This window comes from Phytohabitans maris (assembly GCF_031085175.1).
In the GTDB taxonomy this organism is placed as follows: domain Bacteria; phylum Actinomycetota; class Actinomycetes; order Mycobacteriales; family Micromonosporaceae; genus Phytohabitans; species Phytohabitans maris.
The window spans coordinates 283,761-341,431 of the sequence record NZ_JAVHUY010000002.1; the positions used below are offsets into that span (position 1 = coordinate 283,761).

General features: G+C 66.8%; 33 protein-coding genes and 2 pseudogenes (1 of these 35 only partly in view). 15 read left to right on the forward strand and 20 right to left on the reverse strand.

All coding sequences use genetic code 11. The annotated features are described in order from the left end of the window. A protein-coding gene (locus RB614_RS03110) for a hypothetical protein (RefSeq protein WP_308710768.1) crosses the window boundary here: on the forward strand, positions 1-1,002 show its 3' portion. 465 nt of this gene lie to the left of the window's left edge; 1,002 of the gene's 1,467 nt are visible here — the last part of the coding sequence; the start codon falls outside the window, past its left edge; it ends in the stop codon at positions 1,000-1,002. On the opposite strand, the gene gltX is transcribed toward RB614_RS03110, so the two are convergent. From gltX to RB614_RS03125, 3 genes are all read right to left on the reverse strand, one after another. Then, positions 899-2,305 carry a glutamate--tRNA ligase gene (gene gltX / locus RB614_RS03115; RefSeq protein WP_308710769.1) on the reverse strand — a complete coding sequence of 469 codons (1,407 nt, stop codon included), beginning with the start codon at positions 2,303-2,305 and terminating at the stop codon, positions 899-901. The genes RB614_RS03110 and gltX overlap by 104 nt on opposite strands. Positions 2,306-2,383: 78 nt before the next feature. Beyond that, positions 2,384-3,259 carry a DMT family transporter gene (locus RB614_RS03120; RefSeq protein ID WP_308710770.1) on the reverse strand — a complete coding sequence of 292 codons (876 nt, stop codon included), beginning with the start codon at positions 3,257-3,259 and terminating at the stop codon, positions 2,384-2,386. A 33-nt stretch (positions 3,260-3,292) separates the two neighbouring features. After that, entirely contained in the window at positions 3,293-4,630 is a 1,338-nt protein-coding gene (locus RB614_RS03125) for a helix-turn-helix domain-containing protein (protein WP_308710771.1), read from the reverse strand. Positions 4,631-4,991: 361 nt separating this feature from the next. Between RB614_RS03125 and RB614_RS03130 the strand changes: the two genes are divergently transcribed. The 5 genes from RB614_RS03130 to RB614_RS03150 all read left to right on the forward strand — a co-directional run bounded on the left by RB614_RS03130 (position 4,992) and on the right by RB614_RS03150 (position 8,705). Beyond that, the gene (locus RB614_RS03130) at positions 4,992-5,738 is read left to right on the forward strand and encodes a DUF5753 domain-containing protein (RefSeq protein WP_308710772.1); all 747 of its coding nucleotides are present in this window, start codon (positions 4,992-4,994) and stop codon (positions 5,736-5,738) included. A gap of 51 nt (positions 5,739-5,789) precedes the next feature. Next, positions 5,790-6,686: a helix-turn-helix domain-containing protein gene (locus tag RB614_RS03135; protein WP_308710773.1), complete on the forward strand. Its 897-nt coding sequence runs from the start codon at positions 5,790-5,792 to the stop codon at positions 6,684-6,686. 59 nt (positions 6,687-6,745) lie between these two features. Then, entirely contained in the window at positions 6,746-6,973 is a 228-nt protein-coding gene (locus tag RB614_RS03140; protein WP_308710774.1) for a hypothetical protein, read from the forward strand. 109 nt (positions 6,974-7,082) lie between these two features. Continuing rightward, positions 7,083-8,315 carry a methyltransferase, FxLD system gene (gene fxlM / locus RB614_RS03145; RefSeq protein WP_308710775.1) on the forward strand — a complete coding sequence of 411 codons (1,233 nt, stop codon included), beginning with the start codon at positions 7,083-7,085 and terminating at the stop codon, positions 8,313-8,315. A 102-nt stretch (positions 8,316-8,417) separates the two neighbouring features. Continuing rightward, the gene (locus RB614_RS03150) at positions 8,418-8,705 is read left to right on the forward strand and encodes a thymidylate synthase (protein ID WP_308710776.1); all 288 of its coding nucleotides are present in this window, start codon (positions 8,418-8,420) and stop codon (positions 8,703-8,705) included. Here the strand turns inward: RB614_RS03150 and RB614_RS03155 are convergent. Beyond that, positions 8,660-10,793: pseudogene (locus RB614_RS03155) on the reverse strand (FtsK/SpoIIIE domain-containing protein); the annotation flags it as partial. The gene RB614_RS03150 and the pseudogene RB614_RS03155 overlap by 46 nt on opposite strands. 968 nt (positions 10,794-11,761) lie before the next feature. Between RB614_RS03155 and RB614_RS03160 the strand changes: the two are divergent. Further along, a complete protein-coding gene (locus RB614_RS03160) occupies positions 11,762-12,166 on the forward strand; it encodes a very short patch repair endonuclease (protein ID WP_308710777.1) in 405 nt (134 codons plus the stop codon). Between the two features lie 38 nt (positions 12,167-12,204). Further along, positions 12,205-13,509, forward strand: a complete 1,305-nt coding sequence (locus tag RB614_RS03165) for an ATP-binding protein (RefSeq protein WP_308710778.1) — start codon at positions 12,205-12,207, stop codon at positions 13,507-13,509. A gap of 17 nt (positions 13,510-13,526) precedes the next feature. Here the strand turns inward: RB614_RS03165 and dcm are convergent, their stop codons facing one another. After that, positions 13,527-15,425, reverse strand: coding sequence for a DNA cytosine methyltransferase (gene dcm / locus RB614_RS03170; RefSeq protein WP_308710779.1), 1,899 nt, complete (start codon positions 15,423-15,425; stop codon positions 13,527-13,529). A 428-nt stretch (positions 15,426-15,853) separates the two neighbouring features. Between dcm and RB614_RS03175 the strand changes: the two genes are divergently transcribed. The 5 genes from RB614_RS03175 to RB614_RS03195 are packed head-to-tail and all read left to right on the forward strand — an operon-like array spanning position 15,854 to position 26,037. Beyond that, positions 15,854-17,326 (forward strand): ATP-binding protein, encoded by a 1,473-nt coding sequence (locus RB614_RS03175; RefSeq protein WP_308710780.1) that lies wholly within the window; start codon positions 15,854-15,856, stop codon positions 17,324-17,326. A 48-nt stretch (positions 17,327-17,374) separates the two neighbouring features. Further along, positions 17,375-20,158, forward strand: a complete 2,784-nt coding sequence (locus tag RB614_RS03180) for a Z1 domain-containing protein (protein WP_308710781.1) — start codon at positions 17,375-17,377, stop codon at positions 20,156-20,158. Continuing rightward, positions 20,155-21,159, forward strand: a complete 1,005-nt coding sequence (locus RB614_RS03185; RefSeq protein WP_308710782.1) for a PD-(D/E)XK motif protein — start codon at positions 20,155-20,157, stop codon at positions 21,157-21,159. Before RB614_RS03180 ends, RB614_RS03185 begins: the two co-directional genes overlap by 4 nt. Next, complete coding sequence (locus RB614_RS03190; protein WP_308710783.1) at positions 21,156-23,168, forward strand: AIPR family protein; 2,013 nt, start codon at positions 21,156-21,158, stop codon at positions 23,166-23,168. Before RB614_RS03185 ends, RB614_RS03190 begins: the two co-directional genes overlap by 4 nt. Before the next feature lie 52 nt (positions 23,169-23,220). Further along, positions 23,221-26,037, forward strand: coding sequence for a hypothetical protein (locus RB614_RS03195; protein WP_308710784.1), 2,817 nt, complete (start codon positions 23,221-23,223; stop codon positions 26,035-26,037). A gap of 141 nt (positions 26,038-26,178) precedes the next feature. Here RB614_RS03195 and RB614_RS03200 read toward each other — a convergent pair whose 3' ends face one another. From RB614_RS03200 to RB614_RS03220, 5 genes are all read right to left on the reverse strand, one after another. Beyond that, positions 26,179-29,286, reverse strand: a complete 3,108-nt coding sequence (locus RB614_RS03200) for a helicase HerA domain-containing protein (RefSeq protein ID WP_308710785.1) — start codon at positions 29,284-29,286, stop codon at positions 26,179-26,181. Beyond that, positions 29,283-29,879 (reverse strand): hypothetical protein, encoded by a 597-nt coding sequence (locus tag RB614_RS03205; RefSeq protein WP_308710786.1) that lies wholly within the window; start codon positions 29,877-29,879, stop codon positions 29,283-29,285. The genes RB614_RS03200 and RB614_RS03205 overlap by 4 nt, the downstream gene beginning before the upstream one ends. Positions 29,880-29,898: 19 nt before the next feature. Beyond that, entirely contained in the window at positions 29,899-30,978 is a 1,080-nt protein-coding gene (locus RB614_RS03210; protein WP_308710787.1) for a hypothetical protein, read from the reverse strand. A 5-nt stretch (positions 30,979-30,983) separates the two neighbouring features. After that, positions 30,984-31,487 (reverse strand): DUF4365 domain-containing protein, encoded by a 504-nt coding sequence (locus RB614_RS03215; protein ID WP_308710788.1) that lies wholly within the window; start codon positions 31,485-31,487, stop codon positions 30,984-30,986. Positions 31,488-32,109: 622 nt separating this feature from the next. Next, positions 32,110-33,045 (reverse strand): HNH endonuclease, encoded by a 936-nt coding sequence (locus RB614_RS03220; RefSeq protein WP_308710789.1) that lies wholly within the window; start codon positions 33,043-33,045, stop codon positions 32,110-32,112. Positions 33,046-33,142: 97 nt separating this feature from the next. Between RB614_RS03220 and RB614_RS44580 the strand changes: the two genes are divergently transcribed. After that, positions 33,143-33,391, forward strand: a complete 249-nt coding sequence (locus RB614_RS44580) for a hypothetical protein (RefSeq protein ID WP_487379821.1) — start codon at positions 33,143-33,145, stop codon at positions 33,389-33,391. Here the strand turns inward: RB614_RS44580 and RB614_RS03225 are convergent. The 8 genes from RB614_RS03225 to RB614_RS03260 form a co-directional block, all read right to left on the reverse strand. After that, positions 33,289-34,335 (reverse strand): phospholipase D-like domain-containing protein, encoded by a 1,047-nt coding sequence (locus tag RB614_RS03225; protein ID WP_308710790.1) that lies wholly within the window; start codon positions 34,333-34,335, stop codon positions 33,289-33,291. The genes RB614_RS44580 and RB614_RS03225 overlap by 103 nt on opposite strands. A 94-nt stretch (positions 34,336-34,429) precedes the next feature. Then, positions 34,430-35,041 carry a DUF6431 domain-containing protein gene (locus tag RB614_RS03230; RefSeq protein ID WP_308710791.1) on the reverse strand — a complete coding sequence of 204 codons (612 nt, stop codon included), beginning with the start codon at positions 35,039-35,041 and terminating at the stop codon, positions 34,430-34,432. Between the two features lie 88 nt (positions 35,042-35,129). Further along, the gene (locus tag RB614_RS03235; RefSeq protein ID WP_308710792.1) at positions 35,130-37,631 is read right to left on the reverse strand and encodes an AAA domain-containing protein; all 2,502 of its coding nucleotides are present in this window, start codon (positions 37,629-37,631) and stop codon (positions 35,130-35,132) included. A 71-nt stretch (positions 37,632-37,702) separates the two neighbouring features. Continuing rightward, positions 37,703-37,915, reverse strand: coding sequence for a hypothetical protein (locus tag RB614_RS03240; RefSeq protein ID WP_308710793.1), 213 nt, complete (start codon positions 37,913-37,915; stop codon positions 37,703-37,705). A gap of 464 nt (positions 37,916-38,379) precedes the next feature. Then, positions 38,380-39,366, reverse strand: a complete 987-nt coding sequence (locus RB614_RS03245) for a hypothetical protein (RefSeq protein WP_308710794.1) — start codon at positions 39,364-39,366, stop codon at positions 38,380-38,382. Positions 39,367-40,311: 945 nt separating this feature from the next. After that, positions 40,312-41,064 (reverse strand): pentapeptide repeat-containing protein, encoded by a 753-nt coding sequence (locus RB614_RS03250; RefSeq protein WP_308710795.1) that lies wholly within the window; start codon positions 41,062-41,064, stop codon positions 40,312-40,314. 20 nt (positions 41,065-41,084) lie between these two features. Next, complete coding sequence (locus RB614_RS03255; protein WP_308710796.1) at positions 41,085-46,796, reverse strand: RHS repeat domain-containing protein; 5,712 nt, start codon at positions 46,794-46,796, stop codon at positions 41,085-41,087. A gap of 567 nt (positions 46,797-47,363) precedes the next feature. Beyond that, on the reverse strand, positions 47,364-53,207 hold the full coding sequence (locus tag RB614_RS03260; RefSeq protein ID WP_308710797.1) for a carboxypeptidase regulatory-like domain-containing protein: 5,844 nt from the start codon (positions 53,205-53,207) through the stop codon (positions 47,364-47,366). Between the two features lie 1,468 nt (positions 53,208-54,675). Between RB614_RS03260 and RB614_RS44230 the strand changes: the two are divergent. Next, positions 54,676-54,798: pseudogene (locus RB614_RS44230) on the forward strand (IS110 family transposase); the annotation flags it as partial. A 1,050-nt stretch (positions 54,799-55,848) separates the two neighbouring features. On the opposite strand, the gene RB614_RS03265 reads toward RB614_RS44230, so the two are convergent. Beyond that, positions 55,849-56,724 (reverse strand): helix-turn-helix domain-containing protein, encoded by an 876-nt coding sequence (locus tag RB614_RS03265; protein WP_308710798.1) that lies wholly within the window; start codon positions 56,722-56,724, stop codon positions 55,849-55,851. 43 nt (positions 56,725-56,767) lie between these two features. Then, positions 56,768-57,121, reverse strand: coding sequence for a hypothetical protein (locus tag RB614_RS03270; protein WP_308710799.1), 354 nt, complete (start codon positions 57,119-57,121; stop codon positions 56,768-56,770). Positions 57,122-57,671 lie beyond the last annotated feature (550 nt).

Consider the following 57,671-nt stretch of genomic DNA (forward strand, 5'->3'; position numbering starts at 1 on the left):
CTTGTTGACCACGGCGCCGGGGTCGTGTGCGCCACCCAACCACCAGCCGATGTGTCCGCGGCGGGCGGCGACGGGCTCTGGTGGTGGCGCGCCGAGAGCCCTCGGCGCAAGCGGCTGGGCGGGCGGACGCGGCTGCGGCTCATGCCACTTCTGGAAGGACGACCGGTCCGGCTACACGGGCTGATCTTCCGCTCAAGCGTCCTCGCCTTCCCACCGATGGACATCGTGTCGCTGCCACGCTTGGACCACGGCACCTTCCTGCTCGCGGGCGCCGTCCCCGCCACGCACTCGTGCACTTCGGAACTTGCGGAGCTCACCGGTCGCATCGGCACTCAGCTCCGCGCCACGCTCAGCTACCGGGGCGCGTTCTCCGTGGACGGCATCCTCACCGTCGACGGTTTTCGCCCGACAGACTTCAACCCTCGGCTCACCTCCGCGATAGAGGCAGCGCCGTCCGCGCAGCGCGTGCGGCTGCACGCGGCGAACCTCCTCCTCCGCGAGGGGATCGACCTGGATGTCACCACCGTGGAGCCACTCGTCGGCCAGCTTTTCGGAACCCGACAGACATTCACGCTGTACGGGGCCGCAGCAACCGCCAAGGACAATGCGTCACGCCGGATCGGCCTGCGCTGGCAAGAGACGCGGCTGGTTGCCGCCGAGAGCGCCCCGGAGGAACACGGGCACATCAGTATCGCGACGTCGTTACGAGGGTGGCTGGTCACGGCCAACCTTGCGGCCCCTCACCTGCCCGCCGCCAGTCCGCTCGCAGTCCTGGCGCCGCAGGTGTTCCGGCTCTGCGACGAGCACCTCGGCACCGATTTCGGCCATCTCATTGCCCCGTTTGGCATCGAACGCGCCACACTCCTGCTGGCGAAGCGTGCGTCAGCGCCCCTGAGTCTCAGCCGAGCCGATCCAGCGCAGCACGCAGTCGCGCCAGCGTCCGGTCGCGTCCCAAGACGTCCAGCGACTCGAACAGCGGCAGACCCACGCTGCGACCGGTGACGGCCACCCGTACCGGCGCCTGCGCCTTGCCCAGCTTCAAACCCTGCTCGACGCCGATCGCCTCGAGCGTGGCCTTCAAGGCGTCGGCACGCCACTCGGCCGTCTCGTACGCGGCCACGGCCGCCGTCAGCAGCGGCCGGGCGGTCGCGGCCATCATCACCTTGGCCCATGCCACTTCGTCAAGCGCGGGCTCCGAGAGGAACAGGAAGTCCACCATCGGTACGACCTCGGAGAGCAGCGCGACGCGGGTCTGCGCCAGCTCGGCGACCGCCGCGAACGCGTCCTCGTCGTACTGCTCCGCCGGCCACGGCGCGGACTCGCCGCGCAGCCACGGCTGACACGCCTGAATGAACGCCTCGACCGGCAGGGCACGGATGTAGTCGCCGTTGAAGGCCCGCAGCTTCGTCACGTCGAAGAACGCCGGTGACGGGTTCACCTCCTCCAGCCGAAACTCCGTCACGATGTCATCCCAGGGCACGATCTCCCGGTCGCCGGACGGTGCCCAGCCGAGCAGCATCAGGTAGTTCCGCATCGCGTCGGCGAGATAGCCCTCGGCGCGGAAGTCCTCCAGCGCCACCCGGTCGCGACGCTTGGACAGCTTCTGACGCTTCTCGTTTACCAGGATCGGGGCGTGTGCCCAGATTGGCGGCTGCGCTCCGAGGGCCTCCCACAGCAACTGCTGCTTCGGCGCGTTCGGAAGATGCTCCTCGGCCCGGATCACGTGCGTGATCCCCATGACCATGTCGTCCACGACGTTGGCGAGCAGAAACACCGGCGACCCGTCGCCCCGCGCGATCACGAAATCCTCGATCAACGCGTTCTCGAACGTCGGCTTCCCCCGAACAAGATCAACAACTGTCGTCACGCCTTCGTCGGGGGTCCGGAACCGCACCGCCCTACCCTCGCCGGCCGACAGGCTCCGGTCTCGGCAGAACCCGTCATACCCCTTGTGTGAGCTGCCAGTACGGGCCACCACCTGCTCGCGCGAGCAGTCGCAGTAGTACGCCAGCCCCGCTGCCAGCAGCCGCGAGATCGCGTCCTGGTGGTGGGAGGCGTAGTCGGACTGGAACAGCGGCCCTTCATACTCCTCCGGGCCGGCTCCCAGCCAGGCCATCGCATCCAGGATCCCCTGTACCCACTCGGGCCGGTTTCGCGCAGCGTCCGTGTCTTCGATCCGCAGCACCATCGCCCCGCCCGACTGCCGGGCCAACACCCAGTTGAACAGCAGCGAGCGGGCGTTGCCGACGTGGAACATCCCCGTCGGCGAGGGCGCGAAACGAACACGAATTCCTGGCTTGTCCACGGTTGTAGCCTACTGGTCTGCCACTAATGATCAACGACTGCCTGGGTCGTATGGAGCGGGCTACTGCCGGAAGGGAATTCACGTCGGGGCCGGTTCGGCACGTCGCGCGGCAAGGATAGATCCGGCGATGATGGCGACTAAGCCGGCGATGGCAGTGATGCTGATGGGCTCGTCCAGGAATACGGCACCGAATGCGACGGCGAATGCCGGCGAGAGGTAAAAAGCGAGTGCGGCCCGTGCCGGTCCGGTTTGGGCGATAAGCGTATAGAACATCACGAGCGTGACCCCGGTACAGACGACGCCGAGTACAGCAAGGGCGGCGACCGCAGACAGCTGTGGTGGCTGGGCGGGGATGCTGAACAGGGCGGGGACCGCGAGCGCGGTCGTGGTAACGAGCATCGCGGAGGTCGCGACGCCGAGCGGTGGAGCGTCGGCGTGCCGCTTGTGGATCATGATCGAGCCAGTTGCGTAACCAACGGCGGCGACGGACACCAGCACACCGCCGACGACGGCCTCAGCACCGCCGCTGAGGTCGACACCGAACAGTAGAAGGAGACCGACGAGTCCGAGGGTGACACCGACAACACCGGCAAGGCCCTGCGGCCGTTCGTCAGGGGCGTACCGGACGGCGAGCAGCGCCACGAAAAGGGGCTGGGCGCCGATCAGGATGCCGGCGATGCCTGCCGAGACGTATTCCTGCCCGAACGTAAGCAGGAGCAGGGGGATCGTGGACTGCACCAGCGCCGTCTCGATAATCGCGCGGGGATGCTTCCACAGCCGGCGGAGCGCGCCACGGCGAATCGCTAGGGGCGTGAGTAGGGCCGCGGCGAGCACGACCCGGCCCAGGACGACGACCACCGGCGACAGGCCGCGAAGGGCGACCTCGATGAGCGGGTAGACCGCACCCCACAGCGCGGCGAGGACGAGCAGTTGAGCCCAGGCGCGGCGGGTCATTGGCCGCGGACCGGGTTGGGGTGGGGCACCCCATCAGTTAAGCAGCACCTGCCGGTGCAGATCCCGAACGCTCTCGAGGTGCGCCCACGGCATCAGGTCGACAAGCAGCTCACGTAGCCGTCTTCGGTTGCGTTCGGACTGGGTACGGCGGGCCAGGACGTCGGCCTGCGCTGCGAGATGGCAGGCCTCCTCGATCTGCCGGAGTTGGACGTGGACCTGCGCGAGGTCGATCAGAGTGCCGGAACGTTCCCGGACGAACGTGGACGGCAAGAGTTCGAGCGCCTCGTTCAGGGCTGTGGCCGCGTTGGCCGGTTGTCGAAGCCGCATCAGGCAGCGCCCTTTGAGCCGCGCGGCGTGGCAGTCGGCGTTGAAGAAGGCGAGCCAGCTTGGCGTGTTGTCGGCAGTGACGCCGTCGAAACGCCGCTCGGCGACGGCGAGCGCGGCGCTTCCCGGCCGCCGCTCGCCGAGTAAGCCGTGGGCCTCGCCGACCGCCTCATAGATCCACGAGGTCACCGCGGGTGGGACGTCTCGTGCGGCCATTTCCTTCGCCGTGTCCAGGACCCGCAGGGCCGCGCCGCCGTCGCCGGCGTGCAGGTGGACGTAGCTGATGACGCCGAGGGTGTACGCGTGTAACGCTCGGTCGTTGATCTTCTCGGCTACGGACAGAGCGAGCCGGCAGTGCCCGAGTGCCTGCTCGTAGCCTTGCCCGTCGATGGCAAGCCAACCCGCGAGCTGGGCGGCGTCGCCGACCGCCTGCATGAGGCGGCGCTGGGTGTGCTTGCTCGTGGCGCGGTCGCTGACCTGCAGCATCCGGCGCAGGTGCCCGGCCAGGTCCGTGGTGACGCGGCGGGAGCCGGACCGATAATCCGCCTGACGGTAGGTATCGGTCAGCGCCTCGAAGCCGTCAACCGTCTCGGAGGTGACCGCCCTGATGCCGCTCGCCGCGATGAGATTGGCCGGAGGCGGGCCGACGTCGACTTGCGCATTCTCCGTGGGCTCCGTGTCAAGCTCGACCGAGTTGGCCGGGTCGAGGCGGCTGTAGTCCTCGCCGTCCAGCAGTTCGCCGGCGCTGCAGCGGTACAGGTAGGCGAGTTTGTTGAGCGTGTCCGGCGACGGCGTCCTGCCTCCCGGGGCTGGCCAGATCTCCCAGTATGAGATCGTCTTGGCGGTCTTCGGCGTGGTGGGGTCAGGCCACTGGGCATTCCAACGTTCTGCGACATCGGCCTGGGTCAGGCCGTGCGCGAGCCGGTACGCGACGCGGGAATTGAGGCCATAGCGCTCCCGCCACAGGACCGCGATTTGCCGATAGCTGCGGCCCGCCGCGCGAAGCCGTTCGGCTTCGTGGCGGTAACTACGCAGACTTCTGGCCATCCCCACCCTCACGATGCCGGCCGTCAATTACCCGTTGACCGTACCGGCCAACACGTAGATGACGGAACCGTGTACCCGGTTGCTCCCCGCTTGGCGGGGAGCAACCACCCTTCGATTCCCCTTGGGATGGGGTCGATCAATGGTTGGGACGGGTCGAAGCTGGTTCCCGGCAATGGCGATCGAACGTCCACCCACGTTTACCTAATGGAGGTTGGCGGTGCCGAGTAGGAAAGACGAATCTGTGCCGTCGTTGCGGGCGCGGTTGTTGGGTGAGCGGTTGCGGGTTTTGCGGGTGGGTCGGGGTTTGACGTTGCGGTATGTGTCGGCGTGTGTGGGTGTGGATTTTAGTGCGGCTCGGTTGTTGGAGTACGGGCTGTGGCGGGCGCATTACACGCAGGTTTTGGCGTTGGCTGATCTGTATTGCGTGTACGAGTCGGGCGAACGCGATTTTCTGTTGCGGTTGGCACGGGATGTGTTCCGGCTGCCGGCCTGGGAAGGCGATTTCAACGCCCCCGTACTGGATGTGTCGATGTTGGACGCCTTGTGGCTGGAATCGATGGCGGAAAGGATCCGCTGCTACGACGCGGTGTTGATACCCGACCTGCTGCGCATACCCGAATACGCCGAAGCGGTCGTCCGCCGCGAACACGAAACGCAGGCGGCGCAGGCGGAACTGACCTGGCGTACCGGGATGTACGGCCGCCGGCAACGGGACGTGTTCGACCGCCGCCCGCTGGTCGACGTGGAGGCGGTGGTCGCCGAGGCGGCGCTACGCCGTCCGGTCGGCGCCCCGGACGCGGTCTGGCGAGCCCAACTCGAACACCTCGCCAAGGATGGTGACGGCGGCGGCTCGGTCCAGCTACGGGTCCTACCCACGACGGCCGCCTACCTGCCGGGAATGGGTGCCGGCTCGTTCACCGTGTTCGACCTGCCGGCCTCATTCGTCCCCGCGATCGCCTGCCGTCCGAGCCCGCACCTAGACGGTGTGGCCGTGCACGAGGGCCAAGCCGGCCACTGGTATGCCGACGCATTCAACCGGCTACAGGAGGCGGCGTTACCGGCCGCCGACTCGGCCCAGCTGATCACCGACCTGGCCGCGGATATCTGAAATCACGGATATATGAACGTTTCGATGAGCAGAAGGGGAAGGGGTCGCAGGATGCCGACCGATCGCAAACAGTTCCTGCAAACGGTTCGGGCCCAGTATCTGGGCAGCCGGATGCGTCAGCTGCGCGAAGAGCGCGGGCTGACCTTGAAGTACATCGCCGCCTACCTGGGAGTGGAGTTCTCCACCCTCGCCCGGTACGAGCGGGCCGAGTGGCCGTTTCGCCGCGACCACGTCATCGCCCTACTGGACGTCTACGGCGTCTACGACGACGCCACGCGGACTGCGCTGGTCGACATGGCGCACCAGGCATGGCGGATCAACCAATGGGTACCAGCCGCCAACCAGCCCGACAACGCCCACAGCGGCGACGCCCGTGGTAGGGGTGGTGGGACGGTGGTTGATGACTGGTGGGTGCAGCAGCGGGCCGAAGAACTGTGCATCTACGCCAACCTCACCATCCCCCAAGTGGTCCAGGCCCGCGACTACGCCACCGCGATCATCGCCCACACCGTGCCACAGCAGCCACTGGTCGACAAACTCGTCCGCCAACTGGTCGAACGGCAACAGGCCCTGGAAGTAGACCGCAAACCGGAGACCCGACTGGAAATCCTGCTCGAAGAACCCGTCCTACACCGCCCCGTCGGTGGCCGACTGGTCCTACAAGCCCAGCTGCAACATTTGGCCCGGCTACTCGAACGACCCCACATCAACGTACGGATACTGCCCACCCGGATCGGCTGGCACCCCGGCCTGCACGGCGCGTTCACCCTCTGCACCATGCAACGCCCCTACCCACCCGTCGCCCTGGTCCACCACCTCGACGGCCATCTGATGATCGAAGCCGACGCCGCCCAACGCTACAAAACCGCGTTCGACAAACTCCGCGAACTCTCGCTGAGCCCAGCCGAGTCAGCCGCCCTGATCGCCACCACCGCCGAAGAAACATAACCCCCGCACGCCGGCAGCCCCACCTGTGTGAACAAACACCCGAGAAATTGGAGCCCTTGATGCAGATCATTCCGTTCGACCCTGAGACGTCCCGCACCGCCATCACCGTCGGCGCGCAGCGGATCGCCGCCTACGCCGACAAACACGCCATCACCATCGACCCCACCCAGTGCGAAGACCTCGCCGAACTACTGTTCGGCGACTACCGCGCCTTCCTAGCCGGCCTCACCCACGCCACCGGAACCCACCACAGCGCCAGCCGCGACACAGACAGCCACAACCGATAACCACCCAGCCTGCCGCCCACCCAGCAACCTGCCAGCCCTCCGGGCGGGCGGCAGGCCCCCACCTTGACCTGAATCACGCTCCGACAAGTCACGATTGGCGGTAACAGTCTTGCCGAACGAATCGACCACTATCGACCGTGCAGCGGCGTTGCGGGCGGCGCTGGCCGACCGGCTGTGCGCCGACGGGAAGATCACTAGCCCGGCCGTCGAGGCGGCGTTCCGGACGGTGGCCCGTGAGCACTTCCTCCCGGTGGAGGTTTCCCTCGAGATCGCCTACGGCGTGGACAACCCGGTGGTGACCAAGCGCGACAAGGATGGGGTGGCGGTCTCGTCGGTGTCCGCGGCCTACATTCAGGCGCGGATGCTGGAGCAGGCCGAACTGCGGCCCGGGATGACCGTGCTGGAGATCGGCTCCGGTGGGCTGAACGCGGCACTGATCGCCGAGGTCGTCGGCCCGCACGGCCGGGTCGTCAGCGTGGACATCGACCACGAAGTCACCGACCTGGCTGAGGTCCTGCTACGCAGTGCCGGCTACGCCGACCGCGTCACCGTGCTGCAGGCCGACGCGTGGCGCGGCGTGCCCGACGAGGGACCGTTCGACGCGACCATCGTCACCGTGGGAACGGGGGACATCGCTCCCGCTTGGCTGGACCAGCTGACCGCCGACGGCGTCCTCGTGCTCCCGCTCATCATGAACGGAATCACCCGCACGATCGGCTTTCGCCGCGACGATGACCACCTGGCCAGCACCTCGACCGAGCTGGCCGGATTCGTGCCACTGCGCGGTGCCGGCCGGCAGGTGGTGCGGCTGACCGTCCTCCAAGACGCCAACGGCTGGCAGGTGACGCTGCAGTTCGACGCACACGTCCCAGCAGACCTCGGCCAGCTCCACGACGTCCTCGCCGCGCCACGAACCGAGATCTGGTCCCGGGTGACCGTCCCGCACCAGACATCGTTCGCCGACCTGCACCTGTGGCTGGCCTGGTTCCTGCCCGGCTTCTGCCTACTATCGGCCGACGACGGCACCGAACTGGCCGGCGAACACGGCTCCTGGTTCCCATACGCGGTCGTATGCGGTGCCGCGTTCGCGTACCTGGTGGCCCGCCCCACCCCGGACGGCGACGGCGTCGAGCTGGGCGCCCGCGCCTACGGGGCGGACGGCGACCTGGCTGCGGGCACGATGGTGGAACAGATCCAGGCATGGGACCGCGACGGCCGGCACACCACGCCCACATTCGGCTACTGGCCCGCCGACAGCGACCACTCGCAGATCCCCGCCGGCACCTCCGTCCTGGACAAGACACACGGCGTCGTCACGATCCGCTGGCCGGAGCGCTACTGAGCCGCGCAGCTCGACCACTGTTTCGAACCCGCGTGTCGACAACCACCGCCAGGCGAGCAAGCAGCAGGAGACCGGTTCTTCCTGCGCGATGGCCGGCTGCACATGCACACCACGGTGCGCAGCAACGACATCTGGCTCGCCCTGCCCTACGACCTCTTCACCGCGACCCTGCTGCACGAGCTGATGGCCGGCTGGCTCGGCGTCGAGCTCGGCGCCTACCACCACCACGTCGACTCCCCGCACCTCTACGCCAAGCACACCGACGCCGCCGCCCTACCCACCCAGCCATCACCGGCCATGGCGGCGTTGGCTGCCCCGCACGACCGGCTCACCGACTTCCATTCGGACAGCGTGCTGATGGCCACGTCGGCGGCGAAGATCACCAGGTAGGTGTGTTTGGTGCTGGGCTCGGTGTCGGCGTCGGCGAGCGCGGCGAGTTGGTCGCGCAGCTGCCCGGCGTCGACCTCGGTGCAGGTATGCCCGGCTTCGCCGAGGGCGGCCACCAGGTCGTCGACGATGGCGTCCGCTGCGGCGGCGAAGCTGGCCAGCACGAACCGTACGGTGCCGGGCTCGTGCTGGCGGGACAGGCCGAGCGCCGCAGCGTGCAGCACGTCGGCGCCGACCGGTGTGGTGCCCAGAACGGCGAGGTGCCGGCCGGGAGTGGCGTCCAGTCCGAACCCGACAGTGGGCAGGCCGACCTCGACGGCCCGGCCGACGATGGCCTGCCGGCGGCGTACCTGTGGTGTGAACGCGGCGTACACCGGGTCGTCGTGGAGGTGGTGTTCGGCATAGCCGGCGAAGACGGCAGGGGGCGCGTCACCGGGTGGGCGGGCGTTCCACAACCGGTGCCGCTGTGCGGCGACCGCGGCGGGCTGCGCGTCCGGGAACCGCACGAGCTGGTTGGCGGTGGCGACGCCGCCCGCAGTGTTGATGATCGCGGTGCCGACGGTGAGGGCGTCGGCGGCGTTGTTGCCGACGTCCAGCACACCTCCGCCGCCAGCCAGGGCGACCCGCAGCGGGAACTGGCCAAAGATCGACTCACCCTTGGTGAACAGCGCCTCGACGCCGGCGATCGTCTGGGACGCCAGGATGAGGTGGATGCCGTACGAGCGGCCCTTGCGGGCCAGCTCCTCCAGCACGGCGGCGGCACCGCGGGCGATGGCGTCGTTGCCGGCGAACAGCACCTGGAACTCGTCGATGACCGCGAGTAGACGGGGCATCGCCACATCCGGTCGCCCCCGCCCGCAGGTCGGCCACCCGGGTCACGCCAGCGCGCTTGAGCTCAGTGGCCCGCCGGCCCATCTCGCGCGACAGCGCCCGCAGTACGGCCAGGCCGTACTCGCGGTCGGACTCGATGCCGACGGTGCGGGCGTGCGGTATCCATGAGGCGTCCATCTCGGTGGGGGTGAACTCGGCGAACGACACGCCTTCCTTGAAGTCCAGCAGGTACATCCCCAACTCGTCCGGGGAGTACCGCGAGGCCAGCCCGTAGAGCACGTCGAGCAGGAACACTGTCTTGCCCGAGCCGGTGCGCCCGCCCACCAGCCAGTGCGGGGTGGCGTCGTCCAGGGCCAGCTCGCACCAGGCCCGGCCCTCGCGTCCCACGACCGTGCGCAGGCCGGCCACCGATGACTCCTGCCAGATCTCCGCGGGCAGCAACGCGTTGAAACCCAGCGCGGACGACCGTTTGGCGGTGGCGACCAGGCGCTGGCAGACGGACTCGATCAGGCCGTCGGTCGGGCCCTCATCCAGCCGCACCGGAACCGCGAGGCCGGTGCCGTCCTCGCTGAACACCGGCCGGCCCGGCGGATCGGACAGCGTGAACAACTCGCTCGCCGCGGCGAGTCGAAAGGTGTTGTCGAGCTGGGGTGGCTGGTTGAACCCGCCAACCCCGGCCGGCGGATACCCGGCCAGGAGCAGGTGTACCCGCGATGCCGGACCAGCGTGCGCCAGCGCCGCCAGCCGCGACAGTTCGGAGCTGCCCGCACCGGCAGGCAGCGCGGCGCAGGCCACGATCAGGTAGGGCAACTCGGCCGTGCCCGCCTGCGCCTCGGCGATCTGCTCTTCTGCCTCGCCCAGCATGGTCCGCAGCCCATCCAGGTCGGTGGCCGGATGCGCCCACGCCTCGGCGTCCATCAAGGACCGGAACGGGGCGAACACCGCGCCGAGGGTGCCGCCGTCGACCGGCAGCACCCGCACCGCCCCATCGGGCAATGCCGCCACCGCACGAAGCAGCAAGCCACGCACCCATTGGGCCACCCGCCGGTCCCGGGCATCCACGTCGATCGCCAAATGCCCGGCGCCGAGAAACGGCACCACCACGCTGAACGCCGAATCCGGCAAGGTCACGCCATCGCCAATCCGCACCAGCGCGGGCCGTCCCACCTGGCCGTCGAGGCCAAGGTTACGACGCGACGGCTGGGGGCCAAGTCGACAGCCCCACCAGCTCGCGGCCACGCTCGCCGTCAAGTCGTGCAGCCGCCCCGCGATCTCGCGCTGCTGGGCGGCCGAGTTCTCCGCGGAGGAGCCCTCTGACAGACGGGCGGACATAGCGGCGCGGGCAGCCTCCACATGGGTCAACGCCTCGCGGTGCAGCGCGACCGCACGCGCAAACACCGACACCGCCGAGCGCACCGTGAAACCCCCAGGCCTTCCGCAGCGACCCGTTCGGCGCACACAGTATCGGAGGCGTCACCCCGAATCGATATGCGAAGATCTTTGTCTATGGGTCTCGCTATTGTTCAGCGCGTCCTCCGCGCTTGCCGAGCCAATCCACTCGGGCTTGTCACCCACCTTGTACGGCAACGGTCGTAGGGGACGCCACCGGCCGGTTCGGGTCGTGAGGGTCGTGCTGCTGGGGATGGACGGTCGGCATGTCCAGCACGGTACGCAAGGGTCTGACATTGCGGGCCGCGCTGGCGACGGACCGCCGCCCAGAACGCCATTCTGGGAGGTGACGTCACCCGAGGCGCCATAGCCGACGCGTATCGCGACGACGACTCGAAGGAGCGCGACGGGCAGGATCCCCGGCGGCCGGCTGGTGCTCGGCGTGTCCGCTCGACGCGCCGCCAGCCCGCCCGCCGCCGGCTGGGAGTTGGTGTCGTCGAGCGATCGAGGTACGACGGACAGCAGCAGTCCGCTCCGCCAGTCCGCGTTCGGGAGGGTGTCGATGTCAACGGCCGGCCCTAACGACATGAGGCGCCCGCCGCGTCGACGAGCGTGGCCGAGGCTTCCCGCCGGGAGTCCCCGCTCGCCCTCAGGGATCCTGCAGGTCCTCTATGCAACGACTTGTTCAGGATGGGCTCCAATCGTCAAGCCGCCTCGACGCGGTACTACCTTGAGCTGATGAGCGCGAACAGCTTGGGGTTGGGCCGATGAGCGAACGACAACGTGGACCAGGCGCCCATCGGCGGCCGCCCCCACTGAGCGCGGCGGTCTCGGCTCAGATGAGCAGGATGCGGCGGGTATCAACAAGGCCGGAACTCCTCGTCCGTCAGGAGTTGCATCGACGCGGGCTGCGGTTCCGCATCAACCACCGAACCCTGCCGGGGCGTCCGGACATCGCGTTCACCCGCGCACGACTGGCCATCTTCATCGATGGATGTTTCTGGCATCAGTGTCCTGAGCACGGCGTGATGCCCAAGAACAACCGGGAGTGGTGGCAGGCCAAACTGCGTCGCAACATCGAACGGGACGAGGAGAAGGACGCCGAGCTCAGCCAGCTGGGATGGGAGGTGCTGCGGTTCTGGGAGCACGAGGACCCAGTGACGGTGGCGGTGGAAATAGAACGAGTGTGGCGGGAACGGCGCGACGCGCCGGCAGACGGGGCAAGATCACGACGTGGTTTGTGACATCCTGGTCGTCACGAACGACGTGACGGAGGTGAAGGATGCCCGGCAAGGCGTGGTTCCAGGTGGCGCCCTCGGCGGCGAGATTGACCGGATCGCTGCGTGACATCGGCTACGACTTCCCGACCGCGGTAGCTGACATCGTGGACAACAGCGTGGCCGCGGGTGCGACCCGCGTCGAGGTGATGATCGAATTCGATGGCGCGGACTCGCGTGTGTTCATCGCCGATGACGGGCATGGCATGTCGCCGACCGCGCTACTTGAGGGCCTACGGTTGGGCACCCGACGCACCTACGACAGCGGGGAGCTGGGTCGCTACGGCCTCGGTCTTAAGACCGCCTCCCTGTCACAATGCCGATCCGTTGCCGTGATCAGTCGCAGCACGCCAACCGTAGTACGCACCAGTGCCCGTGTGCTCGATCTGGATCTCGTCGAGGAGTGGGACGAGTGGATCGTGGTCGACCCGGGCGCCGACTCGGACGTGGCCCGAGCGAAGCGGTGGCTGGCCGAGGGCACCGGCACTGTCGTACTGTGGCGCAATCTGGATCGCGTCCTTCCTGAGAAACGGCCAGATGGAGGCTGGGCCCGCCGGCGACTCGAGGCGCTCGCGGCGAAGGCAGCCGAGCATCTGGGCATCGTCTTCCATCGGTTCCTAGAGGGCACCGATGGCCGGGCGCCACTGGTAATCACCGTGAACGGCCAGAAGGTAAGGGCATGGAACCCGTTCGCACCGGACGAGCAGTCAACGACGGAGCTGCCCGTTCAACGGTTCGAGATCATGATCGGGGAGGGGTCCGGCCACGTTGGGTTACGCCGATACGTCCTGCCCTCCCGGGACCGGTTCTCCTCCCCTGCGGAATTCGACCGCATGTCCGGGCCGTTGAACTGGAACCGACAGCAGGGCCTGTATGTGTACCGGGCCGACCGGCTAGTGCAGTGGGGCGGCTGGAATGGCATCCGGGGCATTGACGAGCACACGAAACTGGCGCGGGCGGCACTGGACTTCGGCACTGATCTGGACTCTGCGTTCAACATCAATGTGGCGAAAATGAGAGTTTCGCTGTCGGCGCAGCTGCGGCAGATGCTCGAGGCGCCGGTCAACGAGCTTTGCGTACACGCCAACGCCGCCTACCGCCGTACCGAGCGTGGCACCTCCAAACCGGTGCCGCAGGACCTGGGTGCCCCGCCGGAGGTGCGAGCTGCGTCCCGGGCCGCCGCTACCGCGGGTCTGGCACTGCGGTCAGCGGCGATGCAGGCTGGGGAGTGGGCGGCGTGGTTACGGATCGCAGCCGTCCTGCGCGAGCAGGCCCCCGACGTGGTCGAGACGCTGGGCCTGACTGACTGAGCCTGCCAGAAGCGCCGTCAGAACAGGCGTTGTGGGTCAGCCATCGACTTGGCGCACAGCTTGTGCAGGGGGCAGGCGTCGCACACAGGCTCCACCGGGCGGCACAGGCTGTTGGCCAACTCCACAAGCCCCAAGTGCGCGCGTCGGGCGTCGGCGTCATCGCCGATCATCCTCGCGATCTCCAGCCTCCCGTCGGTCAGCCGGTTGCGTCGGTCGACCGGGTTGCCGCTGAACCGAGCCGCCACCCGCAGCACTCCTTTGGTCGCGAGCACCGGCTCCTCGGAGTCCTCGTCGTCCCCGGCGGGGATGACGAGGACCGCCAGGTCGGCGACCGCCTCCGTCAGGCCCGGGACCTTCCGCAACGCGTCGTCGTCCCGTAGCTGCTGCGGGTGGTCGGCCAGCCGTGCGGCGATCTCCAGGATGGTTCCGGCGCGGGCTGTGCGCGACGCCCACCGGCTCACTTCGACGAGGGTGGCTTCGTTCAACGCTGTGTCCTGTGGCTGCCGCCACTGGCGCACCACTGGCCATATGAACCGCACCAGGTCGGCCGGTGACCGGTCCAGCAATATCTCCCCCTGGATCACCTGCCAGCGGGTCTCGGCCCGCAACCAGGGGATCCCCCGTACCTCGCGGCTGTCGAACCAGCCGGCCAACAGGGCCGCCACGTCACGGGTGAAATGGGTGGCCGGACGCGGATCCTCCAGAGCCCGACGCACGGCCTGGCCGAGGTGTTCACCGAGCATGGGCGGCACCGCGTTGCCGATCTGGCGGAACGCGGCCGACGGCGGCCCGGCAAAACGGAACCAATCCGGGAAGGTCTGCAACCGAGCGGCCTCCCGCACGGTCAGGGTGCGGTTCTGCTCCGGGTGGATGTACCAGTAACCGTCCTTGGCGATGTGCGCGGTGATGGTGCGCGACAGATTGTCCTTGTCCAATCGCTTGTACTTGTCGTCGAAGATGTCGTCCCTGTACCGCTTCACGTCTTCGGGAAGGTCGCGGTAGCTGGTGGTGGCATCCATCGCCTCGAACGCGCGTGCGTCGTCCTCCCGCACGGGGCGAGTTATGTGGTCGAACACCTTGTGCTCGTCGGCGGCGGGCACTCCCCGCCGCATACGCTGCTGGAACTCGCCGACCGGCTTGTCGTAGTCGGCCCAACCCTCGGCGCCGCCTTTCGGCCGCCAGCCACCTTCGACAGGGGGAAGGTCCCCGATGGCGTTCCAGACGAACACCTTGTCCGGCTGCTCCGGGGGCCACTCGAACGCGGTCCCGTCTCGAAGGGCGACCAGAATGAGCCTCTGCCGGAACTGCGGCACGCCATAGCGGAAGGTCTCCACCACCCGCTCCTCGACCGCGTACCCGAGCGACTCCAGCTCGTGGACCATGGTACGGAGGATGAACATCTCCTTGTCCAACGCCATGTCGGGCACGTTTTCCATGATCACCGCTTGGGGTCGGGCGGTGCGCGCCACCTCCAAGAAGGATCGCCACAGGTCCCGACGCTCGTCGTACGGATCACGCAAACCCTTGCGTACGCGGTGCCGGATCTTGGACCGGCCAGCCTTGGAGAACGGCTGGCAGGGCGGGCCACCCACCAGGAGCTCAACGCCGGCGGCGGTCACCAGCTCGGCGACCTGCCGGACCCGGTCGGGGTCACCAAGGTCCCAGTTCACGGTCAACCCGCCGTGGTGGTGCCGGTGGGTCTCCACCGCCTCCACATCGTGGTCCACTGCGAAGACCACCTGGTAGCTGGCGGCTTCCAGCCCCAGACTCAGGCCGCCAGCACCGCTGAACAGGTCGGCAGCCAGAGGGCGACCCTTCGCGCGGGCCGCCGCAGCGTAGGCCGCCAGATCGCTGGGATCGGCCAAGGCCTCCGGGTGAGGCGTCAGACGTACGAACGGACCCCTGACGAGTCGCACGCCGTATCCCTTGCGACGCGGAGGATCTGCCGGGTGGGGATCAGGACTCGTCACGATCACGCACGTTACCGCCGCGTGGGCTGCCATGTGTACCGCCACACGGACATCACCGGTACCTGTGGTACCAGCACCTTATTGTCATCAGTCCGCCAGACAAATACTCTCAGCGCCATCCATTCGGACCTCCGACCCGGCCCGGAGGGCTGGACCCGCAGAACCATCGGACAGGTCGACGCTGATTCGAGTGTTGATCTTAAGAGCAGACGTGAGAGGTCGATCACTTACATATACTCTGGCTATCCGTCCCTTCCGCCATTAGTCGTGCAAACCCCTTTCTACCTCGTCCTGTGCACCGCGTCAGCGGAAGCGGCGACATCCAGTCGCCGACGTACAGTGCGGGGTGTGCGCCAGATGGAGCCGACACCACGTTGAGCTACGACATCGCCAACCCCGATCCTGCCGGAACGATCATGTCGCTGAGATCGTTCGGGTACAGCGTCGAAGCGGCCATCGCTGATCTTGTGGACAACAGCATCTCCGCCGGCGCCCGGCACATCGACGTGTTCTTTACATGGGACGGCCCTGGATCATGGGTGGCGGTGACGGACGACGGCAGAGGGATGACCGCCGAGGAACTGCTGACGGCCATGACCGTTGCAGCCAGGGGATCTTTTGAGGTCCGACGACGCGAAGATCTTGGCCGGTTCGGCATGGGGCTCAAGAGTGCCTCGTTTTCCCAGGCTGGTCGCCTGACTGTTGCCAGTCTGAGCGGGAGCGATCCCGAAGCCGTACGCACGTGGGATCTGTCGGTAGTCGCAAACACGGGTGAGTGGCGACTGTTGCACGGCAGTGACGAGGCTACGGCGGCGCTGCTGCGGCGGCTGCGTCCGACCGGTGCGGCCGGCACAGCGGTGGTGTGGCGCAACCTGCACCGTTTCGCGCTGACCGGTTTGACCGCCAACGACACCCGCACACAGAAGCAGTTCTATGCCGAGGCGGCACGGGTGGAGGATCACCTTGGCATGGTGTTCGCCCGGTTCCTGACCGGCAGAAACCGCCTCAGCATCGCGGTGAACGGAAACGCGGTCAGGCCGTGGGATCCGTTTCTGGCCGCTCACCCGTCGGTGCAGCGGCTGCCCGTCGAGGAGGTGCCGGTCGGTGCGCACACCGTGCGGATTGAGGCGTTCGTGTTGCCGCATCCACGCCGGCTCAGCGACGAGGATCTGGGACGCGCCGCTGGACCAGCCGGCTGGCTGGACCAGCAGGGCTTTTATGTGTACCGAAGAGACCGCCTCATCCTCGCCGGCGACTGGTTGGGTATCCGAGGGCTGCGCCGCGACGAGCGCTACAACTTGGCGCGGGTTGCGGTCGATGTGCCGGCGGAGGCAGACGCGGACTGGGCGGTGGATGTCCGCAAGTCCACGGCAGTACCGCCGATAGGGGTCCGCCGCCATCTGCTTCGGATCGGCACGGCCGCCCGCAGCAGAGCAGCCGAGGTGCTAAGCCACCGCGGACGTATCGCCGCCCGCGAGCACGGCGCCGAGTTCATCTACGCCTGGCGCGTGGACAAGACCAACGGACGGATCAGGTGTCGGATCAACCGGGAGCACCCCCTCGTACAGGAAGTGTTCCGCGGTGGTCCGGACGCCACGGTGGACGCCAGGGCCCTCGTACGGCTACTGGAGGAGACGGTACCGGTCGCCGCGCTACGGATCATGCACGACATGGACACCGCCGACGACCCAGAGCCGTTCCTCGGTGCTGCTCCCAAGGAGGTAACCGAGGTGGCGGACCGTATCTACAACGCCTTCGTCAGCCAGGGACGCACCCCACGCGAGGCGCGGGAACGCCTCGCAATCATGCCTCCCTTCGATCAGCTCGACGGATTCTGGCAGCAGTGATGAACGCAGAACCCTACAGGACCGTCGAGTTCCGACCTGGAGAACGCCATGACCGCACCCCGGCCTGACCACGACAACACGCTCCAACAGGCAGTCCGTCTGGTCCTCGCGGCGCTGCCTCAGGACCGGCAGGCCACGCCGGCGGAGATCGACTCCAATCTGGACCTCGTGTGCGCAATGCAACAGGCCCGCGGGCAGGCCCTTGACCGTGAGGAACTCTCCCGTGAGATCCAGGCGCGCGTGGCCGTGTGGCAGGACGACTCCGTCGGCCTGACCAACGAGGTCGGCCACCTCGAATGGTTGACGGATGCGAAGGTGGACCGGAGCTGGGAGTTCTGGGACCTCTACCGCAGGTACCTCGAGGATGTCAAGACAATGCCTCCACGGGTGGTGAGAAGGCTGGATCAGAGCACCGACCGAATCCTCCGTCAGCTGGAAGACCCCCGACGCCCCGGCCGGTGGCGCCGCCAAGGACTCGTCGTCGGTCAGGTTCAGTCGGGCAAGACCGGCAACTACATCGGACTAGCCGCCAAGGCAGCGGATGCAGGATACAAACTGATCGTCATCCTCGCAGGCGTCCACAACAGCCTGCGCAGCCAGACCCAGTTGAGGATCGACGAGGGTCTGCTGGGCTTCGACACCCAGTACCAGCAACGCTATGACCAGGCCACCAACAGCGCCCGCATTGGCGTCGGCGCGATGCCCGGCGTCAAGCGACTGAAGATAGCCTCCCTGACCAACAGCGCCGAAAACGGCGACTTCCGACGCCAAGTCGCCAGCAACCTCAACCTGCCGATCGGTGACTATCCCGTCGTCCTTGTAATCAAGAAGCATCGCAGCATTCTCGAGTACGTCCGCAAGTGGATGATCGAGGTGGAGGGTGAGGCCGCCGCCGGCAGCACGAACAAGATCGTCCGAGACGTTCCGCTTCTGGTGATCGACGACGAAGCTGACCACGCCTCTGTGGACACCACCAGGGAGGCCGACACCGAGCCGTCCGCCATCAACAAAGCGATTCGGCATCTGCTCAACAGCTTCGACAAGGCCGCATACGTCGGCTACACGGCCACCCCGTTCGCCAACATCTACATCAGCCCGTCCGCCGATCACGATGTGTTCGGCATCGACCTGTTCCCGGACAGCTTCATCGAAAGCCTGCCCGCTCCGTCAAACTATCTTGGCCCTGAACGGGTGTTCGGTCTGCGGGCCGATGACCCCGAGGAGGCGGGGGTCGAGCAGCTTCCGATCTCCCGGTCCATCGAGGACAACGCCGCGTGGATGCCGAACCGGCACAAGAAAGAATGGGTGCCGCCGGATCAGCTACCCACCTCGCTACAGGAAGCCGTCGGCTCCTTCATACTCACCTGCGCGGCCCGCCGCGCCCGCGGACAGGACCGAGAACATAACTCCATGCTCGTCCACGTCACCCGCTTTCAGGCCGTGCAGAACCTGATCCGCGAGCAGCTCGACGAGTACGTCGGCTTGGTGCGCGACAGGTTACGTGACGGCATGGGCGCACAGGCGGACCAAGTCCTGCGCGAGCTGCGTGAACTGTGGGAACGCGACTTCGTACCGACCACCAACGACTTTCCGTCCGGTGAAGCGCCGCGGGTGGGATGGGACGAGGTCGCGCGGGAGCTTCGGCCGGCGCTGCAGAAGATCCAGGTGCGGGCGATCAACGGCACGTCACGTGACGCGTTGGAATACTACGAACACCGGCGAACGGGCGTATCCGTGATCGCGGTCGGGGGCGACAAGCTGTCCCGGGGGCTGACCCTGGAGGGACTCAGTGTGAGCTACTACCTACGGACGTCCACAGCCTACGACACATTGCTGCAGATGGGCCGATGGTTCGGATACCGTCCTGTGTACGAGGATCTGTGTCGCCTCTACACCACGCCGGATCTGCGTCGCGCCTACGTGGAAATCACTGCTGCGGACAACGAGCTGCGCCGCGACTTCGAGGAGATGGCAGCTCTCGGCGAGACCCCGGAGACCTTCGGACTGCGGGTCCGGTCATCGTCGGTCGGTCTGGCCGTCACCGCGGCCAACAAGATGCGCCGCGGGATCACTGTGCGGCTCAGCTACTCCGGCGAGCTGCCGGAGACCACCATCTTCGACCTGGGCGGCGACGCGCTGCGACGCAACCTCCACAACCTCGACACGTTCGTGACCGCACTCGACCAGCGCTATGCAGGCGTCCCCGACGGTGACAGCACCGTGTGGCGCGATGTAAGTCCGTCGGACGTAATTGAGGGCTTTCTGGACGGATACGCGCCAGCCCGCGGCTCCTACCGCGTGCGGCCGGCGTTCATCGCACAGTACATCCGCCTGTGCGTGGCCAAGCAGGAACTCTCCCGGTGGACCGTGCGACTGGTTGGAACACCCAAGGGCACGCCGACGAAGATCGGGAGTCGCGTGGTGGGACTCGTTACGCGTAGGCCCAGCCAGGACATCAGCGAAGACCGCTACACAATCCGGCGCGTGTTGAGCCCTGCCGACGAGAGCAGGGATCTCACCGAACAACAGCGCCAAGAGGCCTTGAACGGGACCAAGGTCGTCCGTCGCCAGAAGTCCGAGAGAACGAACAAGGAGTACAAGGATCCACAGGTACCGACCGGTCAGCCGCTGCGCCACGTGCGTACGGCGGACCAGCCGCTGCTGCTGATCTATCCGCTGCAGCATCCTGAGCGCGCTGACGGCACGCCAGTCGTGGGATTCGCGATCAGCTTTCCGTTCTCTGAACATCCCACGGAGACTGAATACGTCGTCAACGAAATCTGGGCACAGCAGGAGATCGACGACTTCGACGACGGGGACAGCGACACATGACTGTCAGCGAAGACGACTGGACGCAGCTCGAGGCGGAACAGCACTCCACTGGCGTGGTGATGCGTAGGCTGTTCCCTCGCTCCACCCAGGACATCTTCTTGGCGGTGCAGCAACCCTCCGGACGACGGATGCTCGTGCTGCGTGTACCCAGCTCCGCCGCCGAGGCCCAGGTCCGTAGGGGAGCACTTCCATCCACCCGAGGGCTCGCGCTGCAGTTCGTTCCGGCGGATACGGGACGACGTGACCTTCAGGTGGTGCTGATAGCGGACGACCGGCGTGAGGTGTTCAACCCGCTGATCAGCGACATGGCAGCCACTGCCGAGACTGAGGCCGACCCCGCCGAAGCCCTACATCGGGCTGTCGAGCGCTTCGAATACTGGCGGCAGCTGCTTCAGTCCATAGCCGACACCGGTCTCAGCCCCGAGGCCCGTCGGGGCCTGTACGGAGAACTGACCGTTCTTCGCGACCATTTCCTGCCCAATCTGCCTGCTGGCGAGGCGGTGCAGACGTGGACCGGACCTACCGGCGCCAACCAGGACTTCCAAACCCGGTCGGCCGCCATCGAGGTCAAGACCGGCACCGCGACCGAGCCGCAGAGCATCGTCATTGCCAACGAACGCCAACTCGATGACACCGGTGCCGGACAACTGCTGCTGGCCCATCTGTCTCTCGACGAGCGCCGCGGAGGTGCTGGCGAAACCCTCCCCCTCATCATCGATGCCATCCGCGCTGCGGTAACCAGCGCAGAATCGCGGAGCATCCTGGATGACCGGCTCGCCCGTGTCGGCTATCTGACGAGTCAGAGACACCTGTACGAGGAGCCCCGCTATACCATCCGGAAGATCCAATTTTGGCGCGTCACCGGTCAATTTCCTCGCATCGTGGAAGCGGACCTCCGCCCCGGTGTCGGCCACTGCCGCTACCGCATCAGCACCACGGGACTCGATCAGTACCGTGTTTCCGCCGAACAGGTCGCCTGCATCGTGAAGGGGGAGGCATGACCAACCTGGACCTCGACTCGTACACCCGGGAACTCGTCGCCGACGTGTTGGCCACCGCCGAGGCGGAAAACGCCACCGCCCCAGACATCTTCACGCGACGGGTGCTCGACGAACTGGAACAGGCCGGAGAGGTCGAGAACACCTTCACCGCCTACCATCGCGCACTCGGAGTCGAGGTCAGCGGCTACGGATCCAACGAGTCCCTGGAAAGTCTAGACCTGTTCGTCACCCATTTCAGCCTGCGCCCCACCGACGAACGACTCACCCGCACCCAGGCCGAAACGCTGTTCAAGCGGCTGGCCACCTTCTTGCGCCGCTGCCGGGACGGCCTCGCCCGCGACCTGGACGACTCCAACGACGTACGCGACATGTGCATCGCGGTGCAGAAGGCGCTGGCCGAAGCTCCGCAGATCCGCCTGTTCCTGCTCACCGACACCGTCAGCGCGGTCTCCACGCTGCCGCCGTCCGATCTCGACGGTCTCACCGTGACGCACCATGTCTGGGACCTCGCGCGACTGCACCGGCTAGCGACCTCCGGCACGCTCAGCGAACCCATCGCAGTGGACTTCGACCCGCCACTGCCCTGCCTGGCAACCAGCCGCGATGCCGACCAGGACTACGCGGTATTCCTCGCGATCGTGCCCGCCGGCACTCTCGCCGACCTCTACGGACGCCACGGGACCCGCCTGCTCGAACTCAACGTTCGTTCCTTCCTGCAGACCAAGGGAGGCGTAAACCGTGGCATCCGTGACACCCTTCTGCACAGTCCGGACCGGTTCCTCGCCTACAACAACGGCATCACCGCCACCGCGTCACGCGTCGAGTTCGCCCGTCTGCCCGATGGCGGCCAAGCGGTCAGCCGCATCCACGACCTGCAGATCGTTAACGGTGGCCAGACCACCGCATCCATCCACTACGCCCACACCCGGGACAAGGCCGACCTGAGCAAGGTCCACGTGCAGATGAAGCTCACGGTCGTTGCCCCCGACCGGCTTCAGGAGATTGTTCCGGAGATTTCCAAGTACTCCAACACCCAGAACAAGGTCACAGTCGTCGACTTCAGCTCCAACCATCCCTGGCACGTCGCCGTCGAAAAGGTCACCCGATCCCTGTGGGCGCCCGCAGCCGATGGCAGCGGACAGGAGACGCGCTGGTTCTACGAACGCGCCCGCGGCCAGTACACGGACGCGCTCGCTCGCGAACGCACGCCGACAAACCAGAAGCGGTTCAAAGCTCTGCATCCGCTGAGTCAGAAGTTCACCAAAGCCGACGCCGCCAAGTACGCTCATTGCTGGGCCGGCCTTCCCCACCTGGTCAGCAGGGGGGCCGAGAAGAACTTCCGCGAGTTTATGATGCGCATGGGCGAGGAGCCGCCCAGTGTCGATGTCAGCTACTGCCAGCGGCTCATCGCCAAGGCGATCCTCTTCAAAGCCACTGACAAGATAGTCGCTGCACGCGACTTCGGCGGATACAAGATCAATACGACTGCCTACACCGTGGCCCGACTCGTTGAGGCCACAGGCCGCCGCATCGACCTCGACCTCATCTGGCGTGAACAGCGTCTCACCCCGGCCCTGACCGAAGCGATCGACAGCCTCTGCGCTCCGGTCCGGGAAGTCATCGTCAACCCACTGCGCGGCGGTACCAACGTCGGGGAGTGGGCCAAGCGCCCCGACTGCTGGGAAACCGCCGTGGGTATCTCGTGGACTGTCCCCGGCAGCCTCATCGCCGAGCTGACCGAGCAGCCCGTTGAGGACAGCGCCGGTCCAGCGGCGGACGAGGCGAGCAGGGGCGATGTCGCCACGATCATGTCGATCCCGGCAGCGGAATGGTTCGGCGTTGCTCGATGGGCGAAGGAGACGCAGAACCTCCAACCGTGGCAGCGACAGCTCGCCGATGCCGTCGGTCGGTACGTCAACAATGGCTGGACCGTCACCGACAAGCAGGCAGCACAGGCTCTGCGGCTGATGGCCGAAGCGGAAAGGCTCGGATTCCGTCGGTCGGCGTGACACCGCATCGACAGGGCAGCAAGCACCGCGGTCCAACGAAAGGGAGGACACCGTGGCGGACCAGATGAGCGACCTTCCCCCGGATGCCTACCACGATGCACCGTGGATCCAGGTGCTGCCCTGGCTGTCAGCGTATGACCCCGAGGCCGCACCGGAACTCAGTGTTGCGGTGCCCTCGCCGGACTGGTGGCTGACCGAATCCCCCGCAGTCACCACGATGGCGGTGGACCACGACGAGCTGTGCCGGCGTCTCGCGCGAACGTTCATCGTCCGCCATGCCGACTTGGACTTCGACGCCGGGTTCCCCACATTGCCTACTCGTCTACCAGTCGCCGCTCTCCGCGCCGACGCCAGCGCCCGTACCGTGTTTCAACGCCTGCAGGCTCGCGCGGTCGCGGATCTCGCCCCGCTGTCCGTACAAGCTCTCTACGACATCCGCGGCACAGGACAGGGCACAGTCGAAGAGATCGTCGCCGCACTCGTTTCGGCGGCTATCGTCCGACCCGCGGCACAAGGGGCATCAGTACACGACGAACTCGCTGCACCGAATCCGCCTCTCCCACCTGCCCACGTCCAACTGCTGGAAGACCTCGGGAAGATCGCCGCTTGGCGACATCTGCGCAACTCCGCCGGCCTTCCGCTGTTAAAGATCACCGTCGAGGACGCCGCTCCCGAACCGATCCAGGAGGCCGCACAACGGGTCAGCTTCCTCACCGCAGCCGACATTACACCCGCGATCGCATCCCCGGACCCGGTCCTGGACCTAGTCGCTCAGCTGTCCCAGCTTGATGACGTCCAGATGACGCTGCTGCGCGAACGGCTCCTGGCAAGAACCCCCAGAGCATCGTCAGAGCTCGCCGGTCACCTGCAGCTCGACAATGAGCAAGTCCACCAGCTTGAGATCCGGACCAAGAGTCTTCTTTCCGACGCCTTCGGCTTCGGTACAACCATCGGGAACCTTCTGGCAAGCCTCCGTGTGGAGATTCAGCCGGTTGCGGCCCTGCAGCGTCTCACCGATCTGCACCCCGAGCTCACACGCGATGTGCCGGGCTTCGACGTACCGCTCTGGCTTGTCCTCGATCGCCTCGACGACTATTTCGAGGTCACCGACGGCTGGGCCGCCGCCCCCGACGTCGACGCCGCTAGAGACCGGACCAGAACGATCCTGGACGACCTCGGCACCGAACACGGCGTCGTCCACCTAGTCGCCCTGCAAAAGGCGACCAACATGCCGGCCGAGGAACTCCGCTCCTGGCTAACGTACTGCCGCTACCCCTTGGCCAACGGGCAGGTCCTCACACGTATCAGTTCCATAGCGGACCACGCCGCAGGATTGATCGCCGCTCATGGTGTGGCGCTTCCCCTCGTAGATCTGCACCGGCAGGTGTGTCCGGGAATCCACGTGAACACCCTCGCCGAACATTTGGCTGGCGATGAGCGCTTTGTCAACACCGAGGCGTCGCGGTGGGGACTGTCCAGCTGGCAGTACGACGAGGAAGCCACCATCCGCCGACAGATCGACTTGGCGCTCGACTCCGGCTTGGGCCAGATCGCGATCGACGCCCTCGTACAGTCGATCAGCGAGCGATTCGACGTCTCCCCGGGCAACGTCCGTGCCTACGCCACAACAGGCGACTACCAGATTGTCGGCGGCCTGGTACAGCGGCAGCAACGGGCAACGCCCCCACCCAGGCACCCGTCCGAGACCCGACGACTGTACAAGCCCACTGAAGCATGGACCTACCGTCTGACTGTGACCCGCGACCACCTGCGCGGCTCCGGGTTCCCTGTGCCCGCCGGCGTCGCCGGCGTCGTCGGATGCCGTCCCGGTGATGTCGTGGAACTCGACTCTCCTCTCGGCGTGCAGCACATCCGGTGGACCGGTCGGCAGCCTTCCTGTGGCACCATCAAACGGTTCCTCGACAGCCTCAATGCGCAAGAAGGACAGGTCGCGTTTCTGGAGTTCCCGCCCAACGGCGGGTTCAACGTGCGATTGTCAGCTCAGCTGCCCGATCGCGCTGCGCCCCTGCAGCGTGCTCTGGCGCTGACTGGTGCGGAGCCAGCCCAAGATCCCGACGCCGTGACCGCCCAACTGGCCGGGTCGCTTGGCCTGCCCCTCGACGCCAAGCCACGACGCATCCTCAGCACCTTCCAACGAAGGGGCGACGACGACATCGCGGAGTTGCTTGAACGAGCATGGACAAGGGCATCGGCAACCGCCGACCACGCGCAGGCTCTCGTCAATGACCGACCAGGCGTGAGCGATTCCAAGACGCAGTCCGTAAGCCCTCCACCAACCACCGCGCAAATTGGACTCGGGGCAACCCGCTTGTCCGCCTCCAACACTCCCCAGCAAATTGAGACTGTGAACGCCGTCGAAGAGCGGCCAGCGCCTCATCCCGGCGATCAGGACGACAACGCCGGCGGCCAGGTCGGGTGGGTGCCCGTCCCAGAGGGATACCGCAGCGTTGGTTGGATCAGGATCATCGAGGCGGAAGCAGCCGCCGAGGCGTACCGGATCCGTACCGACGTACCCGTCCGAGAACACGGAACGATCACAGGCTGGGCCCGCTACCACGACGGCGACACTGCCGAAGCCCGCAAGTTTCATGCCAACGTGCTGGTCGTGCGGACCCGTTCGGCCGGAGAACGCTTTGTGTGCTGGATCCGGGAACATGAAGCCGCGGGCATCATCCAGGCTGACCGGCGGGGTTCAACCGTACCGCTCAGCGAACCAGGTGGAGGATGGGTCGGCCGCGTCGAGTACTTTCCCCCGAGCAGCGAGGCGGCCAAACGCTACCGGAGCACAACCCGCCTGCTTCGCATCCGTAGCGCACGCCAACACGACCCTTCCTGGACGGATGCCTGACCCGCGCCACGACAAAGCTGAACCAAAGGACCACGGGCTCGGCCGCGTACGACGCAAAGGCCTGATCCCCAAGCCGCGCGTGATGTGACCGTCAACGCCCGCCGGCGAGTTGTCTGGGCTCGACCTGCCGCCTCAAATCGATCATCGCCGTGCCCGTTCCAGCACCTCCTCCTCGGTCAACGCGTCGCGGTGTTGGCTCAGGCATAGCGGCGTCCCGATCCGGCTGAACGGGCTACCTTCGGTGGCCGCATAGAAGACGCCGGGATCGAGCTTGGCGACGTTGTCCAGGGTGCTACCGCGCGCCTGCGCCATCTGCTCCGCCGCGGCCAGTTGGGCTGGTGCGGTCAGCCGACCGATGAACTGATTTGCGGTGTTGCCCAGGACGCTGTTGTGCAGTCCCTTCGGCATCTGCGTCGCGAGCAGCATGCCGAGTCCGTACTTGCGTATCTGGGCGATCAGCATGCGAGTGCTCTCAGTGCTCGGCGTCGCGGCCCCGGCCGGGACGAAGATCTGCGCTTCGTCCATGACAAACAGCCCACCGAGAGACCGGTCCCGCACCGGGTTGGCTCGAAAGTGCGCGAACAACGCCATCTGCAGGCGGCTCACGAAACTCCGGCGGGCTTCGTCGGATAACCCGATCATGCTAATCACAGATACCCGAGCGGTCCTGCCCTTGGACGGAGCCAACAGCACCGCAGGATCGACTGGGGAGCCGCCCTCCCCGAAGAGTGGGTCCGTGTCGGTCGCCGCCTCCAGCGTGGCCGCCATTTCGCTGGCGAGCCTTGCACCGGACCGAGGGTTGCCTATTCCGTCCGGTAGTTCGGCGAGAACGTCCAAGAACCCGGAGAAGCTGTGGCCGCCGTCGGACACGTAGTGATCGAGCGCCCGGGTCAGAATGGACAACTGCTGGACGTTGCGTGGCGATCTGCCGATTACTCTCGCTTGAGCCGCGAGGTCTCGGACGGTGGCGTCGAGCAGCCGCCGGTAGTCGTCCGGGTCGTCACGCACCAGCCCGAAGTCTGGAAGCGGGTGGAACGAGATCGGTCGCCCGTTCCGCATACCAGGTGTCCATACCACCACCTCGGTATGTGCGAAGTAACGGTTGGCCTGCTCCTGTTGGTCGGCGGTCCACTGCTCCGGTTGTACCGGCCATGGGTCGCCGAGACTGGCAAGATCCTCATTCGGGTCAAGCACGATCGCGGACACGCCACGCAGAGCACACTGCTCAACGATGCTCTTGACCAGCACCGTCTTGCCCGAGCCTGAACTGCCTATGACAATGCTGTGTTTGCGCAGTGCAGCGAGCTCGATGGCGAACGGCCGACGCCCGCGGTGGGTCACGCCGACGACGATATCGTCATCCGGCCGCGCCGCAGTCGAGCGTGCGACCGCGGTCGCCGCGGTACTCGTCGCCGGACGGTTGACCCCGATCCCGCCGATCAACTCGGCGAATATCTCCAACTTGCTGGCCGGTCGTTCCGACCGTAGCCAGTCCTGCAAGCCGGGTGGGTGTTGTTCGAGCATTACGCGCAAGGCGGAAAGTGTCCGTATGTCGGCGGCGTTGATTACCCGATCTATACCGCCTCGCCGCTGGAAGTCCGCCTTCATATCGGCAGTCTTGGGCCCGCCTGGGAAGTCGGTGTTGCGGATGAGCAGGAGGTGGCGATTCGGCTGCCCAACAGCCAAGCCGGAAGCAATCATCGCCTTTGCCAGCCGAGTCTGAAACGCCCGCGCATGGGATGCCGCGATCGTTCGGAACGACCAATGGATTTCCTGCTCGGTGTCGTCCTCGACTGTGTAGCGCAGCCGAGCGTGCAACTCCGCGGAGGGTCCGAAGTCCTCGTCGACGGCGAACCGGTGGGGGTCGCCATTCAGTTCGTGCACGACACTGCGCAGGCCAGCACCTATGAGGGGCGGCATGGTCCGGTCCTCGACAGATTCGAGCAGGGGCTCTTCGTGAGCTGCGGCACGCAACCGTTCAAAGGTCTCGGTGAGCTCGGCGAAGTCGACACCCGGCGGCGGTTCTGTGGACTCCGCGACTGTGGTGGCCTTCTTTGGAGGCGCAGCCACGGGGTTGCCCAGGGTCACCAGCTCGACGACCTGTCGGTTGGCGAGGCATGCGGTCACGTGATCGGCGACTCGCATGAGCAGCCGCCGGGCAGTAAACCTGTGTGGGGCCTCTCGTAGCGCCGACTCGGCAATCGGCCAGGTCGGATAGTCCGGAGTGAAGCCAACCTCGGTGTAGCGGGGACCGAATCGCCGGCCGACGATCGCGGCTGCCGTCGCAGTGTCAGGGATCGCGCCGAGCTCAGGCAGCAGGTCGAAGCGTTCCCTCGCAGAGACCAGTGATGACTGGGTGACAATCTTCCACGTGTCGACCTGACATGCGACGACGAGCAGCGTCCGCCGGCTCTCCTCCCGCAGCTCCATGAGGGTCGTCGCGATGTCGTCGCGAATCCTACGTGCGCTCGCGGTTTCGTTCGTCTTTCGTGCCGAACCGAGGACGGTCCTCGACTCGTGTACAAGGCCGTCGAGCTGGTCGAAGGCGAAGACAATCGGACCACCGAGCGCGATCAGACGAGTCAAGTCGCGCAGGACGAACTGGGCGGGACGCGGACCGGCGATGCCCCAGACGCCACGTGCGTCGTCGTGGCTCTCCGGGCGAGCGAAGTAGGCGCGCCCAATCTCCACTGCCGATCCGGACGACGCGGTGAGCACCAGGGCGCGTGCGGTGTCCGCGGCCTGGATGCCGACTTCCCGGTCGAGGAGACGCAATCCTGCGATGAAGGCGTCCACATGCTCACGGTGGAGAACACCTCGGCCGACCACGGACCGTTCGGTCGCCGGGTCAAGCTTCATGGCCTCGACCAGTGACGTCAACAGCCGATTCAACTGATCTCGGGCGCCGGGTGCTGGATGCAGCAGTCCGTTGAAGATGTCCTCAACCGCCGCCAGCCAGACGGAGTAGCCGGCCACCGGCTTCATCGGGAAGAAGTATCCGTATCTTGCCTGGATCTGCTCACGAAGCCAGCTGAGCAAATGGGTCTTGCCCGAGCCGCGCTCGCCCCGGACGACCGAAGCGAGCGGGTGGCCCCCTCGGGTAAGGACATCCAGCGATCTGAGCAACCTGCGGGTTACCTCCGGATGCAGGCCGTCAACGTGGTAGGCGGGCAGTGTCCACATCTCGTCACGGGTTGGTGCCCAGTCAGCGAGGTCGAGCGACTCCAGCGCTTCCAGCTGGCCAGTCATGCCGGACCAATGCGCAACAGATGGCGCAGCTCGCCACCGATCTCTACGGCCGCCCGCCGGTCGTCGTCGGTGAGTTTACGCTGATCCAGCTCGGCCTTCAGATGTACGTCTGGCAGCTCGATCATCCGGTCCAGCTCGTCATCGATGACGACGCCATCGAACCACTCCCGAAGCTTGGCCAACCGAACATACTGGCCCGGGCGCCGGACCGTCAGCTCGGTATACACGGCGCGAATCCATTTCTCGATGTCGGGCTGAAAGACATCCTCCAACTCCCGACCGTCACGCGCCAGATAGGAACCGAGGCCCGCGAGGACTGCGTAGACCACACCGGAGGGGAACTTCGCCTCTGGGAGGCGTCCCGCAGGTAGCGCACCGAGGCACCAGTCTCGGCCTGCTTTGGTGATCGAATGGACATTGGTCCCGCCCCGCTTGACGCTGATCATGTAGCCCTTCCTCTTGAGACGGCGATGGGTCGGCGCCTCGACCTCTAGGCCGGCAAACCCGCGGAGCTCCCGGTTGGTCGCTGGGCGTCCCAGCGCGAGGAGAGCGAACATCGTCATCTGGTCTCTGTTGTCAAGTTCCTCGGCCACAGGCCACCCCCTGGATCACTCAGTCGATGACGTCGAAGCCCTCGGCCGGCACCAATTCGATCCGGCCGCTCGTACTGGACAGCTCGCCGGCGATGCGGACCAGTCGGCGTTCATGGTGTGCGGCGCTCGCACGTTCGTACGTCGTCTCGTTCGGTAGCCGGACCCAGACCTTTCGGCGCCTTGCGGGTCCGGATGTGGTCTGCAGCTCACCGCGCACGCTGATACGCCAGCGCTCGTCGCTTCCGGCACCGTTGTGCAGCGTCTCGATCACACCGGAGACCGTCGCCTGTCCGGACGCGTCGAGGTGGCGCAGGTATTCGGCTGCCGCTTGCAGCAATGCTCCGGAGCCGGCCGGAAACCGCAGGACCCGAGCGCCCACTTCGACGGGCACGGCGCGACCCCAGCGAAACCCGATCTCAAACGGCTGCTCCTGGCCGATACCACTCAGATCGCTGAGTGCTCGACACAGATTCGCTGAAACACCGGCGATAACCGCGTCGCCGAACGCCGCCGGCCGATTCGCCGAGACCGCCGTCTGAGCGGCTGCGACGGCTTCGTGCATCTGACCGAGCACCGCGCGCCCTGACAAGTCACCTGGCAACGCGATGGTGGCGGACAGCCGGACTTCGACCACGTAGCTACCGGCTCGAGAAGGCCCAAACTCGGCGATCTTCAACAGATCGGACACGGCGCCAGGAGAGCGACCCGCGAAGGTGAAATGTGGACCTTGCATCACGGTCCGGGTAGCAATGGCCAGCAGATCGCGTACGCCTTGGACAGTCTGAAACCCGGCGGCGACCGACGTGTACCCAACCGCGTGTCCGGCAGGAAACGTCCGCACGTACTGGGTGTCAAGGTCGGGGTGAGCGATCTCCTCGGCGATTTCCCGAACCGGGCGATCCTCCAGAACCGACAGGCAGCGCAGGATCTCGTCGACCCGGGCCCGCGCGTCCCCGAGGCCGTCACGCGCGGGAACAAGGATCTCGAAGTCGCCGGGGTGGCTCCAGATGCCGGCACCGTTCCAGTCCCTGGGTGCGCGGCGCCACCCCGTCTCTGCGAGATACGTGGTGATGTCGGCGACGCGCAACGTGTTGGCCATTGGGGTCACCAATCCGTCGGAGACTCGGTCAGCCTCCGCAGGGCTTGGGCGGTCAGGACGTTGACCATCGGCACGACCACTGGACGGGTGCGTCGCCTATCTGGCTGAGCGATCTGCTGTTCGGACCGGAGCGAGACGTAGTAGCCGAGGTGGCGGAGCAGAATTCCCTCAGGCCGAGACGCGGCATAGTCGGCCGAACGTGCCGGCACACAGATGAGGAAGAGATAGCGCGGCACGCTGAAATCCGGCCCTGCGAGCTGGTTGAACTGCCATTCGTCGAGCCCTCGGTAGTGCAGGCTGCCGGCCGGTCCAGTGGGCTTCGACCAGGTCTTAACCTGCGCTTCGATCATCGGCGAAAACACCCGGCCATATCGGCCCGTCGCACGGAAACCCAGATCGACCCCGTCGACGTCGATATCTTCCTTGAGCACTACGAGACCGGCGGCAGAGGCGAGCACCCGGACGTAGTCCTCGCCGAACTTGCCCTGATGCTGCTTGGCGTCCAGCATCCATCCTCCCGCGCTGCCAACCATGAGCCAGCGGTAGTCGGAAGCCTACGTCCGGCATTGGCCATTGTCAGTATTGAGGCTGAGTAGTCAACCCGACTCGACCAATCCTGGCGATCTTGGCCGCGATCAGGTAGGCCCGAGACCGGGCTGACGGCGGTTCGCTCAGAAGATCACTGTGGATTGGCGCGGACTCAGACCCCTAAGCCTAGCTAGCGACTGAGGGCCCACGGGGACGCCGAACTTGCCAGCCCGTTGGAGATCGGCACACCACGATGCGGTCGATGTGATCCTCGAGGGATGACCGCTGCGACAGCTTCGGCCGCAGCATGGGCGAGTTGTGGCGGCACGCTGGTGTACGGTGTTCGCGTTGAGGCAGGCGCAACCCGAGGTCATCGACGACCAGTCCCCCTGGTGCTGATCAATGGCCACACTCTCGTCGAGCAGGTGGTCCGGATGGCAGCCGCCGATCACGACAACGATCTTGGCCCGCTACTGCTCGCGGCCGCGGGCGGGTACGAGACCGCCGTGACTCATCGCCGGCCCTGAGGAGATCCTCTTCGGGTGACCGGGCATCCAGGCGCGCCGACAAGTGGCGAGCACCTCAAGGCACACGGACGAACGGTCAGGCAGCCTTGAAGACCGTGTCCAGGTGCCACTCGAGGAACTCTCGGTTCGGTCTGTCGGCACGCCGCTCGGGCACGGCTATGAGCTGACCGGCACGGGCGTAGAACTGTTCCCCGTTGCCAAACTCCGCGCGCAGCCGCGGGCTGACCAGCAGCCGATGCTTCGGATCCACGCCCAGGTACCCGCGGTCGTAGAGCGTGTGCACATCCGAGCGCAGCAGCAGACCGTTGTCCAGCCGGTGCTCGCCACCCTCCGGTAGCGGTCGGATATGAGCGGCCTGAAGGACCGGCCTGATCCTGCCGCCGGTGACCGCGCAACGGTGGTGGTAGGCGCTGAGGACGACGGCTTGGAACGATTGCTGTCCCAGCCGTTGTGGCGTCAGGCGCGCATCCCCGTACACCGGCCCAGGGCGATGCCATGGCATACCGAGATCAACCTCGACCGGGCCGCCGACCAGACGGGCCAGCAACTCGGCAAAGTAGCCCTCGTACGAACGCACAGCCAGGTCGTAGCCCTTGCCCTGCACGACGTTCGGCGCGAACTCGGGCGGAGGGTCAGCCAACGCGTCCTGGGAGAAGAAGACGACGTCGCGGACGAAGACGCATCCGATCACCGGGTCCTCGTGGGGGTGAATCGGCACCCGCCGGTACCGGCCGACCCTAGCGCGCAATCGTTCGAGGCTGTTCACACCGTTTGCTTCGGCGAACAGTTCCCACGCCGTCGAGATCGGCAACTGTGCGAAGCCGCTGTAGAAGCCGCCTCCGACGACCCGGTTGTCCGGGTAGTGGGTCTTGAAGAAGAACGGCTCACCGGGAGTCAAGACCCGGAACTCGCGTCCGCCTCCGGGCCGCCAGAAGTTGACCTCGGCGAGGGACGGCCGAGCGGCCAGGAACCGGTACCAGTCGCCGTCCGTGACCCCGACATAGGCCTTCACGCCGGCAGTCTGCACCACGCAACGTCAGTACGCCAGCACCTCGCTGCGAGCCTTCCGTCCAGCCAGGCAACATGACCCGAAGCGGCAAGGACTCACGCTGGTCAGGCCGCGCGTACGTCTTCACCACGCTCCCCAAGCCTGCGGCGGATATACCTGCGGCTTCCTTCTTCGGTGTGTGCATTCGCTCTGTGCGATAGCCGCCGCAGCGCGGGGGTTGGTGCAATCCGCCCGGGACGATCTGGGTCACGCAGTGGAGTTGCCCGTCCCTGGTTTTGAGCCCAAGACGATGTCCTGCGTCCATCCGCCGCGGCCGCTCGCGGATCGCTTTGGACATTTGTCCGCGTAGCACCGCCAGTACCATGTCCCGTTTCGCCGCCGGCGAAGGTCGACCTTATTGAGGCCGCAGGCGCCGCAGGGCGGCTGGCGGGCGAATTCGTTGGCGTGCTCATGTTCGAGCAGCTTTCGGGCGAAATTCGCGCCCCGCATCGTCACCATCACTTCACGGGTCCAGCGCTGCGAGAGCACATTTTGGCTGCCCAGCAGTACGGTCCGCTCGTCGATGATCACGATCTTCTGGTGCATGACGTTGACCTCGACGACGGTCTGAAGGACCGATCGGATGTCCGCCAGGAACTTCTGGTGCTCGGGCTCACGCTGCACCTTGTCGCCGGGATCGCGGACGAAGAGGGTGACGTGGACGCCGCGGTCGACGGCGTCGCGCAGCATGGGCAGGACGGATTTGACGCGAGTGGTGGTCCACGGCGCCCACAGCCAGATGGAGCGTCGTGCGGATGCTAGGTGCTCGGCGAAGGCGTCGTAGAACGTCCGCTCGTCGTGGATGTCCGCTATACGGACATGTTGGGACAGCAGGTCGGCGAGTTCCCCTGTAAAGGTTCCAGCAAGCCTGGCCAGATCGTCGTCGGGTGCCGTCGTGGGCGTGACCAGCCGGTTGGCGCGGACAACTCGGACCCGCTGCTCCTGGACGAGCTGGGCGATTTGGCCGAGGGGCGTCCCGGGCGGTGAGGACTGGATCCTCTTTCGGCTTCCGATGAGATAGAGCCGATGCTGCGTGCGGGTGATGGCGACGTTGAACAATCGGGCGCCGGTTCGCTGGAAGGTGTCCCCGCTGCGCCTGGCCTCGGCCATCCAGCGGCTGTCGTACTCGTCTTCGACCAGGTCGAATATGACGATCGGGAACTCCCGTCCCTGGAACCGGTTGTTGCGCGGCGTTCGTGATGAGGATGACGGCGACGTTGGAGGTGAGTATGAACGATGCGGGTTGGTGCTCACGCTGCCGCGGCGATGCTCACGGTGCCGGTGACGTCGGTCGATGTCGGCTGTTCGGGTTTGTGGACAGACTCGTCCCCTGCTGTGGCCGTGTTGATCAGATCGGAGTCAGTAGCCGCCCGCGGGTGAACGCGCCGATCAACGTCCATGCCTCGGCGTGTCGGACGTACCGGCGACGCCAAGCGGCCACTGCCGCGCCGAACGCGGCCAGCGCATCGCCGAGGTCGGTGGGCTGCGCGGCCAGGTCGGCCAGCACCTCGGGGGCCAGCAAGGCGGCGTGCCGTACAGCCTGGTGGCGCAGCCAGGCCAGGTGGTGGCCGCGAGCGGCGCGCAGCCAGCGGCGCACGGTGGCTGGTGGGCGGTCAAGGTCAGCGGCGATCCGCCGCCAGCCGCGCCCTCGGGCTTTGGCCACCAGGGCGGCGCCGATCACCTGCGCGGCATCGGCTCGGCGCGGCACCAGGGTGCCGGGCAGCAACACCTGCGTGGCGCGGCAGCCGGTGCAGCGGGCCCGGCGTGGTCGGACCAGGGTGGTGGAGCCGTCGAGCTGGCGGACCCGGCGGCTGGTTGCATGCGCCCAGGGTCGTAACCGCCCGCCGCAGTGCGGGCAGGCCAACCGGCCGGTGGCCAGGTCGGCGTCGACCTGGCCGGGGTCGGCCACGATGATCACGCTGGGGTACTCCCACCACGAGTAGACAGCCTTGCCTACCACACCCGGGACAGCCAAGGGGTCAACTCGTGTTGGCCACCATCGCCACCATCCGTCTACAAGGGATAGTCGAGACGCCCGGCCGACCCCGTCACCATGAGCAGCAACCGGACGAGACAGATCCGACGGGCACCGCGCGTCGCACCCATTCGGCGCTGTTCGTGTTCACCGTGCCGCCGCAGACCGGCCTGTTCGACCGAGTTCCTCGTGCTCGCCACGAGCGACGTCGCATGCTCATCTCCAACGCCGGACAACACCGGTGGGCGGTGCCGACTTCGGTCACCATGGTTGTTCCGGTCTCGTGGTCCCGCAACGCCTCCAGGGTCGCCTCGACCTGAAGGCCGTATGGCGTGACTATGCCGGTGCGTTCACCTCGCGCCTGGTGGTAGTCGGCCAGCACCCGCGCGAGCAGTGCCCCGGCCGGCCACCATCCCTTGATTGGCCCGTCGGGCCGGACCCGGGCGATCTCGCCGAGTTCGTCGACGTCGATGAGCAGGATCTCCGGGTCATTCTCGGCATGTGGCCGGATCGAGTCACCTGACTTGAGGCGACCGTCGTAGGCGACCGTGTTGGCCAGCCCCATGATCTCTGGCCCGAAGCGGTGCTGGAGGTATAGCGGGGTGCAGCCGGGATGCCGATCGGCGTCATCTGCCGAGGCGATCCGGCAGTGTGCGAACACGTCCGGGATCAACCACCTCTGCACGTCCAGCCGATCCGTCGTCCTGACCTCCTTGTTGTCCAGGACCGCGCCAAGCTGCATGAAGTCGCCGAAGAGGACCGCGGCCCGGGCGGCGCGGGACACCGCGAGCAGCACCTCGGGGAGGTTGGCTGCGCCGACCTCGTCTACCAGAACGACGTCGTACGGCCCATCCATGAGGGGCTTGCTGGTCCGTAGCCGAGCGAGCGTGGTCGCGACCAGGCGGGCGCTGCCGATGATCTCACCTTCAGCGTCCCGACTCAGGCGCGTGTACTGCTCTTGCACCTTGGTGTACTGCTGTTCAAGCCGCCCCCAGTCACTCGCGGATGCGCTTACCCGGGTACGGAGTACGCGTGCTTTGGCATCGAGGGTGAGCAGCCCGCGCAGGTTCGCGTCCTCGACGAGCGTGCGTTGCGCCTGGGTCGGTGTCTCGGCCTCCGCAGCGAGCAGGCGCTGCTGCGACCCGTCGAGTGCGTTCTCGGCCGCGCCGACCATCACAGCCAGCCGCTCCAACTCCCGCTGCGCATCACGCAACGCCACCTCCGCCTGCTGGAGATCTGGACGGTTGCAGCCCGCTGAGTCGGTCAATTGCCGGATGCGTTCTTCGGCCTGCCGCCGTTGTCGGGCGACGAGCTCCCTTGCCTCACGCGCCCTCAGATGGGCTTTCTCCGCCTGCGCCCGGGCTTGCTCTTGATCAATGGACAGCTTCCTCAACCGCCCACGATCCCTCAGCCGCGAGAATCTACGCGTACCAGTCAGGTTTCTGATCTCTGTGTTGATGAGATCAGTCGCGTGATCGGCACGGAGTGCCTGAGCGGCCTGCCCGTCGGCGGCCGCCTCCAGTTCGGTCAGGCCCTCGTGCAGGCGGTCGATCTCCCGATACGCCCGGCGAGCCGGTTCGAGCGCTTGCCAGCTCCGTTCGGCAGCGGCACGACGCCCGTAGGCATCCGTCATCTGGGTCCGCGCAAGCCGAAGTGCCTCACGCGCTTGCGATGCTTCGGCTGCCAACCGAGGTATCGAGGCCGAGGTGGCCATGGCACGCCGTGCGACGTGGTAGGCGTCCGCGTCGAAGCCGGCCAGAGCGCTCTCAAGCTGGGCCAGCTCCTCGCGCTCCATGCGGATGCGCACCAAATGCCGCTCGATTCGGTCGCGTTCCCGTTTCACGGACTCCAACCGCTCTTCGACCAGGACCGGCAGGCAAACATCGGGATGTGCGAGCACCTCCGGATGGTGGGGCGGACCGACCCGCAGAAGCGTGCCGCGCCGGTGCCGCCGACTCTTCACCGCGCCGAGCAGTGCGTTATCAACGGCGATGTTGGTCGCTGAGACCAGCAAGACACGTTTCCCATTCCGTACCAGAGTGTCGATCGCCTCGGTCAAAACCCGGGTCTTGCCGGTCCCGGGCGGACCCCACACGAGATGTACGCCACGGCCCAGACACGCCGAGTAGGCGGCGTCTTGCGCCCCCGTGAAGCCGTTGACGTGCTGGCTGTTGCCTGGTGCTGAGGTGAGCCGCCCGGCGGCGAGGTCATGCGCCAAGCCTGCGTCGTTCAGCCCGGCGATGCCTTCCTTGAGCTTCACGAGCAAATGCGTAGGCGACTGCCTGCTCTGCCAGAGTTCCGGCTCATCCAGCTCGACGAACTCTGGAGCCCGGAACCGGACTATCTCGCCGTCCTGCACGGCCTCCAGCAATGCGTAGGAAGGCCCAGCCTCGGGTCCTGCCGGTCCGGCCAGCCGAAGCGCCTCCACCTGATCGATCCCGGTGAATCGCGAACCGCGCAGATCCACCGAGTACCACCCCGGCTTCGTCGCGCGCGCACGCCCGATCCGCAGCGATCTGCCGACCCGGCTTGGTCCGCCCTCAGCGTTGATCCAGAAATCGAGCGCACTGCCCACAAAGTCACGCCAGTCCGGCAAGACCGACCCCCAACGCGTCCAGCAAGCATCAGCGAGATCACCGTTTGCAACTATCTGAATACTAACGGTTCTGGATCTGACCTGGGGCTCGAGCGACTCCGTGACCAGCACTGCGGGTGAAACTCGTAGCCTTGGTCGACGTCGTTGAACTCTCTGGTGTGCTCCTCGCCGGTGTCGACGACCTTCCAGGTCACCCTGTAGGCAATCGGGACTCCGTCGATCTCCCACCTGCCGGTCGCGGCGTTCCACTGCTTCTCGCCCACAGGTCCTCCTCGGCCGGTCGTGAGGGATCCAGCGACAGGGCCGTCTTCCGCCCAGTAGCAGGGCCCTCCGGGCCTCGTAGACTGGCCAATACGCGGAGTTCCTCGGCGCATCCAGGCTGAGAACGCCCGCCGAGGCGCACGGTTCCGGTCGGTCCGTGCAGGACGTGGTCGAGCCGATTCATGACGCCGTGATGACGGCACTGCGCACGGCCTCTTGAAACCCACCCACCTACTTGCCGTGGCCGCCCGGGGCGCAGTTGGACCAGGTGGTGCCCCGCCTCGGCGGCGAGGCGGGTAGTCGTGTTGGTGGTAGCCGAGCGCGGTGGCGACGATCGGGGCGGGCAGGTCGAGAACGTGCTGGCGGATCGCCGCAGCGCGGGCCGCGCATGGCCCCCGGGACCGAAAGGCGAGCCGTTGGTCCGACAGCAGCTCCACCCGGTGAACCGGGCCGCCTGCGACCGTGGTCAGATCCGTAGTCGGAAGTCCTCGATGCGTTGTCGGACGAGCTCTGCGGGGTCGCCGCCGGCGCGGTGGGTGAGCAGCATCTGGTGGTAGTCGTCGTCTCCGAGGCCGATGATGAGCTTGTTGTAGAGCAGCCATTGTTCGCGGCTTGTCCACCGTGCGTCCTGGGCAAGGCCGATACGGGTGAGCAGCATGCCGACCAAGCCGGTGCCGTGGTGGCTGAGGTAGTTCGCCAGCTGCAGCACCTGTTCCTTCTTGATGGGGGCGCTGTAGTTCTTGGCCTCGGCGACGATGAAGTCACCGCGGTAGTGCAGGCGAAGAAAGCCCCAAAAAGTGTCAGCCGGCGCGTAGTTGGGCAGCACGAGGTCTCGGCGGTTGACGCCGTTCTCGTTGCTGCTTTGCGGGATGACCGTGTTCAGCGGTGGCACGAACAGCAGATTGAGCACGTCTTCGGCGAACTGCTCGAAGGCCGACGCGCCGCCCTTGCCCTTCGGGATCGCGATCAGGCGGCGTCGCAGTTCGTCGGCAGGCTCGCGCTCGGCGGGTCGTTCCTCCTCCGGGACGGCCAAGAACGCTGGTGTGGTCACGCCAACCCTGCGGGCCATGCGCTGCAGGCGTTCTCCGTCCCATATCTCTACGCCAGCGTCCTGGACCTTCGCATGACGCTGGGGCAACAGAACGCCCGGGAAGGCAAGAACGAGTCGTGGTTGATGTTGTGGGCCGTGATGCTGCTGATACGCCGTGCCCGCTGCCCGAAGCTGCTCGACAAGTTGTTGTAGCCGGTGAGTGGTCTGCGGCGTCTGGGACTTCGCCTCGACCAGCAGCGGCCGGCTCTCGAACTTTGCCACGAAGTCAGCGTCGATATCAGCCGATCCAGGCGTGCCCCGCTCGGCCTCGATATCGGAGACGCCAGGCCACGCAGCGAGAAGGTCGCGCATGAATTGGATGAACAGCCATCCGTTTCTGGCAGCGCTCCGTTCCTCCATCACGCCGACTCCTCACGCTTCGTCTCCACGCCGGTGATCGCTTCATTGCGACCTGTTTCGGTATCTCGGCCAGCCGGAAGCCGGCAGCATGCCCGTGGATCTCGCTGACCGACACAGGGCAGTAGAGTACCGCCCGCCCGGCACGGACAGGTTTGTCGACAAATTGTCAAGCTGCTACGGGTCTCGACGCTCAGCGATTCGCAGGCCTGGGCTCAGGCGCTACGCCTGCGCGGGAGCGGCCGAACACCCGGCTGACACGCCGTTCAGCGACCGGAATCTCGGGATAGCTCAACCGATCGGCTGCGATCCCACTGTCACGGCCCCGCCTGGCTTCCACGCCAGCCACGTCTTGGCCGGATTCGTTGCCTACGGCCGGCTGGGACCTCCGTTGCCCGGTCGCCGAGCGTGGAGCAGGCCAAGCCACACAACGGCCCCGGCCGACGCTCAGCCTTCCGCAGCAGGTAGCTTTCGGCACGGGTGATCAGCGGCGTAACGGGTGACGCCCAGCATTCCCCCCGTTGGACCACTGGATCACCCAGCCACTATCCATAAGGGACACTATGGTGCGTTCACAGTTCGAGAGTCGGGCGTCATGAACGTTCCGGCATTGTCGGCAGGAGGTTCGCACGTAGCCTTTGGGTGGTATGTACCATTCTGGCGGTTCGCCCAGAAGAGGCGATAGCCGCAAGTCACACGCAATGGGTGCCTTTTGAGGATGAGCCCGATCGACCAACGGGTAGGCGTCCGGGGTACACCGAGATCGCAGTCTGTGGGACGAAGCTGGACGTCGCGTCGCACTCGGCGCAGCCGAGCGGCCCGTAGGTGCGCCAAGCGCCGATGCTGCAAGCGGTGTCATTCAGCAGCAGACGCCGCCAGGTCCGATGACGCACCTCCGAGCGTCGGAACAATCGATGCTCTGCCGAGTGCTACGCGAGCGCTCGAGAAGGATCAGCTTTTCAGCTCGGCCACGGCTTGGGCTACGGCATCCGCCACGGCTGGGCCAAGCGTCGGGTCCTTTTGGTCCGCAAGACCTAGGAAGACGTTCTGCTGCCCGGATTCAGCGTCCTCCAGCGCTACGCGGAGCTTTATCCGGGCTCGCCGCTTGTCCCGCCCATCATTCGGCCAGCCGTCGATGATCTCCATTGCCCGTGGTAGCACCCGCGTCGCGTCAGGAACGACGAGATGGTCCGGTCCGCTCGGAAATCGCTGTTGGTTCAGGTCGATCCCGTTACGGAACGCGATGTTGTCCAGCTTGGCCGCACTGAAGTCGTTCCCACGAAACTCCAGCTCCTCTTTGGGGTTGGGCACCATGCCCTCGTATCGCAGCACCTTGCCGATGAAGATCGCGTCCTTCAGGGTACCGGAGAATATGCAGTCGATGAACTCGCCACCGCCTTGACAGTGGAGACCGTCCACCAGTACGTCACGGAAGGAGCAACGGACAAAGGTTGCCCGGCCGGAGCGCATGTGCTTCAGCCGCGCCTTGTCGAACATGCAGTCGATGTACTCGCTGTACTCGCCGCCTGCGCCGAAGGTGCCGCCTTGGGCGACCCGGATGCCGCTGAAGTCGCAGCGGGTGAACCTACTCCCGGCGACCGCGAGGTACCGGATACGGCGGAGTGCGAAGTCAGCCTCGGTCAGGTCAACACCTTCCAGTGTCAGCTCCTCGCCGGCGGATCCTGCTGGTCGTCGCGGTGCCACACGTCCTCCCGTGGCCGGACTTAGCGTGGGCGGCCAGGCAGCCGCCCTGGGCGAGGATAGAACACGTACGTCGCTGTCCGGTAGGCGGGATTCGGGCGCCTCCAGTGCTCCAGGAAGCCTGGTCTGGTGGTCAACTCGACTCGTACGCCTGTCTTCTTGTCCAACCAGTCAGGGTTATGTGAGCGGAAGGTTTGGAAGCGCGTGCCGTGCGTTACTTCAAGGTCGTCTGCCACTGCGTTGTGCAAAGCGGTACCTAGCCACCGTCGCGACTTCTTGAAGTCGCCATCCTCGATCTCTTGGTAGTACTGCTCTTGCTCTTTTGGACCGAGGTTCTCCTGAATGAGCCTGTCCCAGCCCTTGGCTAGTTGCCGGTCTACGGCCTCGCGTACAAGGTTTCGGGATTCGGTTCGTTTGGCGTATCCGGGTCGCTCCGGGGTGTCCGGTCCGAAGACCTCGGGAGTGTTGATGCCGACGACGGTGGCGATCGATGCGAAGTATTTGATCGCCTCGATGCAGTTCGGGACCCGGTCGCAGAATTCTTTGTCGATGACGGTCTGGTATTGCAGGTATAGGTCTTGTGGCAGGTCAGCGGGGTCGCCGGTCGCCGACTCTTTCAGGTAGGCTTTCCACTTCTTCTTGGCCTCGGCCTCGGCGTCGTAGTATTCGCGGATCCACTCAACGCGTTGTTTTTCCTGTGGTGAGAGTGGCTTGGGCCGGTTGTCGACGATCTTTGAGCTGCCGTCCGGCTGTGGGATCGCCTTGACTAGGCCGTAGTCGTCGCCGATCAGTACGCGTCCGTCTGGGTCGCTGAACGTGATGGGGTTGTTGTTGGCGTAGACGTAAGCGTTCCATTGCTGGGGATCGTTCAGGTCCTGGACCGGATCGACCGAGATGAACCGGCCGACCTGCGGGTCGTACTCACGCGCGTCCAGGTGAGTGAGACCGGTGTTGTCGGCGGTGCCGCCGACGAATCCTTCGCTGTTGGGCCAGGTGACGGTTGAACCGCGGGGTGCGCCGAACGGGGTCTGCCGGCGGAGGATCGCCTGCTGGGTGGTCGCGTCGACGGCCGTTGTCGCGGTGCCCTGGTGGTCCATGGAGAGCCAGGTCAACCCGACGCCGGTGCGGGAGGCGATCGGCATGTCGCCGAAGGTGTAGTAGCGGGTGGCGGTCTTGGCGCCGGTGCTGGTGGTGTAGCGGATTTCCTGGCCGGGCAGGTAGAGGGTCTTGCCGGTGGGGTCGCGGCGGATCAGCCGGTTGCCGTCGGCGCCGTATATGTAGGTGGTGACGCCGGTGGTGTCGGTGCTTGTCGCCAGCCGGTCTTCGGAGTCCCAGGTGAGCGTCTGGGTGCCTGCCGATGGTGTGGGTCTGGTGAGGGTGTTGCCGGCGGCGTCGTAGGTGTAGGACGCGGTCGTGGTGGTGCTTCCGACGGTGGTTGTCGTGCCGGTAAGGGCGTGCGGCCGCTCGGCTCCGTCAGCCGGGTAGTGGTAGCTGGTGGTCTTGTCGGCTCCGCCAGGGGTCGTGGCGTAGTCGGTCTGGGTCTTGCGGTTGCCGTTCTTTTCGTATGCCCACGCTTGCCAGTAGCGGGCCGGCCCGCCGAGTCCAGCGGTGGTGGGGTTGGCCGCGCAGTCGCCGGAGGACGGTGTCCATGCCTGGGTCATGCGACGCAGGTGGTCGTACTGGTAGCACTGGGTATCGCCGGCGGCGACGTCGTCGATCTTCTCGATGTTGCCCGCGTCGTCGTAGCCGTACTGGGTGTTGTTGAGCGTGAAGGGAGAGATGGTCTCGCGGTCGGTGCGGACGCCGGTGAGCCGGCCCGTGGCGAGATCGTGGGTAAAGTACCGGTAGACGCGAGTGCCGAGGCCGGAGAACTTGCCGGTGTACAGGGTGAGCTGGTTGACTTGGCCGAGTTCGTTGTACGCGGTGGCCGAGACGTAGCTGAGCGCCGCGCCCTGGTATGTGCTGGACGAGTGGGTCGCCAGGCCGGTGATCTCGTCGTAGTGGTACTGGACGGATTCCAGCGGCAGGTCAGCTACTGCGGGATAGTCCTGCGAACGGGCGCTGCCGTCGACGTTGTAGTCGGAGCCGAAGGCGTAGGTGCCGCCAAGTCCGGTCTCGGTCGCCGGGATGACGATCTCTTGGCTGGTGGGTCGGTAGGCGTCGTCGTACTCGGTGATCCGGGAGGTGTAGTTGGCGGTGCCAACGAACCGTACCGCCTGGGTGAGGTACCCCTTGGCGATGGTGTCGTAGGTCCAGCGGGCGCGAGTGCCCACGCCCGATTCGGCGACGGAGGTGCGGCGGCCCAGGGCGTCGTATCCGTAGATGAGCTTCTTGCCCCTGGCGTCGGTGGCTGACGATTCGCGACCGGCGTCGTCGTAGGTGCTGATCGTGGTGCCCTTGTCCGGATCGGTGGCGGTGACCTGGTGGCCGCGCAGGTTGTACGTGTAGGTCCATGCGTTGCCGGACGCGTCGGTGACCTTCGCGAGCTTGCCCTTGCGATTGAACGTGTACGTGGTGGCGTCGAAGGCACCGGTCGGGGTGGCGGCCTCGTACTGGCGGATGGCGACGGTGCGCCCGAGGGCGTCGGTGATCGTGGATGTCGCCGTGCCGCCGTCCGGTGGTGTGATGTCGGTGCGGTCGCCGCCGTAGGCGGTGGTGGTGCGCCAGCGTTCGATGGTGTTTGGCTGGAAGATGGAGGCGATGACCCGGCCGGCGCCGTCGTAGACGGTTCGTGTCTGGTTGGGCACGTCCTGCCGGTCGGTGGCCGTGTCCAGCTGTGCCGACGGCGGCACGCTGTTGAAGTAGGCTCCGTGCTCGCGCGACTTTCGGCCCGCAGTGTCGTAGAAGACGTCCGTCAGGAGGCGACCGCCTGACACGGAGGGGACCTGGGTCTGGCGTTGTCGTAGCAGGCCGTCGTAGAGCGTGTAGCTGGTCACGTATCGTGCGGCGGCGTTGAGCTTGCTGGTGACGACGACGCTCGGGACGGTGTTGCTGATCTGGTACGCGAACGTGGTGTTGGCCGTCTGGGTGTTCTTGTCCCGGCCGGGGAGCCAGACGTGGGTGAGCCGGCCGAGGGCGTCGTATGCCAGGTCCGTGCGTTTGTCGTTGGCGTCCAGTGTGGAGGTCGCCAGCCCCCATGCGGGGTTCACGGTCGTGATGACGCGGTGGTTGAGCGCGTTGGTGACGGTGGTCTGCGTGACCAGGCCGCTTTCTGCTGGCAGGTAGTCGGTCCTGGTGAGGTTGTCCAGGGCGTCGCGTGATGCGGTGACGCGGCCGCTGGAGTCGTATTCGGCGGTGCTGATGATGTCGTACGTGGTGGTGCCAGCGGTCCAGCCCACCATCGCCTCGGTGGTGGTGGCGAGTCCGCGATCCGGGGCGGTGCCGTAGGGCTTGCCGTCGAACGAGATCCGGGAGTCGGATATCACGTCGTCCGCGGTGAGCGTGGCGGGGTTCGCCGCGGCGGTGCAGCTCACCGAGTAGGACTCGTTTCTGTGAGGTACGTTCATCAGCCAGACGTCGCGGTTACGCGGCTCGAACGTGCTCTTGGCGCATGTCTCGTCGCCGGGTGTGCCGGCGTCCCCGGAGTCGTCGACCGCGATCACCATGCCAAGGGCGTCCATCGTGTTGCGCAGCGATCGCACGCGGGGCGCGCGTCCACCGTCGAGGGTCGTCCGCTCGTGGGTTGCCAGCGTGCCGGTGAACCGGGCCTCCACGAGGTCGCCGTTGACGGTCCGCGTTGCGGTGGGCGCTGACCGCCACGGCTCGACGACCTGCTTGGATACGACGGGCCCGTTCGCGTCGGCGCCGTTGTGGACGGTTGTCTCACGGGCCATGCCCGCATACGCGTCCTCGTCGTTGACCGTCGGGACTCCCGTGCCCGTGACCGGCACGTTGCGCGTGCCGGACGCCGCGCGGTCGCCGTGCATGCCACGGAAGTACGTGTTCTCGGTGTACGTGCGCTCGCCGCCGTCGCCGGTGGTGACACCGACCTTCGCGTATCCGCGCCAGCCCGACCAGGTCTTGTCGTTCTTCTCGATGAGGCCGTCGTCGTCGCTGTAGTGCCACGCCGGGTCGCCGAGGTAGCTGTACGTGTGCCGGACGGGCGGGCTGCCCTTGGGCTCTACGCCGCCGGTGTGGTCCTCTTCGTCGATGGTGTGCACGACGTACTTGTGGAAGTAATCGGTGACCGGGTCCTGGTAGCCCTCCGGTGTCCAGCGCACGGGATAGCAGCGCAGCGTGTTAGAGGCCGGAGAGGACGGCATCCGGCTGCCCGCGGCGCAGTCCTCCGGGTAGTAGTTCACGTTGATCGTGCCGCCGGACTCGTAGCGAATCTCGTCGATCCGCATCCATCTCATCGCGGCGGCGAAGTCTCCGGTGACGTCTACCCGGTTTCGTAGCTGGAGGTGGGAGAACTCCACGTCCGGCACGCTTGCCGCAGTGCCGACCAGTCCCTGGTGTGAGAGCCTTGACAGCCACAGTCCGGCCCGCGTGCCGTCGCCGGGGTCGGGGAAGGTGTGGGTGAGCGTCCACCGCTCGACGTCGTCGTACTGGGAGCCGTCCCAGATCCGGGTCGTGATCGAGGCGAGCCGCTTGGTCGACCAGAAGGTCGGGCTGTAGGTCTCGCATGTCGAGCCTGTGCACTCCTGGTCCCAGGGAGTGTCCGGCCAGTGCACCTCGTCGTGTGTTGCACAGCTCGACAGGCACCGGTTGGCCGCGGCGAAGTCGACGCGGGCCGGCGCGGTGGCGGTGAAGGTGCTGTCCACCTCCGTGACCTTGTTGTACCGCGTGCCGTATTCGACGTGGTCTAGGTAGCCGTCGCGGATGTAGCTGACGCCCTCGTTGTTCTCGAAGTCGTGCGCGTACTTGTTCGTCTCGGTCCTGTACCAGTACGACGCGGAGTTGCCGTGCACGTCGACGACGTAGTCGAGGTTCCACCGCCACGCCTGGGTGCAGCCGGAGTTGTCGAAGTCGGCCGCGTTGCACGGCTCGTTCGGGTGGTTGCCGAAGACCGGCGCGGTCCATGTCGAGTTGGTCACCGGCTTGTTGGCGCTCCAGCCGGGCAGTTTGTGCTTGCCGAACCAGTACTGAGTGCCGTCGGGCTTGGTGACGATCCAGTACTCCCCGTTGCGGGCGCCATTGTCCGCCCCGGTCAGCCGCTGGATACGCGTACCGTCGTCGTTGCGCAGGTGCCACCGGCCTTCGGTGGCGTTGAAGATCAGTTCACCGGAGCTGCCGGCCAGCGAGATGGTGGCGTTGTCCGTGGCCCAGCACTGCTCACCGGTCTCGTCGGTGTTGTTCGCCCCGCCTTCGGTGTCCTCCGCGCAGCTTTCGTACCGGCGCTCGATGAACCCGCCCGTGGTGGTCTCGAATCCCTCACCCACCCAGGACGGCTGGTTGTTGGAGGCCGCGTGCCGGCCGTCCACCGACTGGGACGAGTAGGACAGCCCGACGGTCGGTGCCACCGCTCCAGGGGCTGGCGGGATCCGCATGGGGTACGACCAGGTGAAGTCGCCGGAGCTGCCGCCCGCGGTCCAGGTCGACGAGGCCTGCAGCGACGTGGCAGTGAGGTCGCCGGCCTGGCCGGACGGCGCCGCCGCCAGAGCTATCAGCGTGGAAGGGCTCATCGGCACCTCGGCCGTGACGGTGCCAGCGGCCGGGTCGTTGCGGGTGGGCAGCGGCTCGCCCGCGCATCCTCGCCGGTGCGGTGCCCTCAGCGCGCACTCGGGCAACCGCACGAGACGCAGGCGTGAGGCCCAGTCACCGCCGTACGCCGTCTTGAATCGTCCATAGTCAACGGTGAGATCGACAGCCCCGCCCCCTGCCTTTCCGTCGGCACGGCTGGCCCGGAGCAACACGCCCGTCACCCCGGCCCTGCCGGTCGCCGCGCGATCGAGCACCTCGATCTGGACGCTCGCGGGCACCTCGACGGACCTGGCCTGGCCACGTGCCGGAGCAGTTACCCGCACGGGTAGTGTTCCGGCACGCGCCGGGGCCGACTTGGCTGCGGTCGTCGTCGGCACGGTCGCGCTTCCCGGCTCGGGCCACACCGGCGCCGGTTTGACGCCCGGGTCCGGCGCTGTGCGGCGCGGGAGTGAAGCGGACGGAATCCCGGTCACCGGCACCGATCGGGGCGGCTCGGCGGCGAGCGGCGTGTACTGCGGCGGCGCCGGTTCGGCCTGTGCTGGTAACGCCGCCAAGCCCAGGACGACCACCACCGTGGTGGCGGCGGCGAGCGTGCGGTGGGCACGCCGACGGGTACGCACGTTCACCGGTACCTCCGAGACGTCTGGGGCTTCGCGGGGTCAGGACGTGGGTGGGGTGATGCGGATGCCGGTGCCGGGGCGTAGGACCGGCTGGCGGTAGGTGTATTGCAGTGCGATGGTGCCGTCGGCGTTTTCGATGCCGATGGTGGCGCCGCCGCCGAGTTCGAGGTAGGTGCCGTCGATGTCGGCGTAGGCGAATCGGAAGCCGCCGGTCTCGTCGAGGATCAGTTGGAATGTGACGCGGGTGGTTGGGTCTTCGTAGGAGTGGACGTTGCGCCATTCGACGATGTACTGCCGGTTCGGTGCGGTGCCTGCGGTGGCGGTGCGGATGCTGGCGTTGGTGTCGACGACCCAGTCGTGCCAGAAGGGGTATATGGCGGCGTTCGGTTCCTCTGGTCCTTCTGGTGAGGGGATGGGCCAGGCGTCGGAGGAGGGTTCGCCGGGGTCGATGAAGGCGACCAGGCCGTTGGTGTCGACCCATCCGGTGTTGTACGACTGCCCGTACAGGGTGACCGGGAACGGCAGGGAGACCTGGCCGTACGCTTCGTCGCCGGTCAGTGGTAGGACGGTGCCGCCGATGGGTGTGTATGGCACGGCCTGTTCGGCGAGGGTGTATCCGGCGCCGCTGGCCGTGACGCCGGCGGGGAAGTCGGCGTCGATCTGCGTGTTGGTGCCGACGGTGATCTGGGTGACCTTGGAGCCTCGGCAGTTACCGGACGGGAGTGTCGCGACGACCGCGTAGGTGCCGGCGGGCAGGTTCGGGAACTCGTAGCCGCCGTCCGCGCCGGTGGTCGCGCTTTGGCCGGACACGGCGACGGTGGCGCCGGGGACCGGGCTGTCCTGGCAGGTGACCGTGCCGCTGACGGTGCCGGCGCCCGGTGGGGTGGGGGTGAAGGAGACGCCCTGGCCGGAGGCGAGCCACGTCTCTTTGAAGAGGTACTGGAAGCCGATGGTGCCGGAGGCGTTCTCGATGCCGACCATGGCGCCGGAGCCGCGTTCCAGCCCGCTGGTGGCGGTGATGTCGGCGTAGGCGAAGGTGATGGCGCCGTTCTCGTGGAAGATGACCTCGAACGTGGCGCGTGCGGTGGGGTCCTCGAAGTGGTGGACGTTGCGCCACTCCACCACCCACTGCCGGTTCGGGGTGGTGCCGGAGACCTTGGTGGCGATGCGGGCTTGGGAGTCGACCACCCAGTCGTCCCAGTGGACGTAGACCGCGGCGTTGGGCACGCCCTCGGCCGCCGGTGACGGGATGGGGCTGGGGATGGAGCCGATCCAGCCGAAGAAGGTCGGGTCCTTGAAGCTGACCAGGCCGTTGGCGCTGATCCACGCCGAGGTGTAGGTGTTGCCGTAGAGCTTGACCGGGAAGGGCGGGTTCTTCTGCCACACGGTCTCGTCGCCGGTCCAGCCCTCGGTGATGTCACCGGGGACGAACGTCTGCGGCCCGGCCGCGCACTCGTAGCCGAACTCGTCGCCGTCGAGCATGAGCGACAGGTCCACATCGGAGGTTCCGCCGGGGTGGTTGATCGTCTGCTTGGCGTACTGGCCGGCGCACCGGTTGTCGCCGGTGGACGCGGCCAGGGTGTACTCGCCGACCGGCAGGCCGGTGAGCTGGAAGCCGCCGTCGGCGCCGGTGGTGGCGGTGCGCCCGCCCGGGTTGAGCGTGACCGTGGCCCCGGATACCGGCATACCGGTGACGGCGGTGGTCAGAGTGCCGCTCACCGTTCCCGCCGGTGCCGGTGTGTAGACGATGGACGAGTTGGACAGGAATGTCGCCTCGTGGAAGGAGTACAGGGCGGCCACGGTTCCGGAGGCGTTCTCCAAGCCGATGGTGGCGGCGCCGCCCTGCTGGGTCGGTGAGGTCATCCCGGGGCCGTAGTGGAACGCGATCCGCCCGTCCTCGTGGAAGATCACCTCGAAGGTGACCCGCTCCGCGCTGCTGGGGCGGAAGCCGACGTTGCGCCATTCCACGGCAAACGAGCGGTTGGGCGCGGCCCCCTGGGTCAGGGTCAGCACGCTCGCGGGGGCGTCCACCTGGAAGTCGTCCCAGAACGGTGCCACCACCGCGTTGGGCGCGGCCGCGGTGGGCATCGTCGGGTTGGCGTAGGTGTCCGGGAGGCCGGAGACGTCGCCGAAGCTGACCATCCCGTTCGTGTGTACCCATCCGGTGGTGTATTGGCGGCCGTGGAAGGTGATGGGGAACGGCATGGTGACCTGGGTCGCCGCGTCGTCACCGGTGAGCGGGAGCACGGTCGTGGCGGGCACGAAGCTCGCCGCGCCGGTGGCGCAGGCATAGCCCAGGCCGCCGTGGTCGGGGCCCAGCTGGAGGTTGCGCACGGTGTCGCCGGCCAGTTCGACCTGGGCACGGGCCATGCTGCGGCATCGTCCTCCGACGGTGGAGGTGACGGTGTAGCTGTCGGCGACCAGGTCGTCGAACCGCCACGCGCCGCCGGCCCCGGTCGTGGTGGTCAGGCCGGACGGGTCGAGCGTCACCGTTGCCCCGACCACGGGTGTCCCGGAGGCGTTGACCAGCGTGCCGGACAGGTCGTACACGTCGATCGGGCTCTGCGCCTCCGGGTGGTCGAACACGACGGCCCGCCCGCTGGTCAGCGCGGCCTGGTTGCGGGAGAAGGTGAACCCGTCCTCGCCGGCTGGTGCCTCGATGCCGACCGCCGCCTCAATGCCGCGTTCGGCGTCGTTGTCGAGGCTGTCGTAGTTGGTCGTGACGGTGCCGTCCGGGGCCAGGGTCACCTCGAACGACAGCCGCTGCGTGGTGGAGTCCTTGCGGTGCACGTTGCGCCACTCCACGGTGAACCGGGCGGCCTCGCCGGTGCCGGTGGCGGCGGTGCGCACGCTTGACTGCGCGTCCACGACCAGGTCGTCCCAGAACGGGGCTACGACGGCGTTCGGCTCGGCCGGCGCGGGCAGCGTCGTGCCGTCGTACGGGTGGGAGCCGCCGGGATCGGTGAACGAGAGCATGCCGTTGGTGTCCACCCACGCGCTGCGGTAGCTGGCGCCGTAGAACGGGAACGCGAACGGAATGCCCACCTGTGCCACCGCGTCGTCACCGGCCAGCGCGAGCACGGTGTCGTTCACCGGGCTGAACGCGGTGTTCTGCGTGGCGCAGGTGTAGCCGAGCCCGTCGGTGACCGGGGTCAGCATCAGATCCAGCAGCGTGTCACCGCTGATCTCGACGCCGGGCAGGACGGCCACCAGGCCGCAGGCGCCACCATATGCGGCCCGCACCGTGTACGTACCGGCGGAGAAGCCGCTGACCGTGTACGAACCGTCGGCCACGGCGGCCGCTGACCGTCCAGTCGACTCCACCGTCACCACAGCCCCAGGCAGCGGGTTGAAGTCGGCATCGGTGACGAACCCCGACAGCGTGGCCGGAGCCACCACCCTCAGCTGAGCCACCTGGTAGGTCGGCGACTGCCGGCCACTGCCGTCGACCGCGACCGCGTACACGCTGACCGTGCCGGGATCCGCTGTCGGCAACGGGATTGTCACCGTTGCACCCGGGTTCGTCGCAGTCCCGATCTGGTTCAGGGCAGTGGACCCGATGCTGTACTTGTAGGACGTGACGTTCGTGTCGCCGCCCGCCCCGATGACCGCGGTGGCGGCGGTCCCGACCGGCACGCTGTCGCCGCCGGGCAGGGTGATCGACGGCGGCAGCGGCAACGCCAGCGCAAGAAGCTGAGCGGCCGGCACTGCATAGTTGTAGAGGCGCACCTCGTCAACCGAGCCGGTGAAGAAGCTGTCGGCGCCGCCGTTCCACATACGTCGGCCGATGGTGAGCACCCCGGAGGTGTTGAACGCGCTCGGCAGTGTCGCGGTCGACGACTGAAGCTGACCGTTGACGTAGATCTTCATCTGCCTGGTGGAGACGTCGAAGACGCCGGCCAGGTGCGTCCACCTACCCGCGGCCGCTGTCGCGTCGGAGTACGCGTGGTACAGACCGCTGCTGTCCGAATCGGCATCGGTCATGCTGAACCGCCACTTGTTCACGTCGCCGTGGTAGGCCAGCATGAACGGCGAGCGGCGGGTGGCATCCGCCGCCACCGCCGTGCGGATACCCGTCACACCCGTCGTGCTGGGCACCCGCACCCAAGCCGTCACAGTGAAGCTGGAGTCGGTACGCACCTGGATCGGCACCTCGGTGTCCGGGTGGGGCGTCATCACCGGACCACCCGTCAACGCCTGCGCGGAACCGTTGAAGTCCAGCGCCTTGCCCACGCCGGATCGCCCCGGCGTACGGGTCACGCCCGCCGAGGGCGTGACCGTGTTGCCGTGACCGGTGGCGTCGGCGGCGTTCCCGCTCGCCTCGTCGAACATCCAGTGCGCCGCCGGCCCCGCACCCGCCTTCACCTTGAACGTGTACGGCACAGCGCTCGGCGTGTACCAGCCCGCCCGGTCCCTGGCCCACACATACATCGTGTGCACACCGTCCCGCACCGGAGTGAACGTGACCGTGGCGGTATGCGCCGCCGTCGCGGTCACCTGGGTGGCGGCTGAGGGCTGCACGCTGTCGTCCAGCGACCAGGCATACCCGACGACCTCGCTGGCCCCAGCCGACGGCGGCGAGAACTCGAACTCGCCCGCCAGGCCCACCCCTCCGCGCGCCGGTGTCGTCGGTGAGTCCTCCGGATAGTCCGCGGACGTCACGTCGGACGGCGCCCCCGGCGCTGTGACGTCCACAGTGAACTCGCAGGTCGCCGACCAGGCCCCACTCGAGTGAGCGTCCGCGGTCCGCGCCTGCCACACGTACGTTCCACCGTCGGCGAGCCGACCGGCAGGCACCGTCGCGGCCACCGACGTGTTGTTGCCCGCGGCCTTCGAGACCTTGTTCGTCTCGCTCCGCGACCCACCCGACGGCCACCAGTAGAACGACGTCGTGAGGCCCTGGTCGCCGTCCGGGTCGCTCTGCTTGCCGGCCAGCGCCGGCGTGAGCGTACGCACATACGGCCGGGCCGTGCCGGTCGCGCAGTCCTTGGCGTCCGAGAACCGGCTGCCCGGCGCGTTCGGCGGCGTGTTGTACGTGATCGCAAGCTTCGGTGAGGAATGGTTGAACCGCTTCCACTGGTTCTTGCTGCCCTCGTCGAGCGCGCGCAACCCCACGGTCAGCGTGGTCCACTTGCCAGCCGCGGCCTTGGTCACCATCGACTTCACGTTGAACTCGACCGTGCCCGTGCCGGCACAACCATGCGCGGCGCCGACCTTGCGGTTGGCGGCGGTCTGCGCGGTCTGGTCGCCGTACCACGTCGGCTGCCTGTTCCACGTCGTACCCGACGAGATGGCGCCGGTCAGCCACAGCTTGGCATTCGACTTCGGGCTGCACGTCCAGGCATGCCGCTGCTCGATCCGAAACTCGGCAGCCAGGATCTGCTTGCCCCGCACCTTCGTGGTGTCCATCCGAAACAGCGACCGGACAATGTGGTCGGCGCAGCCCGAGCAGTCCTCGGTCCGCCCCGCACCCGCCGAGCCGTACGTCGACCCATTCTGCAAAGCGGACGAGTTCTGCCAGAAGGAACTCGACGGCGACTTGCTCCACACCGACGTCCACGCACTACCCGACAGACTCGCAGTCCACGACGGGTCGATGAAGATTGGCAGCCTCGCCGCCGGGTCGGCCAGGATCTTCTGATCCGGCGTAATGATCAGGCCGCCGTTCTCCACCCGCACCGGCATCACAGCCAACCGCCGCCCGTCCCGCGCCGAGATCCCCGGCGGCTCAGCGCCGGTCCCCTTCGGCTGGGCGCGCTGCGCGGTCACACCCTTGTCCGGCGCCTCCACCGAGGAGTCCCACATCAAGGGCGCCGGAGCCGAGAACACCTCCCGACCTTCCTCGTCGCGGGCCACGAGGCCGCCACCCTCAGCCGTGCGCACGCTCACCCCACGCGTGGCCAAACCAAACCGGAGCGAGGCCAGTCTCGGGTTGGCCGCAGCCTCCCGGGTGCGCACCACCAGAACCTCAGAGAAGCCGGCCGCCTGGGCGGTCACCCGCAGGTCCACACCGGGCAGCACATCAGGATAGGTGGCGGTACTCCCCATAACCTTCGGCGCCGGCAGACGACCCGGCCACGTCATCCCAAGCTCACGGTCACCCCGCGCAACCCGGGCCAGCCGCCCGTCACCACCAGCCGAGAACACGACCGGCACAGCCGCAGCCCGCGGCACGATCCCCTCCGGACCAACCTTAAGGGTCGTATCGACCGGCACCCACGACCCGCCCCTACGCACCCGGACCGGCTCGATGCTCTCCTCAAGCGTCTCCGAGCCGTCCGGGTTCAAAAACGTCTGCGAGAACTCGGTCCGCCCGTCCAGAACCTCCACCCGACGCCCACACCGCGCCGCCATCTCCCGCGCCGCACCTATCTGCGACTGCGCGTCCACACAGGAAGCCACCACCGGAGCAGCCACCGCCGGCTCCAGCGGCAGGACCACCAGCATCGACGCGACGAGGACGAGAACCGACAGGAAAGACAGACGAGCCAGCCGTCCAAAAACGACAGAAACCTGCCAAACGCCACGGCCACCAGGCACAACGTCCTCCCCAGACGATAACCATGCGCAGTCGAGGCATCCCACTCCGTAGTGGAGATTGATGTCAATATTCAAGAGGAGGAATCAGCACCTGACCCAAGGACACACAACAACGACCTCAACGCCAGCTTTCCGACCTCCACACAAAAGATCACCCTCACCACCACGAAAGCCGCCCGACGGCACGCGTGGCCGCCAAGAACAGACCGGCCTGGCCGCTGGCCAACCACGGGCCGGCCAGCACACGAACTCACCGGCGACCAAGGAGCAACACGATCAAGCCGTAGGCGCGACGTCCCCCATACTCGACGTTGCGGATGATGTGCGCCTCGTCGGTGGACCGAACTGGATCTCCACCTCCTATCGGGTGGGCTCGTCCGGATCTACCAGGAGCAGGTCCAGCCGGCCGGGACGCGGTTGCCGCCGCTCCGCTTGTCTCAACACCAGATCGCCCCAACCCGATCAGGCTCGGATCCTCGGCGATCAGGCTGTCGTGAAGCAGACGGCTCGACGACGGTTTCCTATGCCCTGGTAAAGCTGAGCGTGCGGTAGCCGGGGTCTCCTATTGAGTTCTGGGAGTGAGCCGTCCGGCAGACTCATGGTGGGGTAGGTAGCCGCCGGCGGACGAGCACTTTGTGCTCCTGGACGTGGGGTCCTGATGAAAGATGGTGCCGCTGCCGGTCGGTGTGGAGAGTTGATCGCTGATGGGATGTCGTGCCCGCCTGTTGTGGCGTGAGCACTGCTTCATTAGGTCCCTGATGGTTCTGCGCCTGGCTGCCTGTGGTGGCCGGTTCGAGAGGTGGGAGACGCGTTGCTGTTCGTGGGAGATGACTGGGCTCAGGACCACCACGATGTTGAGGTGATGGACGTGTCCGGCCGCCGGCTGGCCAAGGCGCGGCTGCCTGAGGGCGTGGCGGGCATGGCCAGGTTGCACGCGACGAACGGGCCCGCCGGCCCCGACCGGGCCGGCTTCGCCCGGCCTGGGGCCAGCCCTGGCCACCGCTATGGGCGATCGTCCGGGAGAAACCAAGGTAGCGGTGGTCGCCGGTGCAGATCAGCCGGTGGCTGCGCCTGGAGTTCGTCGACCGGCCGGAGTTGTGGGTGTCCCACGAGACGATCTACCAAGCGATGGGTATGCGGGCCTCGACCGCCAGCCGCAGTTCTGTTCACCACTTTCCCGCGCATGGAGGGCTCGTCATGACGGCCCGTCGTGAGAGGCGCGGCAGTGAACTCGACGAGTTCGTGCAAGCGATCATCGACGGGGCGGCGGCGCTGACGCAGGAACAACGCACCGCGTTGGCGGCCGCCCTGAACTCCGGCGCCGGGACGGCTCTACCATCTTGCACCGCGCAGGACGAGCCGCGACCGAGTGACCGACGCCCTGACCCGGCGAGCGTTTCGAAGTCACGCGGAAAGCGGCCGCCGACACCGACATCGGGGACCCACGCTCCGACCAGTCCAGACCAACCCCCGGCCAACCGCGGACGAACCACCCACGCCTGCGCTACCTTCGACCGGTCGCACCAGGCGCAAGAGACCGGTGGCGCCGATCGAGCTCACGCTCGAGGTCGAAACCGTCTCTGGACCCGAAGCCAAAAGCCTCGCCCGCACCCAGTACGAAGCCATCAGGGAAGCGCTGCCGTGGGCCCATGACAATCAATCCCACCTCAAACCGCCCACGACGAGATGACATAGCGACCATGGAAGTACGTCCATCAGACCACGCGCCTGCGGTGTAGGCGTCGCCCGGCCACTTCTCTCCAGGCTCACCGCAGTTGCCGCCATCGACTTGCTATTTCGACCTGATCGATCTTGGCTGAGCTTGAAACCGGTCGTCCACGGGCAGTGGCTCACCGTCCTACACCGTCCAGGTCTCGGCCAGCCGGAGCACCTCGGCGACCATCCCGCTCACCACATCCGCCGGATGCCGCTCGTCGACCCTCGGTTCCTCACACGACCGAACACTAGGCCCGACCCCGGAGATCTAGAGCTCCTTCATGATCCTGTGGAGAAGGTCGGCTGTCCGCTGCGATGGCTCGGCCTCGTGCGCCAGCTGCCGCATCACGCTGAGGTACGTGTCGACGTCACTCGCACGGTCGAGGTAGATCGCACCGGTGGCGTGCTCGATGTACACGACATCTGGCATGTCCGGCTCCGGGAAGCCCAGGATGGTGAACGAGCCGATGAGAGCCGAATGCACGCCGGTGCGAAACGGAAGCACATGGAGCCGGATGTTGGGTCGTGTCGACGCCTCGATCAGGGCGGCTATCTGCGCACGCATGAGCGCCGCGCCTCCGATGGCTCGCCGCAACACCGCCTCGTCGAGGACCGCCCGCAGCCGTAGCCCGTCCGCGGCGGCAAGTCTTTGCTGGCGGGTCATGCGCACGTCGACGCGGCGCTCGAGATCGAAGGAGTCGTCGGCGTCGGCGTCTCCACCCTGGACGACAGCGCGGGCATAGTCCCTGGTCTGAAGGAGCCCGGGAATGAGCTGTGTCTCATATGTGTCGATATGATCGGCCGCCGCCTCCAGGCCGAGGAACGACGAGAACCAGTACGGGAGGATGTCGGTGTACTCGTGCCACCACCCTGGACTGTTGGCTTGACGCACCAAAGACAGGATCGCCGCGCGGTCGGTGCCGTCGACGACGTTGTACAAGGTCAGCAGGTCGGCAACGTCTCTCTCCTTGAAGCCCACGCGCCCGAGCTCCAGCCGGCTGATCTTCGACTCGGACGCGCGGATCTCCCACCCGGCCTGCTCGCGGCTGATGCCATTGGCTTCGCGCAGCCTGCGCAGCTGCGCGCCGAGAATCATCCGTAGTGCCGTCGGGCCACCGAAGCGGGCATCGGGCGGCGAGGTCATCGATCCGTCCTTCGGCTGATCGGCCCGATGTGGCGCATCGCGGTCATCCGCCAGAGATACCACTGCCGCCCGCTCGCTCGACGGGCCGGTGTCCCTCGACGGTGTCAGGGGGTCGCTCTCGGCGGGCGGTGCCGTAGGTCAGGAACCGCCGGACGATATCTCCGGCGAGAGTGACGAAGGCGGTGCCGCCCATGACGGCCAGACTCGACTGGCCCAGTATCGCCGCGCAGATGGAGAACGCCATCAAGAGGCCCTCTACCGCCAGCAAGCCGAGGATCACGGTAAGCGTGGGCCCGTCTTCGGCCGGCTGCTGGCGTGTGTCACGCGTGCTCCCGCCCCGCTGGCGAGAGAGACGGCCCTGTCTCGATCCGACCACGCCGCCATCGTGCTTGTGCACGCAAGCAAATGCAAGCGAGCATCTGCACGTGCAGATGCTCATGTGCAAAGGGATATAAGGGGTAGATGGTGCTCAACCGGTCGATGTCGATCCAGGCGGCAAACTCGCTACGGACGATCGCCTTCGACGCGTGATCGCACCAGGCGGGCCCAGCGCTCCAGCTCCAGCAGCGCCCGGATCGGCCGCGGAACGTCCGCTCATAGCCGCTGGTCGTGGGCGGTGGCGGCAGCGCCGACCGCTTGACCGGCCGCGCTCGTGCCGCGAGCCCCGTGCCGCATAGCGCGACGGTGATCGGAGCGGGGAGGGGCGCGGTCATGTGCGGACGTTTTACGCGTTGTACGCTGGCCGTGTGACCGAGCGGGAGTACGGCTGGACGGAGGCCGGTAAGGCGAGCGGCACGGCACGGCGTGTCCGAGCGGGAGGCGATCGAGGCGCTGTTCTCGACCCAGCGGATCGAGAACCACGTCGGGACGCCGCTGCTGGCGGTGGCTGGCTTGGCCGATTCGGCTCGGGTGATCGTGGTGTTGTGCGAGCGGGTTGGCGAGGTCAA

Coding starts and splice junctions, on each gene's coding strand:
- RB614_RS03120 (WP_308710770.1), bottom strand. CDS start 3,259: ATGACCCGCCGCGCCTGGGCTCAACTGCTCGTCCTCGCCGCGCTGTGG.
- RB614_RS03125 (WP_308710771.1), bottom strand. CDS start 4,630: ATGGCCAGAAGTCTGCGTAGTTACCGCCACGAAGCCGAACGGCTTCGC.
- RB614_RS03135 (WP_308710773.1), top strand. CDS start 5,790: ATGCCGACCGATCGCAAACAGTTCCTGCAAACGGTTCGGGCCCAGTAT.
- RB614_RS03140 (WP_308710774.1), top strand. CDS start 6,746: ATGCAGATCATTCCGTTCGACCCTGAGACGTCCCGCACCGCCATCACC.
- RB614_RS03150 (WP_308710776.1), top strand. CDS start 8,418: ATGCACACCACGGTGCGCAGCAACGACATCTGGCTCGCCCTGCCCTAC.
- RB614_RS03160 (WP_308710777.1), top strand. CDS start 11,762: ATGAGCAGGATGCGGCGGGTATCAACAAGGCCGGAACTCCTCGTCCGT.
- RB614_RS03165 (WP_308710778.1), top strand. CDS start 12,205: ATGCCCGGCAAGGCGTGGTTCCAGGTGGCGCCCTCGGCGGCGAGATTG.
- RB614_RS03180 (WP_308710781.1), top strand. CDS start 17,375: ATGACCGCACCCCGGCCTGACCACGACAACACGCTCCAACAGGCAGTC.
- RB614_RS03185 (WP_308710782.1), top strand. CDS start 20,155: ATGACTGTCAGCGAAGACGACTGGACGCAGCTCGAGGCGGAACAGCAC.
- RB614_RS03190 (WP_308710783.1), top strand. CDS start 21,156: ATGACCAACCTGGACCTCGACTCGTACACCCGGGAACTCGTCGCCGAC.
- RB614_RS03200 (WP_308710785.1), bottom strand. CDS start 29,286: ATGACTGGCCAGCTGGAAGCGCTGGAGTCGCTCGACCTCGCTGACTGG.
- RB614_RS03210 (WP_308710787.1), bottom strand. CDS start 30,978: ATGGCCAACACGTTGCGCGTCGCCGACATCACCACGTATCTCGCAGAG.
- RB614_RS03215 (WP_308710788.1), bottom strand. CDS start 31,487: ATGCTGGACGCCAAGCAGCATCAGGGCAAGTTCGGCGAGGACTACGTC.
- RB614_RS03265 (WP_308710798.1), bottom strand. CDS start 56,724: ATGACCTCGCCGCCCGATGCCCGCTTCGGTGGCCCGACGGCACTACGG.